General features: G+C 46.6%; 43 protein-coding genes and 1 riboswitch (1 of these 44 running past the window's edge). Of the genes, 11 read left to right on the top strand and 32 right to left on the bottom strand.

Going from position 1 to position 57671, the window contains the following annotated elements; genetic code table 11:
• Positions 1-223 precede the first annotated feature (223 nt).
• The 9 genes from QFZ78_RS26055 to bcp form a co-directional block, all read right to left on the bottom strand.
• Positions 224-1627, bottom strand: a complete 1404-nt coding sequence (locus tag QFZ78_RS26055; protein ID WP_307551884.1) for an NCS2 family permease — start codon at positions 1625-1627, stop codon at positions 224-226.
• 137 nt (positions 1628-1764) lie between these two features.
• Positions 1765-1865: riboswitch (purine riboswitch) on the bottom strand.
• 95 nt (positions 1866-1960) lie between these two features.
• Positions 1961-3499, bottom strand: coding sequence for a glutamine-hydrolyzing GMP synthase (guaA, locus tag QFZ78_RS26050; RefSeq protein ID WP_307551881.1), 1539 nt, complete (start codon positions 3497-3499; stop codon positions 1961-1963).
• A 163-nt stretch (positions 3500-3662) separates the two neighbouring features.
• Positions 3663-6092 carry a transglutaminase-like domain-containing protein gene (locus tag QFZ78_RS26045; protein ID WP_307551879.1) on the bottom strand — a complete coding sequence of 810 codons (2430 nt, stop codon included), beginning with the start codon at positions 6090-6092 and terminating at the stop codon, positions 3663-3665.
• Positions 6079-7293 (bottom strand): DUF58 domain-containing protein, encoded by a 1215-nt coding sequence (locus QFZ78_RS26040; protein WP_307551876.1) that lies wholly within the window; start codon positions 7291-7293, stop codon positions 6079-6081. Before QFZ78_RS26040 ends, QFZ78_RS26045 begins: the two co-directional genes overlap by 14 nt.
• A 10-nt stretch (positions 7294-7303) precedes the next feature.
• Complete coding sequence (locus QFZ78_RS26035; protein WP_307551874.1) at positions 7304-8281, bottom strand: AAA family ATPase; 978 nt, start codon at positions 8279-8281, stop codon at positions 7304-7306.
• Between the two features lie 64 nt (positions 8282-8345).
• Positions 8346-9791 (bottom strand): polysaccharide deacetylase family protein, encoded by a 1446-nt coding sequence (locus QFZ78_RS26030; protein ID WP_307551872.1) that lies wholly within the window; start codon positions 9789-9791, stop codon positions 8346-8348.
• Positions 9792-9947: 156 nt separating this feature from the next.
• Positions 9948-11189, bottom strand: a complete 1242-nt coding sequence (locus QFZ78_RS26025; RefSeq protein WP_307551871.1) for an MFS transporter — start codon at positions 11187-11189, stop codon at positions 9948-9950.
• A 159-nt stretch (positions 11190-11348) separates the two neighbouring features.
• Positions 11349-12719, bottom strand: coding sequence for a PepSY domain-containing protein (locus tag QFZ78_RS26020; RefSeq protein ID WP_307551870.1), 1371 nt, complete (start codon positions 12717-12719; stop codon positions 11349-11351).
• Between the two features lie 85 nt (positions 12720-12804).
• On the bottom strand, positions 12805-13302 hold the full coding sequence (gene bcp, locus QFZ78_RS26015; protein WP_307551868.1) for a thioredoxin-dependent thiol peroxidase: 498 nt from the start codon (positions 13300-13302) through the stop codon (positions 12805-12807).
• A gap of 161 nt (positions 13303-13463) precedes the next feature.
• On the opposite strand from bcp, the gene QFZ78_RS26010 reads away from it, so the two are divergent.
• The 4 genes from QFZ78_RS26010 to QFZ78_RS25995 all read left to right on the top strand — a co-directional run bounded on the left by QFZ78_RS26010 (position 13464) and on the right by QFZ78_RS25995 (position 17959).
• The gene (locus tag QFZ78_RS26010) at positions 13464-14159 is read left to right on the top strand and encodes a response regulator transcription factor (RefSeq protein ID WP_307551866.1); all 696 of its coding nucleotides are present in this window, start codon (positions 13464-13466) and stop codon (positions 14157-14159) included.
• On the top strand, positions 14152-15162 hold the full coding sequence (locus QFZ78_RS26005) for a sensor histidine kinase (RefSeq protein ID WP_307551865.1): 1011 nt from the start codon (positions 14152-14154) through the stop codon (positions 15160-15162). The genes QFZ78_RS26010 and QFZ78_RS26005 overlap by 8 nt, the downstream gene beginning before the upstream one ends.
• 99 nt (positions 15163-15261) lie before the next feature.
• Complete coding sequence (locus QFZ78_RS26000) at positions 15262-16023, top strand: ABC transporter ATP-binding protein (RefSeq protein ID WP_171641302.1); 762 nt, start codon at positions 15262-15264, stop codon at positions 16021-16023.
• Positions 16013-17959 (top strand): FtsX-like permease family protein, encoded by a 1947-nt coding sequence (locus QFZ78_RS25995; RefSeq protein WP_307551864.1) that lies wholly within the window; start codon positions 16013-16015, stop codon positions 17957-17959. The genes QFZ78_RS26000 and QFZ78_RS25995 overlap by 11 nt, the downstream gene beginning before the upstream one ends.
• A 57-nt stretch (positions 17960-18016) precedes the next feature.
• Here the strand turns inward: QFZ78_RS25995 and QFZ78_RS25990 are convergent, their stop codons facing one another.
• From QFZ78_RS25990 to QFZ78_RS25965, 6 genes are all read right to left on the bottom strand, one after another.
• Positions 18017-19039: a DUF3221 domain-containing protein gene (locus tag QFZ78_RS25990; protein WP_307551862.1), complete on the bottom strand. Its 1023-nt coding sequence runs from the start codon at positions 19037-19039 to the stop codon at positions 18017-18019.
• 166 nt (positions 19040-19205) lie between these two features.
• Positions 19206-20105: an RNA polymerase sigma-70 factor gene (locus QFZ78_RS25985; RefSeq protein WP_307551860.1), complete on the bottom strand. Its 900-nt coding sequence runs from the start codon at positions 20103-20105 to the stop codon at positions 19206-19208.
• Between the two features lie 40 nt (positions 20106-20145).
• Positions 20146-21423 carry a phytoene desaturase family protein gene (locus QFZ78_RS25980; protein WP_307551858.1) on the bottom strand — a complete coding sequence of 426 codons (1278 nt, stop codon included), beginning with the start codon at positions 21421-21423 and terminating at the stop codon, positions 20146-20148.
• Between the two features lie 278 nt (positions 21424-21701).
• Positions 21702-22682, bottom strand: coding sequence for a 2,3-diaminopropionate biosynthesis protein SbnB (locus tag QFZ78_RS25975; RefSeq protein ID WP_307551856.1), 981 nt, complete (start codon positions 22680-22682; stop codon positions 21702-21704).
• A complete protein-coding gene (gene sbnA, locus QFZ78_RS25970) occupies positions 22663-23664 on the bottom strand; it encodes a 2,3-diaminopropionate biosynthesis protein SbnA (RefSeq protein ID WP_307551854.1) in 1002 nt (333 codons plus the stop codon). Before sbnA ends, QFZ78_RS25975 begins: the two co-directional genes overlap by 20 nt.
• Before the next feature lie 14 nt (positions 23665-23678).
• The gene (locus QFZ78_RS25965) at positions 23679-24896 is read right to left on the bottom strand and encodes a phenylacetate--CoA ligase family protein (protein WP_307551851.1); all 1218 of its coding nucleotides are present in this window, start codon (positions 24894-24896) and stop codon (positions 23679-23681) included.
• Between the two features lie 210 nt (positions 24897-25106).
• Here QFZ78_RS25965 and QFZ78_RS25960 point away from each other — a divergent pair, with 210 nt between their 5' ends.
• The gene (locus tag QFZ78_RS25960; protein ID WP_307551849.1) at positions 25107-25904 is read left to right on the top strand and encodes a YheC/YheD family protein; all 798 of its coding nucleotides are present in this window, start codon (positions 25107-25109) and stop codon (positions 25902-25904) included.
• Between the two features lie 67 nt (positions 25905-25971).
• Here the strand turns inward: QFZ78_RS25960 and QFZ78_RS25955 are convergent, their stop codons facing one another.
• The 3 genes from QFZ78_RS25955 to QFZ78_RS25945 are packed head-to-tail and all read right to left on the bottom strand — an operon-like array spanning position 25972 to position 28606.
• Complete coding sequence (locus QFZ78_RS25955; protein WP_307551847.1) at positions 25972-26760, bottom strand: ABC transporter permease; 789 nt, start codon at positions 26758-26760, stop codon at positions 25972-25974.
• 3 nt (positions 26761-26763) lie between these two features.
• Positions 26764-27558, bottom strand: a complete 795-nt coding sequence (locus QFZ78_RS25950; protein ID WP_307551845.1) for an ABC transporter permease — start codon at positions 27556-27558, stop codon at positions 26764-26766.
• Positions 27551-28606, bottom strand: coding sequence for an ABC transporter ATP-binding protein (locus QFZ78_RS25945; RefSeq protein WP_307551842.1), 1056 nt, complete (start codon positions 28604-28606; stop codon positions 27551-27553). The genes QFZ78_RS25950 and QFZ78_RS25945 overlap by 8 nt, the downstream gene beginning before the upstream one ends.
• A 197-nt stretch (positions 28607-28803) precedes the next feature.
• Here QFZ78_RS25945 and QFZ78_RS25940 point away from each other — a divergent pair, with 197 nt between their 5' ends.
• The 4 genes from QFZ78_RS25940 to QFZ78_RS25925 all read left to right on the top strand — a co-directional run bounded on the left by QFZ78_RS25940 (position 28804) and on the right by QFZ78_RS25925 (position 37548).
• Entirely contained in the window at positions 28804-29832 is a 1029-nt protein-coding gene (locus QFZ78_RS25940; protein ID WP_373461139.1) for an LCP family protein, read from the top strand.
• A gap of 110 nt (positions 29833-29942) precedes the next feature.
• A complete protein-coding gene (locus QFZ78_RS25935; RefSeq protein ID WP_307551840.1) occupies positions 29943-31289 on the top strand; it encodes a glutamate-1-semialdehyde 2,1-aminomutase in 1347 nt (448 codons plus the stop codon).
• Between the two features lie 1322 nt (positions 31290-32611).
• On the top strand, positions 32612-37162 hold the full coding sequence (locus tag QFZ78_RS25930; RefSeq protein ID WP_307551838.1) for a glutamate synthase-related protein: 4551 nt from the start codon (positions 32612-32614) through the stop codon (positions 37160-37162).
• A gap of 260 nt (positions 37163-37422) precedes the next feature.
• A complete protein-coding gene (locus QFZ78_RS25925) occupies positions 37423-37548 on the top strand; it encodes a DUF6254 family protein (protein WP_307435385.1) in 126 nt (41 codons plus the stop codon).
• A 119-nt stretch (positions 37549-37667) separates the two neighbouring features.
• On the opposite strand, the gene QFZ78_RS25920 is transcribed toward QFZ78_RS25925, so the two are convergent.
• The 14 genes from QFZ78_RS25920 to QFZ78_RS25855 form a co-directional block, all read right to left on the bottom strand.
• On the bottom strand, positions 37668-39116 hold the full coding sequence (locus QFZ78_RS25920; RefSeq protein ID WP_307555899.1) for an alpha-mannosidase: 1449 nt from the start codon (positions 39114-39116) through the stop codon (positions 37668-37670).
• 16 nt (positions 39117-39132) lie between these two features.
• Positions 39133-40674: a glycoside hydrolase family 38 N-terminal domain-containing protein gene (locus QFZ78_RS25915; protein WP_307551836.1), complete on the bottom strand. Its 1542-nt coding sequence runs from the start codon at positions 40672-40674 to the stop codon at positions 39133-39135.
• A gap of 190 nt (positions 40675-40864) precedes the next feature.
• Positions 40865-42007 (bottom strand): GntR family transcriptional regulator, encoded by a 1143-nt coding sequence (locus QFZ78_RS25910; RefSeq protein WP_307551834.1) that lies wholly within the window; start codon positions 42005-42007, stop codon positions 40865-40867.
• A 498-nt stretch (positions 42008-42505) separates the two neighbouring features.
• A complete protein-coding gene (gene helD, locus QFZ78_RS25905) occupies positions 42506-44947 on the bottom strand; it encodes an RNA polymerase recycling motor HelD (protein ID WP_307551832.1) in 2442 nt (813 codons plus the stop codon).
• 211 nt (positions 44948-45158) lie between these two features.
• Positions 45159-46043, bottom strand: a complete 885-nt coding sequence (locus QFZ78_RS25900; protein WP_307551830.1) for a DinB family protein — start codon at positions 46041-46043, stop codon at positions 45159-45161.
• 133 nt (positions 46044-46176) lie between these two features.
• On the bottom strand, positions 46177-46839 hold the full coding sequence (locus QFZ78_RS25895) for a bifunctional 2-keto-4-hydroxyglutarate aldolase/2-keto-3-deoxy-6-phosphogluconate aldolase (RefSeq protein WP_307551828.1): 663 nt from the start codon (positions 46837-46839) through the stop codon (positions 46177-46179).
• Positions 46840-46869: 30 nt separating this feature from the next.
• Positions 46870-47847: a sugar kinase gene (locus QFZ78_RS25890; protein ID WP_307551826.1), complete on the bottom strand. Its 978-nt coding sequence runs from the start codon at positions 47845-47847 to the stop codon at positions 46870-46872.
• A gap of 308 nt (positions 47848-48155) precedes the next feature.
• Entirely contained in the window at positions 48156-49016 is an 861-nt protein-coding gene (locus tag QFZ78_RS25885; protein ID WP_307551825.1) for an inositol monophosphatase family protein, read from the bottom strand.
• 190 nt (positions 49017-49206) lie between these two features.
• Positions 49207-49977, bottom strand: a complete 771-nt coding sequence (gene fabI, locus QFZ78_RS25880; RefSeq protein WP_029194483.1) for an enoyl-ACP reductase FabI — start codon at positions 49975-49977, stop codon at positions 49207-49209.
• A gap of 99 nt (positions 49978-50076) precedes the next feature.
• The gene (gene uvsE, locus QFZ78_RS25875) at positions 50077-51066 is read right to left on the bottom strand and encodes a UV DNA damage repair endonuclease UvsE (protein WP_307551822.1); all 990 of its coding nucleotides are present in this window, start codon (positions 51064-51066) and stop codon (positions 50077-50079) included.
• Between the two features lie 141 nt (positions 51067-51207).
• The gene (locus tag QFZ78_RS25870; RefSeq protein WP_307551820.1) at positions 51208-51525 is read right to left on the bottom strand and encodes a hypothetical protein; all 318 of its coding nucleotides are present in this window, start codon (positions 51523-51525) and stop codon (positions 51208-51210) included.
• Between the two features lie 277 nt (positions 51526-51802).
• Positions 51803-52120 (bottom strand): hypothetical protein, encoded by a 318-nt coding sequence (locus QFZ78_RS25865; RefSeq protein ID WP_057303481.1) that lies wholly within the window; start codon positions 52118-52120, stop codon positions 51803-51805.
• 6 nt (positions 52121-52126) lie between these two features.
• Complete coding sequence (locus QFZ78_RS25860; RefSeq protein ID WP_307551819.1) at positions 52127-53275, bottom strand: D-alanine--D-alanine ligase; 1149 nt, start codon at positions 53273-53275, stop codon at positions 52127-52129.
• Between the two features lie 38 nt (positions 53276-53313).
• Positions 53314-54333 carry an amidase domain-containing protein gene (locus QFZ78_RS25855; RefSeq protein ID WP_307551817.1) on the bottom strand — a complete coding sequence of 340 codons (1020 nt, stop codon included), beginning with the start codon at positions 54331-54333 and terminating at the stop codon, positions 53314-53316.
• Positions 54334-54525: 192 nt separating this feature from the next.
• Between QFZ78_RS25855 and acnA the strand changes: the two genes are divergently transcribed.
• Positions 54526-57243, top strand: coding sequence for an aconitate hydratase AcnA (acnA, locus tag QFZ78_RS25850; protein WP_307551814.1), 2718 nt, complete (start codon positions 54526-54528; stop codon positions 57241-57243).
• A 238-nt stretch (positions 57244-57481) separates the two neighbouring features.
• Positions 57482-57671: the 5' end (the start) of a spore cortex-lytic enzyme gene (gene sleB, locus QFZ78_RS25845; RefSeq protein WP_307551812.1), read on the top strand. The gene runs 467 nt beyond the window's last position; only the first 190 of its 657 coding nucleotides appear in the window; its start codon is at positions 57482-57484; its stop codon lies beyond the right edge, outside the window.

Genomic DNA, 57671 nt, shown 5'->3' with positions numbered 1-57671 from the left:
GCAAGAACTTTTTTTGATTTCTTTCGTTCTTTCGTTCGACCGCCGAAGCGACAAGGAGTAATATAACAAATCCACAAACTGATTGCAAGCTTTTTATACCTTGAAAAATATGGAAACGTATTAACTGGACGACGTCCCCCCCCTAATCCGAAATAAAGAATCTCTTCGTTTCATTAATAATAAAAAAAGCTCCAGTGCGTAATGCACCAGAGCTTGAGCCTTTTTAACCTTGGCTTCCTATAAAGATGTAACGAGCTAGGATTAGAATCGCCAGTACCCACATTAACCAGTGAATCGGATAACGCGTCTGACTTTTGCCACCTAAGTTAGAAGCCGCCGCCAGAACAACATACGTAACGATACCGAAGGAGATACCATTCGCAATATTGTAAGTGAAAGGCATCAATACGATTGTAAGGAACGCTGGGATCGCCAGAACAAAGTCTTGAAAGTCGATCTCACGAATGGATTGAACCATAAGAACACCAACCACGATCAACGCTGCCGCTGTCGCAGAACCAGGAACCAACATGGCAATCGGAGCTAAGAACAGGGCAAGCAAGAAACATACGCCTGTAGTTACCGCCGTTAAACCTGTACGTCCACCTTCCGCTACACCCGCTGCGCTTTCTACGAAAGCAGTAACGGTACTTGTCCCAACCAACGCACCGCCACTAACACCAATGGCATCCACGAACATGGCTTTACCTACGCGCTTGTTGCCTTCTTCTTTATTCTTCATAATACCAGCGCGATTTGCTGTTCCAACCATCGTACCGAATGTGTCAAAGAGCTCAACAAACGTAAATGTAGCGATAACGGAAATAATCCCAGTTGTCATAATGCCTGCAAAATCAAAATCAGCGAAACGAAGCTTGGACAAATCAGGAATCCATGTTGTCTCTGCACTAGTCAAAGTACCGAGATTAACCATACCCATGAAATATCCAATGATTGTTGTAGCCAAAATACCAAACAAGATAGCGCCGCGCAGTCTAAGCACCATAAAGATAGAAATCAACAAAATCCCGATGATCGTCAAAATTACGCTTTTATCTTCTAATGAACCCATGTGGAACACAGTTTCAAATGAAAGTACATCTGTAAATTGATGTGCCTTAATATCTTTGCCACTTTCAACAGCAACGGTTAGGATGCCGCTGTTCTTGAAACCGATCATTGCGATAAACAAACCAATACCCACGGTAATCGCATGCTTCAAGCTGTCTGGAACAGCCACTAGGAGTGTTTGGCGGACTCTGGTGACAGTAAGAATGATGAAAATAATCCCCGAAATGAATACGGCTGCTAAAGCCATTGAAAACGTGAATTTACCTTGCGAAGTTAAAATGATGGTCGCGAAGTAAGCATTCAAGCCCATCCCAGGAGCTAGTGCAACTGGAAAGTTAACGAATAACCCCATTGCAATCGTCATTACACCCGCAGCAATCGCTGTAGCCAAGAAAATCGAAGTCCAGTCACCGCCGGTAGCCCCCGATTTAAAAGCACTCAGAATGTCCGGATTTACTGCAAGGATGTAAGCCATCGTCATGAAGGTTGTTATCCCCGCCATGATTTCAGTTCTTACTGTCGTGCCGTTTTGTTTCAATTTAAAAAAGCGATCCATTTTCCTACTCCTCCTAAAACGAATGTGGGGAACAGCAAAAAACCCGGAATCATAATGCCTGATTCCGGGTACGAAAAAGGAGCTATCCATATGAGAGCTGCCTTCCATGTGTAAAGGTGCACGTGGAAACTCATACGGATTCCGTTCCTTTTTTTCGTAGCCAGATCATTTGCGGTGATCTCGTAGAAACTCTCAGGCCAATTCCCGAGATTATACGAAAAACTGTTATCCATAACACATTTTAGTTGGGAAATAACCAGATGTCAATAAAAAAAGACGAACGATACTAGGGTATTTTCTCCCATAACGTTCGTCTTTTACTAGTGATTTATATTATTCCCACTCAATAGTAGCAGGCGGTTTAGACGTGATGTCATAAACGATACGATTCACGTTCTCAACCTCGTTAACGATACGAACCGAAATCTTCTCTAGCACGTCCCAAGGGATACGCGCCCAGTCAGCTGTCATTCCATCAATAGATGTAACAGCACGAATACCTACGGTATAAGAGTAAGTTCTTGCGTCACCCATAACCCCCACGCTTTTCATGCCCGGAAGTGCTGTGAAGTACTGCCAGATCTCACGATCTAAGCCTGCTTTGGCAATTTCGTCGCGCAGAATGGCGTCGGATTCACGAACTATTTTCAGCTTATCCTCCGTTACTTCACCTAGAACTCGAATGGCTAGACCAGGACCTGGGAAAGGCTGTCTCCATACGATTGCAGCTGGAAGGCCACATTCCTCGCCTACTTTACGCACTTCGTCTTTGAACAGTGTTTTGAGCGGCTCGATAAGCTTGAACTTCATATCTTTCGGCAGTCCGCCTACGTTATGATGTGATTTAATTGTTTGAGCAGTAGCTGTACCGCTTTCCACGATATCTGTGTATAAAGTACCTTGGGCTAGGAAAGTAAAGTCATCGAACTGACTGGATTCCTCTTCGAATACACGAATAAATTCTGTTCCGATAATTTTACGTTTTTGCTCGGGATCGTCTACGCCAGCAAGTTTGCCGAGGAAACGGTCACGTGCATCAATTTTGACCACTTTCATATCGAATTTGCCAACAAAGGTGTCCATAACGCTCTCCGCTTCACCTTGACGCAGCAAACCATGATCAATAAACATACACGTCAGTTGAGCACCAATCGCTTTATGCAGCAGAATAGCAACAACCGATGAATCCACGCCGCCGCTAAGTGCGCATAGTACTTTCTTGTCACCAACTTCTTGACGAAGCTCTTTGATCATGTCTTCAACAAAAGAGGACATCGTCCAATCGCCTTCGCACCCGCAGACGCCATATATAAAGTTATTAATCATTTCGTTCCCTTGTACTGAGTGACGAACCTCTGGATGGAACTGCACCGCATGAATGTTACGGTCGCGGTTACTCATAGCCGCAATCGGAAGAGAATCCGTGCTTGCTTCTATGACGAAGCCTTCAGGAAGGATAGAGACGTGATCGCCGTGACTCATCCACACGGTTTGTTTGGATTCTAACCCTTTCACTAGCGGGCTTTCATTCGTAAATGAAAGATCAGCCTTACCGTATTCACGCGTATGAGCGCGTTCAACTTTACCATTCAGTTGGTGAGCAATTAACTGCATGCCATAGCAAATACCCAAGATTGGAATACCCAGATCAAAGATTCCTGCGTCGACAGCGGGAGCTCCTTCACCGTATACGCTCGACGGACCGCCAGAGAACACAATCCCCTTAGGGTTAAGCTCACGAATTTTATCAACAGTTGTATTGAACGGTAACAGCTCACTGTAAACGCCCAAATCACGAATTCGTCTAGCAATCAGTTGATTGTACTGGCCTCCAAAATCTAATACGACAATCATTTCACTCGGTTTACTCATTATCCGACCTCCTAGATTCATAGCAATTGAGGTTTAAGGGGCTCCCCGAAAAGCAATGGGATAGACTACAAAGCCTATCTTCTCTTTTTGGGGCCCCCTTGTCCGCTTATCACTATTTATAGGTACTAATTTTAAACATTAGGTACCTAGGATGTAAAGGGGTTTAATGTGTCTTTTGAATGGCTTTCCAAATCGTGGTGATTTCCCGCTTCGTGTAGGTCAGTGAATTGGCCGTATCATAGCGGACACTTTCGTAAATCAAGGCAAATTCGAGCAGCGCTTGTTTCTGCCTTTGATCATTGAAATTTAGAGTTGTCACGTACTCTCGCACCGTCAGGTTCGCGGGTTTTGCGCCGTATTTTCGAAAAAGCTGCATCCATAAACGATCCATATAAGGTGTCATGGGGTGTGAGTTGCCCTGCTGGCTTTTGTAATTTGGAAAATACAGCAGCGTATTGACTAGGAAACCTTTTCGCCTAAGTAAAACGAAAACACCCACAAGAAGGAGACAACATCCGATTAGAACAATGAAAGCTTCCCTATAAGGCTTTGCAAAATTGACGATTTTATCCTTCGTTGCATGAAGCCACTCACTTGGATTGGTTGCAAACTTAGTTGATGCGGGAATGTTCATGAGTGAAGCTGTCATCGCCGCTTGCTCCATGGCAGCTGTCGTCAAGGTTTCTCTCGGATGGTCGGACGAAATACGAGAGAAGCCCGGCGTAGGCTCAAACGGCACCCACCCCATAGAAGGAAAATAAACCTCAACCCATGAGTGCGCATCTTGATTGCGAACCATGACTTCCTTGAGCCCATCACCGTTGCTAGATGCTAGCAGTGTCCCTGGAGCGAAACCTTTTACCCAGCGGGCAGGCACTCCGACAGAACGAAGCATGACGACCATCGAAGTTGAAAAATGATCACAATACCCTGTTCGATCTACGAACAGAAAGTGACTGACAAAGTCCTCATTGCGGCTTGGATGCGTTGGCTTTTCGAGACTATAGGTATAGGTATTGCTTAAATACTGCTCAATCGCAACCGCTTTGGCATATGGCGTCAAACGATTCGCTGTCACTTGCTCGGCAATGCTGCGAACAGACCGCGGCAAAGCAGCTGGAAGTTGGAGATATTCCCCTGTAATGTCAGAGGGATAACTGCCCATATCTGTATTGAGTACCGAGGGATCTTCCTGCACGGGTTGGATAGTTATTTTGTAATAAGACAAAGGATCCATAATCTCGGGCAGAGTTACTTTACCATTAGATTTAGATGTAAGGAGGCTGCTCGGTGTTAGCGGTTTCCCCTTCTCGCTCAAAAGCATATCAACGCTCAGTAACTTCCCACCCACAAACAATTGATTATTTGGTGACTTGGTGTTCCACAAAATTTCCTGCATCACGGACTGGTCTGTTACAGGCTGATTAGTAGAAACGTAAGGCTCTAGCGTTTGGTTGGGCTCAGTCCAGCCTTTGCCGTCGTAGAAGCTTTTGGATTCTCCGCGCCAGTAGGTTAATTCGGATGTTCTGGCTGTGAATACTGGGGTCGTGTCCACCTGGAGTGGACCGCCTAAGGAGGAGTCGTCTTGACCGTATCCAGACCTAGCAAAAGCACCTTTCGCCCCCGTATCTTCCTTGTAGAGTTCAAATATGCGATCGTATACATACGCCCAGCTCACAGGTTTCATGAGAGGAGTAGGCTCCGCCTGCCTTGCCGAGTACCACCCTACACTAGCTAGCGCACTTACAACTAGCAAGCTGACTACAATCCATTGAAAAACGCCTCCCGAACGCACCGAAGTGATGCCATAGGTTTGTTCAATCCTTGAGAGATTGAGCAGCGATAACAGAAGTAGTCCATATCCTATTGTGCGCATAATCCCTTGAACCGTATCCGCGCCAAGCACCAACTGTAAGAATACGAGATAAATGAGTGTGGCTGCGACAAACCAAAGACTATGCTGTCTCTGCAGCATTAGGGCCTGCACCACAGAAATCAGGAGCGACCAACCTAATAGAAAGAGCAGTGTTCGCATTTGACCACTGATAAGGTCGAAATGAGCTTGAACGATTTGAACCAAATCCTGAGAAATGATCCTCACCAAATCGATGATCCACGCTCCGGTTAGAAAACCTTCACGGTCAAACATAAAGCCGATGAAGAGCAGGATAATGACACTTTTGGCTGTCCATCCCCAAACATAAGGAACCTTGAAGCAGTCTATGGCGATACACGTCGCAAATACTACAAGAATGGGACCGATTTGAATGGAGGCATCGGCCATCCAGGCTAGAGGACGGAGCCATTCTGAGAGCAGCAGGAAGAGCAGCAGCGAGATTAGACTGTCTCGGAAAAAGGTGTTGGTGATTGGCGATGATGACTGTGCGTTAGAGATGGCGCTTGAATGGAAGATTGGACTTGATGGGATAGCGGCTGCGGGCTCGGCGCTTGCGTGTATAGAGCTAGTGCTTAAAGAGTCAGTGCTTAAAGAGTTAGTACTTAAAGAGCGAGACTTCAAGCGTGACGAGTCAGCGCTAGTGCGTAAAGGGCGTGAAAGAGCGCGCGGCGCGCGGTTAGGTTCAAGCGGTTGCATCCGCGACACCTCCTTGCTTTGGCCACTGGCTCCGCGGGTGCGGCACTTCCGTGAAGCTGCAGCCTACGGCCTGCAGCTGAGAAGCCCCCTCTCGCTCGGCGACCGAGAGGGAGGGCCGCGCGTGCACGTAGATCACGTGCACGGATCGGCGCTTGGTGCGCGCATCCGCGATCGCGCGCACCAGCGCAAGGTCCAGCGTCGATGTGATGCACAGCATCGACGCATCCAGCGGCAAGTCCGCCGCCTCTTTCCTGACGAGGTCAGGAAAGGTAAGGGAGGGCTTGCCGCCTACGCTCGCGAGTACTTCGTACGCGAGCGTTAGATCAGGGCGAATCGTCGGCGCGATTCGCCTGCTGCCCGAGCTGCTGGCGAAGCCGCAGCTCTCGCGTCCGCCAGCGGCGGCTTCGAAGAAGCCAGCCGCTAGGGCGACGCCCTTCTCCAGCAGCGGCTGCGCCGCCTCAGCTGGACCCGCCGCAGGCGCCGCGTCGAGCAGCAGCATCTGCTTCGCGGAGGATGCTTGCTCGGGGTCTTTGGTCATCAGCCGGCTCAGCCTGGCTGTGGATTTCCAATGGATGCGGTGGTAGGGATCACCGCTGACATAGTCACGAACACCGCTAATCAGCGGAGTATCGACTTTAGGGCCACGAATAGTAGGCACATCACCATCCTCCGATTGAAACCTCATGCCGGTTCCGGTCAAAGAATCTGGTCTTGGATAAACAACACACCGGTGAAGATCATCACGATATGCTTTTCGAACAGCAAAACCAAATAAATCACCGGTCACTGCTTCAAAGCCTGCAAAACGATAAACGCCTCGCATAAGACTCGTCATTTTATAATGGAGGATTAAGGCTGATCGAAACCCCGGGAAAAGCAGCTTGCTATAGCTCAGCTTCCCCCCGCTTCCTTCATGTACCCATGTTTCCTTAACGATCATCCAAGGCAGCGGCAATAATGTACGATGCCCAACTTGCAAAGTGATGGTAACATCTTCACCCGACACGAAAACTTCGCCTGACAACTGCCGGTTAACGGTTAGTCCTTTTAATGCGAATACATAAAATAGTCCAGCCTGGACCCATATTAATGTTAAACAAATTCCTAAATACCAAGCGGCAAATCCACCTTGCCAATACGCCAAAATGATAGACAGCACACTTCCCACAGCCAACAGTGTCGTTTTACCCCAGCTTTTCATATGTTGGCCCCTACTTCGCCGAAACGTAACGGAGAACTGGAGTTTGCATGGAAGCAAGTAAACCTGTCAAAATCGTATCCGCCGACTTGCCGGTCATTCGTGCTTCAGAAGTCAGAATGAGCCGATGCATCCAGATCGGCAGCACCAAATCCTTGATGTCATCCGGTACCACGAAGCTTCTGCCCTTCATATAAGCAGACGTTTGCGCAGCACGCATTAAGGCGTAGGATGCCCTTGGACTTGCACCCAAGTACAAATCAGCATGGTCCCTAGTTGCCAAGGCCAGACGAACAATGAAATCTTTTAACGTATTATCGACATGAATCATGGTTGCTTCTCTTTGCAATTGCACAAACTCATCCTGTACAATAACAGGCTTCAAGTGATCCAGCGGCTGGCGATCCTGTAGGCGATCCAGCATCAGAATTTCTTGTTCCGGCGTCGGATAACCAAGTGACAATTTCATCATAAAACGATCCATTTGAGCTTCCGGTAGCGCATAAGTACCTTCATAGTCCACTGGGTTTTGCGTAGCTAATAAGACGAAAGGTTTCGGCAATTCATAGCTGACCCCGTCAATGGTAACCCGCTTCTCTTCCATCGCCTCTAAGAAAGCAGATTGTGTCTTCGGTGAGGTACGGTTACATTCGTCTGCCAATACGATTGGCGTCATTAGAGGTCCAGGGCGAAACTCAAAATCATTCGTCTTCACGTTAAATACAGACACACCGGTTACATCAGACGGCAATAAATCAGGCGTGCACTGAATTCTCTTAAACTCACAACCAATCGTCCTAGCCAAGGCACGTACAAGCATCGTTTTCCCAACACCGGGTACGTCTTCTAGCAAAAGATGACCGCCGCTCAGCATAGCAACGAACGCTTTCTCTATCGTCTCTCTCTTTCCAACAATCACTTTCTCTACGTTCATGATCATCCGTTCCACGAGAGGCTGCGGCTGATCGAATATTCGGGTTTTCGACTGCATAGACAAGAAGCCTCCTTTATAAGGGTATGCTTCTAGTTTTTCCAGCCCTCTACTATTTTAGACATTACCCTCCCATGGCAAATAGAGAGTTTTTCAGAAGACTATTATTCTCTTTAAATATATAAAACGGCCGTAAAGCCACAGACACCTCTCGCTTATCTGATTCTATGACCGTATTCGTAATTCGCCCGCCTAGTAAATCTATGGTTTTTCGTAAAGGAACGATGATCTTACCGTCTTGCAAATCCATATCTGCTAATGAATAGGTAGCTACGCTATTACCTAGGGTATACATTCTAATGCTTCTAGTGGATAAATCATATTCCAAATCATAAACACCAAAATGTGCATTCGCTGTCTTCTTCTCAGCCTGCCATTCTACTTGCCCGCCTATTTTCTCTATGAGAAAGCGCAGCGGCATTTCAATCCGGTTAGCACGCAGCTGATACTCTGTAGGTTCAATTGTAAAGCTGCTGCCTCCAGCCACATGAACTTGCAGCGGTAACGCCGCCTGCGCGGAGAGAATTTGTGCCGTTTCTTCTCTAGCTACTGCGGTTTGTTGGGCAAGATGCAGTTCAGCATCCTTCTGATCTTTATCCGCCTGAATCGGATGCGCTAAGGCATATTGCTGTGTTTCTTTCAGTAGCTCTTGGAAATGAGCCAAGCTCATGTTTCTTGACCATTTCGCCTTACCCACTGGGAATTGCTTGGGCTTAACCTTTGTAGTAAGGGGAGCGAAAGCGTAGCCTAATTTTTTGTAATAGCTGATGACTTGGGGCAATACCTCTACCGTCGACTCATGCCCGCTGCCATCATGAAACAGGATGTTGATCTCGTGTTCGAGCGGTGATCCCTTAATCGTTTGCCAAATTTCATTCGCGGGTACACGCAATCTTTTGGAATCACCACTGTCTACATTCCAGTCCATCACAGAATAACCCGCTTGATCCAGCAAATAGTAGTAATACGCATCGAAGTTCGTATATGTACCCCCCGGAGCTCGTACTAATTGCGGTCTGGTATCAGCCAAACTAGCAAATAAGTCCTCACTACGTTGGATTTGGTCCCAAAAGGTTTGGAAATCGCTATACAGCTCTTTATATACATGATTATAGGAATGATTGCCTAAGGTATGTCCGTCTTGCACAATTCTTTTGACCAATGCAGGGTATGCCTGAGCTTGTTCGCCAAGTGCGAAAAACGTAGCTTTCACATTCTCTTTATCTAAAATATCCAGCACCTGACTCGTCAGCTTGCTAGGACCGTCATCAAAGGTCAAGTAAACGGTAGGCTGTTCCGGTGTTTCATACGTCTTCTCGCTCTGCGGGCGCTTACCTGTTTTGAGCTTCTGATAAAGGTCCTGTCCTTCCTGTACTTGTGCGGAGTACCCATCGTTCTCTGTCGCCTTTACCGAAATTGTTGAGAAAAATAGAGAAACTAGTAAAAGGATTACCATTGAAAGTTGAACTCGTTTCTGACTGATGGTTGCACGTTGTACCTGAAAACGCATCCGATGATCCCTCCGCTTGTTCTATCATTTTGCTAGCTGATAGATTATATGGGAGAAACATCAAGAGTATGTCTCTAAAACAAAAACTACCCCTCTCTGAGTGAGAAGGATAGTTTTCTAGTGAAATGACTTGATCTGTAATTGTTCAAATTATTGCTAAATTTCTTGCGGTACAGCCTCATTTTTCGTTTGCGCTGCCACGTTAAACAAGGGCTTGCTGCCAATAAGACCTATGAAACTAACGACTAATAAGACTCCGAGTAAAAGAATAGCCGTCCTAGCGCCTTGAAAAGAAACAATTTGTGTACAGACACCAATGAGTAGAACTCGCATGCCCATCCCTACAGTGTTGAAAAAGCTATTCACACGACCGATCAAATGATTTGGCACCATTTCCATCAAAATCGTATTACGCGCTACGCGACTCCCCGCATTCCCCCATCCGTTCAACGTTTTAAATAAGAGAAAAATAGAGACTAGAGGAAACACGTAAAAGAAAACAATCGACAGACTGAAAATGACAAACGAAAGAATCGTTGTATAATAGGAACCCAAACGCTGCATGAGCAGTGGGACTGTTAAACCTGCCACGACAGCTCCTATGGCGAAAATCATATCTGCTGCCCCGAGAACATTGGCCCCTCCATGGAGGACACTTGTGATATAGACGGGGTAAAGATAATTACCGACCATCACACAAAGAAACGGCATCAGCGCGCAAAGGAAAAACATAACTAATAGCGGTCTCGTTTTCAAATAAGCAAAGCCTTCTCTGATATTCGACAACATGGAAACAGCGCCGTTTGCAGTGACAGACCTGTTTTTGATATAGGGAATAAGCAAAAATAAGCCAAAACCTAAAAAGTAAGTCATCGCGTCCGCTAATAGAATCCACGCAAAATCGATATGGTCAATCAGTAGACTAGCCAAGCCGCCCGCGATCATCGATGTGGATTGATTTTGAACCTCGAGGATGGAATTTAACGTTTTGTATTGCTCCTTCGAGAAGATCTCTTGCGTAAATGCGAATTGGGTTGGAAAGTGAACGTTGTAGTATAGAGAACCGCTAAAATAAATTACGATCAACTGCCAAGTTTCAAAATGCCCCGCACTTAATCCCCATAGCGCAAATAGCAGCGTGACTGATCCGCCGACAACTTCACTTCCCAGCAGCATTTTCTTTCGGGAAATGCGGTCAATATATACGCCGATATGCGGCGATAGGAAGAAAAGTATGATTGTCGATGCTAGCGTCGCATATCCAAAGATTTCACTTCCCCCGGATCGATTCACTAACAGCCACGGCACGCCGATCATGGTTATTCCTGAGCCGATCGAGGATAAGATGTTGGCTATCATGAGAAACATCATTCTTCGGTCTTTGAGCATCATCCACATGTGAGATAAATCCTTTCAAGGTAGGTGGTTTTGTTTTCGGTGCAGCTAGTATAGCAAGCTTTGCCCTTATACGTATCCTCACTAATAAATCAATCGCTGTCAATCATAAAAAAAAGAAAGCCACCCTACGATGTTCGTCGTAAGATGGCAGTTCGTCTGTCAGCTTGACTCCTCTGTTTCCCCTATAGGAGCTTCATTCTCCCCAAGGACCATGATTTTACCCGTTCTGGCATCAATATACACAACCATTTTGTTTCCTGCTGGATAGACCGCTTCTACGACCCATCCGTCATAGATTAACCTGTTTGTGTTGTAATGGAGCACCAGCCCCTTCTTGAAGGTTACTGTCCATTCGGCTTCAGAATCGGGGTCCGTTTCTTTGGCTATTTGCAATGCGTTCTTCTCATCAATTAGCAAAGGGGTATCGTTCAAAGCCTCCCTTAAGCTTGCACGGATAGCAAGGGCAGCCGCCTCAGCATAGGTTAGGTAACCGTGGACGCCGAAGCTTTGACCGTTCCGTCCCTCCAAAAGGCCATCTCCATAGGCAACAGCGATTTTATCGGAGTCAAAAGCAGCGCCATAATCTGCAAACGCATGTTCAGCTTTCATTTTTTCCTCCGCAGTTGCGCTTCTTGGATTTTTCCCAAGCTTAGTTACTCCGACTACCGCTCTGTCCCGTAGTATTCCTCCATCCTTATCATAGGCAAGCGTATACATAAACGCTTTCTCCTTTATATAGGCAGGCACCGGCAGCCCTGAAACGAGCATTTCGTGCCACAAAGCAACAGGAATATTGCGTTCGACGTTCATCGGATCTTGAAAAGCACGGCGCAGCACCTTAAGCATCGGCTTTGGAAGCTTGCTGCTTTGGTAGGCAGACTCTAGCTCTTCACTGAGCCAATGATCTGCCGGCAGATCCGGCTTGTCATACGCCAATTCCCCCATTACCCGAAACATCATAGAAATGGCTTCGGCATTCGTCAGCTTATCGTTCGGCCTAAACTTTTCTTTCACCGAATCATCCAAAATTCCCTGGATATACGCACTCTCAACCAGACCTCGCTGCTTATCGCTGATATCCTGGTGATCCAGCAGCGCTTTTGCCGGCTTTACTTCTTCCGCAGACCAGCTCCCCTTAATGTAAGAACCGCTTAATAGCTTTACCATCCCTCCGACAGCATTTTCACGGGTAATCTCCGTCCCTTGCCCCAGGCCGTGAACATACATACTGATCCAGGCATCACGATTTTTTTCCGGCAAATCCACCGCCATTTTAAGAGCCGTCGCCCAATCATCGAGCAGTATGGGTTTATCCAGCTTGCCCGAGTCCAGCACATTTCGCTGGAATGAATCCCACTCTTTCTGCGTGATCGTACCTTGTGTCGAAGCGTTGTCCCTATAAGGCACGATGTACTGCTTATAGTCCTTGAGCTCCTTCATCACCCAATGGGTTTCCTCCACGGCCCCGTACGCTGTACTTCCGTAAGCCATGAAAATAGACAATATCGAAACAATCAGCTTCTTTTTCATCGCTTTCCCCTCTTCACAAATTTTCTCCCTTGCAATTGATTAGACGAGTGATTTGTAAAAAAGTTCCAACGATCTTTATTGCGTATTAACGACTTGCATTCAATGCCATTACAGCATCCAAAACCGACTGCACGTGATTCTTCACCCTCACTTTACTCCATTCCTTGACGATATATCCCTTTTCATCAATCAGAAAAGTTGAACGAATAATCCCCATATACTCACGGCCATATAGTTTCTTTAGTGCCCAAACACCGAACTTCTCAGCTACCTGATGGTCAGGGTCAGAAAGCAGTAGGAACGGCAGTTCATACTTCGCAATAAACTTATCGTGGGATTTCAGCTCATCTGGGCTAATTCCGATTACTTCCACACCGAGCTGTGCAAACTTACCATTATAGTCACGAAAATCGCACGATTGTTGGGTACAGGTTGGCGTGTTGTCTTGTGGGTAAAAGTAAATGACAAGCTTCTTCCCTTTAAAATCCTTTAAGGATACTTTTTCCCCGTTGGATGCAGGTAGTGTAAATGAGGGCGCCAGTCGCTTGGCTGTCTCTATCTCATTCTGTATCTTTTTGCTCATTTATGTTCTCTCCTCTATTTAACCACTCTTAGGTATATCCATTATGCGCCATTTGAGGTGGGAACATCAAACCTCCATTTCCAAAAACTCCGGAATAGCACAAGCCGCTATTTTCCATTACAATGAGGTTTAGAAATTCGACTCAAGTGGAGTGATTCCTATTGTTTAAGATCTTGCTCATTGAAGATGACGCAACCCTGTTCACGGAGATCAAGATCAGGTTGGCCAAATGGTCATACGATGTACACGGCATAACGGATTTTAGCAGAGTGATTGAAGAGTTTATTGCCCTAAAACCTGATTTAGTTATCATTGATATTCAACTGCCCAAATTTGACGGGTTTCATTGGTGCCGGACGATTCGGACCCATTCCAACATTCCGATTGTATTTCTGTCTTCACGCGATCACCCCACTGACATGGTCATGTCTATGCAGCTGGGAGCGGATGATTTTATTCAGAAACCCTTTCATTTTGATGTGCTCATTGCGAAGATCCAAGCCATTCTCAGGCGTGTCTATAACTACAACACGGAATCCATCAAGCTCAAAACATGGTGCGGCGCAACGGTTGATTACGAGAAAAATGCGGTTACTAATCAAGCAGGCTCGATTGAGTTGACGAAGAATGAAATTTATATCCTCAAGCTGTTGATTGAACATAAGAACACGATCGTGAGTCGGGAAGACATGATTAACAGCTTATGGGATGACCAGCGTTTTGTAAGCGACAATACCTTAACCGTGAATGTCAATCGGCTGCGGAAACGGCTGGACGAGATTGGCTTAGGCCGCTTTATCGAAACGAAGGTCGGTCAGGGTTACATCGCAGCAGAGGAGTCCTCTTTTCATGATTAAGAAATATGTTATGGAAAGGAAAAGCTGGATCCTGCTGTTTCTGTTTGGGCAAGGAATGCTCCTTTTTATCGCTTATCTCGATTATGAGATTCCCTTCTCCCCTATTCTATATATTGTTTTTTTATTTACGACCTTGTTTGCCATCTTTTTGACGATCCGTTACAACAGAGAAACGAAATTCTATAAGCAATTGGAAGAACGAGAAAACAATCTCGATCTCTCAAGTATCGCCGATGCTGAAAGCCCCTTTGAGCAAATTGTCGAGACGAGTATGACGAGCCTGACTGAGCGGCTGAGTCAAATCGCCTCACGACACCAGATAGCGTTAGAACAAGAGAAAGACGAACTGTTGTCCTGGATTCATGAAGTGAAGACACCTCTCACGGCCATGCGTTTAATGATTGACCGCTTGGAAGATGAAACCATGAAAGCTGCTCTGACCTATGAATGGCTGCGGATTCATCTACTGCTTGACCAGCAGCTTCACCAAAAACGTTTACCCTCTATGGAGAATGACCTATATATCGAGCACGTAGATCTTGAAGCTCTTATCTATATGGAGATCAAGACGTTGAAGTCCTGGTGCATCCAAAAAGGAATTGGCTTTGACGTACAATTCGAAGTCACGAAAGTGCTTAGCGATGCGAAATGGTTAGCCTTTATTCTACGACAGCTTTTAACGAACGCAGTGAAATACTGCGACAGCGACTCTTTGGATATCCTAGTAAAGAGCTTCCAGCAGCATGAGCGTACGGTGCTCGAGGTAAAAGACCACGGCCGTGGAATCAACCCCAAGGATCTGCCTCGTATCTTTGATAAAGGCTTTACTTCTACGACTTGGCATCAGGACAGCGCTGCTACAGGTATGGGCTTATATTTGGCCAAAAAAGCGGCGCAGGCCTTGCTCATCCATATCGCTGTACATTCAGAAGCAGGCGCGGGAACAACCTTCACGCTCACCTTTCCACAACCAAATGAAACCGTCCGGATTACGGGCATGTGACAACATTGTCACATGCCTTTCTTCTTTGTTCGTTCAATCGAAGGAAAAAGGATGCGAAGCTTTTTATAATAAAGCTATCGTAGAAGAGGAGTGAATGATATGAATATTTTGGAAGCAACCAAAATCCATAAAAGCTATGGCAATAAACTGAATAAACAAGAGGTGCTCAAGGGTCTGGATATCAGCATTGAAAAAGGGGATTTCGTCAGCATCATGGGCGCATCCGGTTCAGGAAAAACAACCCTGCTCAATGTACTTTCTTCGATTGACAGGCTAAGTCAAGGCTCCATTAAAATCGAAGGCCAAGAAATTACGGCCATGAAAGAGAAGCAGTTGGCTGAATTCCGCAAGCATCATCTGGGGTTTATCTTTCAGGACTATAACCTGCTGGATACTTTGACCGTTAAGGAGAATATCCTTCTGCCGCTGTCCATTACCAAAGCCTCGAAGCAAGAAGCCGATCACAAATTTCAAGCGGTAGCAACAGAGCTCGGCATTTTTGAAATTAAGGATAAGTATCCAAATGAAATCTCAGGTGGACAGAAACAGCGGACCTCTGCCGCAAGAGCCTTTGTTCATGAACCAAGTATTATTTTCGCCGACGAGCCCACCGGTGCACTCGATTCCAAATCCGCATCCGATTTACTTAACAAGCTTAATGAACTGAATCAACGACGGAAAGCAACCATCGTTATGGTTACCCATGATTCAGTCGCCGCCAGCTACAGCAGCAGAGTCATCTTTATTAAGGACGGACAAATCTATACCCAGTTATATAAAGGTCAAGAATCCAGACAGGCCTTCTTTCAAGACATCATGAAGACACAGGGTGTTCTGGGCGGGGTGCACAATGAGCATTAACCAGCTGATTGTTCAAAATCTGAAGTCCAACATCAAGCATTACTACTTGTACGTGTTTGCCTTAATGTTCAGCGTCGCGCTTTATTTCGCATTTGTCACTCTGCAGTATGACCCTGCTTTAGACCAAACCAAAGGTACAATTAAAGGCGCCGCGTCTATTCGAGCTGCTTCCATTTTACTTGTTGCGATTGTCGCCATCTTTAATCTGTATGCCAACAACATCTTTGTGAAAAGGCGCAGCAAAGAAATCGGTTTATTGCAGTTAATCGGTATGACGAAAGGCGCAATTTTCCGCATCCTTAGCGCCGAGAACTTTATCCTTTATTTCGGCTCATTAATCGTCGGGACGTTTATCGGATTTTCCGTGTCCAAGCTCATCCTAATGATTTTATTTCAAATTACAGGTGTTAAGGCTGCCGCTTCGCTGCAATTTTCGTTACAAGCACTGGTCCAGACCCTCGTTATATTTAGCGCTGTCTACTTGTTAATCCTGCTTGTTAATTATATGTTCATTAAAAGACAGAGCATTTTATCGTTGTTTCGCGTCTCTACCTCGACTGAAGTGAAGGTGAAAAGATTGTCTACTTCGGAAGCCATCATGGGGATAGTGGGATTGATCCTTATTTTGTTAGGCTACTACATTTCCTCTAAGCTGTTTAGCGGCGATTTCATGACGATGTTTGCACTCTTTTCGGCCATGATCTTTATTCTGGCCTCCGTCATCATCGGAACCTATCTGTTCTATAAAGGGTCTATCCGGCTAATCCTTAATATCATCCGAAGCAAGAAAAATGGCTATTTAAATGTTCGCGAGGTTTTATCGCTTTCATCCATCATGTTTCGCATGAAATCGAATGCCTTGCTATTGACTGTCATTACAACCGTATCCGCGCTTTCCATCGGCTTGTTATCTTTAAGCTACATTTCCTATTATTCTACGGAAAAAACAGCCAAAAATAACGTGCCAGCCCACTTTGCCATTACGAAGGTAGAAAATGCCAACAAGTTTAAAGCAGCGTTAGATGCTAAACAAGTCAAGCACAGGGATACAGCGATTGAGGTCATTCAGGTCAAGGCCAATCTCCGGGATATCTTGGCTTCCGATATGGACGGCCTTCTCCTTGATCCTAGTAACATGACGATTCCTATTGTCAGTGACAAGGACGCGCCATTCATCGATCTGACTTCAGAACAAACGATTTTTACCGGTACCAATGATCTATTGGAAAAATTTATGAAATTTAAAAATTCCGGCCAGATCCAATTTAGCGGACAACAAGTCGTTATTCCACAAACTTATTTAGGCTCTAAGAAGCAATACATGGTTTCATGGTACTTTTCGAATGGCGGCCAGCCAGTCGCTATCGTCGACGATTCGGTATTTAAGCGTTTAAAGCAAGATATGAATCCCGCGATTCAAAAAGAATCATCCATGTATTTGGGAATTGATATTGAGAATGAAGCGCAGCTTTCTGAAGCGAACCAGATTTTTCACGATCTGGGCTTTGATCAAAATCGGGCTTATGATTCCCGCCAAAATATGGCGAATGACCAGAAAAATAGAATGGGACTCATTATGTTCATCGTTGGCTTCCTTGGACTAACCTTCCTGATTACATCAGGCTGCATTCTTTATTTCAAACAAATGGATGAAAGCGAAGATGAAAAGCCGTCGTATACGATTTTAAGGAAGCTTGGTTTTACGCAGGACGATTTGTTAAAAGGCATTCAGATCAAACAAATCTTTAATTTCGGAATCCCATTGGTCGTTGGGCTGATCCACAGCTATTTCGCCGTCCAGTCGGGATGGTTTCTTTTCGGTGCAGAGCTATGGACACCAATGATAATTGTAATGGTGCTGTATACCGTCTTATACTCGATATTCGGCATACTCTCCGTTCTGCACTATAAAAAGGTGATCCGAAAAGCTCTTTGATAAGAAGTGACAAGAAAAGGCTGCTCCGAGTCGCAAAGACTTCGTGAGCAGCTTTTTTTATCTTTGTATGCCAGGCAATAAATTCGGAATGCTGGCTCTTCCAAGCGCTACGATATAGTCGTCTAGTTCGGTTGTAACTGAATTTCGTTTATATTTAATGTTATCAAACCTTAGACTAGTACCATACTGAAACTTGTTATCCCCAATGGTTAATTCCATCCCGTACAGAAACCCATAAAATGTTCTTTTATCATTGGCTCGGACAAGCTCAATTCTCTTCAATTTTGATGATATCTCCTCTAGAGACTTTGAATCTGTAATGACGAGCTTTTTACCGTCGCCGAATCTGACATCGATTTGTTTAATGCCATTAAAATCTGTCTTCATTAAAGCTGAAAGTGCAACTGGTGTCTCATCTTCAGGTTCCACCACCTCAATATCAAGCGCTGTATATTGCGGAGGATAGCTTTGCAATACTGCTTGTGTAGTCCACACATGGAGCAAATCTCCTAGTTTTAGATCCTCATACTTATTGGAACCGTTGCTTTTATTCGTTACAATAACGGCATCTTCTTCGAGCTTCACCCAAAATTTATCTATTTCCTTGCATTCCTTATCTAAACAGGCCTCAGGATTAACAAGGAGCATCTTTTGATCCTCCCTATCTATTTCGGATATAACCCCAACCAACTCCTCCTCTTTCGATATAACCAAAGTTGTAATATCAAGTGAGAAACGTGACCCTATGGCCTTATAGATGGCTTCTTTAATCTGGCCTTTCTCCTGTAAGCTCAATTCCTCACGATGATTACCTAGCTTAAGAAGCTGAAGATGAAATGCACCATTGGGGTATTCTCTCTCAGACTTATAAATACTCATTGGCTTAACTGACAATTGTCTATACACATTTTCTAAATGAAATATTCGATCTTGGAAGTTTTCAGGCAGCGGAGCTGCAGGATTCGGGGATGGCAGCTCATAAACTCTTTCCACCTCAGTTGGAGGAACGGCCATGTCACCTTGATGCCCGATACTAGACAAACCAAATGCAAATACAAGCAATAAGAGTATGGACTTCATCGATCAACTACACCTCAAATCTTTAGATTCTTTACTACTTAGACGCATAAAATTTCCAATTGTTTCATAATAAACCTTTTTTATGATGCCAACTCTAGACACAAAAAAACCTTATTACGCATAATCCCTGAGAGATCACGCGAAAGAAGGTTGAACAAGAGCTAATTTATAAGTGCCTCAATTTGTCAGGATTAACTACGAGATAGATAGCATCTATCTGACCATCAACAACATGAAAGGAAATTACATTGTAGGGTAGACCCTCATCGTATGCCACAATGCCCATTTGTCCATTCACAGTCGCTAAAGAATAACTGAAGCCAGGCGGCACTTTGGAAAGCAGCCCTGAAAAAAACATGGCGATACGTTCTGCCCCCATAATAGGCTTAACAGCCGCTTTAACCTTACCTCCACCGTCAGAGTAAAGGACGGCATCCGCTTTGACGATGTTCAACAATTGACCGATGTTGCCAGATACTAAAGCCTGCACGAATTGTTCCACGGCGGCTGAAGTTTGTTCTATTACAGGCTGCTTCTGCAGCACCTTTGGATCATCGCCACGATCTGGAAAGCTGCTGATGGCGCTTTTGGCTCTGCGAAAAATTTGCCGGCAATTGGTGCTGCTTTTCCCAACAATCTCGGCAATTTCGTCATACTCGTATTGGAGTACCTCTCTCAATAAGAATACCGCCCTCTCTACCCAAGACAGCTGCTGCAGCAGCAATAGGTACGCGGTCGAAAGAGACTCTTTTTGCGAATAATAGAGATCAGGTTCTGTCTGATTGTCTTCACGCGTTATAAGTGGCTCTGGCAGCCACGGACCTACATAGACCTCGCGCTTTTTGCTGGCGGAACGCAGCTTATCGATACACCGATTGGTAACGATTTTGCATAAATACGCTTTAGGATTGTGGACATGCGCCGGATTCGTCTCATTCACATATAGAAATGCCTCCTGCACGACATCCTCAGCATCCATGACACTCCCCAGCATTCGATAGGCTAGTGAGAACAAAAGCGGTTTATACGATGTATATACCTGCTCGGAAGATCCGGCTAACTCCATATCGCACAGCTCCTCACTCTATTTAGATGATATGACAATTTTACGCTAAATGGCTTTCTTTTAAAATAGCCTCTGCCGCTCGTTTGGCGCTTGCCGCTGATGCGTCAACAAGCATTTCACCATGACTGACCCAGTCCCCAGCCACATAAAGGCCACGAATACCCTGAACAGCCGGACCTGTTAACCTATCTGATTTACCTATATGCATATAGTCGTGGACAACCGTAATATTGGGTAGGAACTGTCTTGCGACAACTTCTTGTTCCCAGCCTGGATGAAGTGTATTCATGGTAGCAGTTAGTATTTGCTCGTCTGCCTTAGGATCGCTTTCCCCAGGTCCGTTATACTTCACCAAATGCACAACCAATGTACCGTCATCACTTAATTTGGCTTGGAAGGTATGATGGGAGAAAAAGATAGGTTGATCCAGAGCGATCGCAACATCTCGTCCGCGGACGGGCAGCTTCTTCAATCCTAAATCAAGGCATGCCGCTTTCGATGGACGTGCCTCATCCTTCCAACGTTTCAGTACCGTATGATCGGCATCACGAACGAGCTTGTAGGTCTCAGAAGCGGAAGCGGTGCTGATCACGTTTGAAATTTCTAGATATTCCTCATCAGCAAGCTTAAGCTTTTGAACCTTGCCATCCTGATGCACGATCTCTTTCACATCTTTGCCGCTAACGATATGCACCCCCGCTTGAACCGCTTTGTCGTGAAGCTGATCCACGATCGTTTGCCAGCCGCCATGGAGGTATAGGACCCCCTTAAGTGAACGCTGTACTTGTGCCAGTACGGGACCGGCCAGCTGATAGTCTGGATCGTGCGTGTATGTGGCGGTTCTGCACAGCGCATAGAAAATATGACGTACCATCGGATCAGGAATCTCACCTTCAGCCCAATCCCTCAAGGTTGAATTGCTTAATGTGGTTAAATCGATTTTGTTTAACTTCATCACCATTCGCAGGAGAGTCATTTTGCCAGACCATGATAGAAGCTTAGATGATAACATACTCATCGGACTCGCTGGCATTGGCAGAATTTGATTGTTCCAGATGGCATTCACTTTGGATGAAGGCGCACCCCCATCTATGTGAACTCCAAGCTCTTGTAGAATCGAGTACGCTTTCCCAGCGCGGTATAACGCATGCCCGCCTAAGTTAAAGGAAACACCATTTTTCTTATTCGTAATGGCCCTGCCTCCCAAGCGCCCCGATTTCTCCAAAACAACCACTTTATTTCCATCCTTAGCTAATTCGATGGCCGCAATTAATCCAGCTAAGCCTCCACCAATAATCGCTGTGTCGTATTTTTTCATGTTTTCACCCTCCGTTTCGCTTTCATACATAAGGCGAAATAGGGAAGTGTTTTGTGACAGATACGGTTTCAAAATCAAACTTTCTTTGTGGATATCTCGATCTGTGGATATGTTGACACTATGCGTGAAAGTTATACACAACGGGACTTTTTACCCTGTGGAATTGTGGATAATTATGTGGATAAAATAAATAATTTCAGTCAAGCTAAACAGAGGGTAAGCTCTGCTCACCCCCAACCCCCTTATCATATGTCAAAAAAGTGCTGCTTCTTTTCACATTAAACAGATCGACTGCTCTCTAACCTTATGCCCTTGTTCAAGTCCAACGCTTCCTTCCAATAATACCCGGCTAAAGCAATATCGAAGACACCTAAACCCATCGGATTGAAGTAAATCGACTCCTCCGCAGAAATATCTTTCAATCGATTACGCAGCACAATATCTGCTAACGTCATAACATCTGGCTCCTGTAAATCATACTGCAGATGCAGTTGTTCGATGTCCGTATTTTCACGACATACCTCTCGCCAATCATCCACGATAATAGCCTTCACCTTGGCTACGCTTTCCGGCCAAAAATCCCTTAGCGATATATTGAGCAGCAGTGCCCCTTTTGGTGGAGCCTCGTCGATATACCTTTGTGCAGAGACGGTACATGTGGCAATTACGTTAGCGCTTCGATAGCCGGACCGCCAATCGCTTGTGATGTCAGTAATCCCTTGAACGGCAGCAGGAACCGTGCTTGGATCTACACCCTTCAGATCGTACACAGTCACCCGTTTAATCTTTTCTCCGAATAACGCGATACACATATCGAGGTGCAACCGACCAATGGGTCCCCACCCTATCACACTGATGCGCAAATCAGCAGGCTGCCTGGTTGCGATATAATGACTAAGCATGACACCGCTCACCGCCGCTGTCCGCAAGCCATTCAGCAAGCCGCTGTGGATAAATGCCAGAGGCTCACCAGTAGTAGGCTTATTTAGAATAATGGTATTATGCGCTCTAGGAAGGCCGAGGCGGTTATTATTCGGAAAGCTTGCAATCCACTTAATTCCCGACATCTCGATAGTTCCGCCTACGAAAGCAGGCATCGCTATAATCCGGTTGGCCTGCTCACGGAATCGTAAGTACGGCTTTAAGGGGTGTACACAGTCACCACTGTCTTTAATGGCAACGACATCTTGGATGATGTCAGTTAGCTTCGTCCAATCGATTCCGATTTCTCGGATATGGTCATCTTGTAAATAAATCATACGCCAGTCTCCCATACCAGGTACTCGGATTAGAGCCTATCTCTTGCAAAACCCATTCGTCGTTGTACACAGTGTTCAAATAACGCTCGCCTCGATCTGGTAAAATGGCGGCACAAACCGCTCCATCAGGGATGCTTCCGCTCATTTTGCGGATCGCAGAAATAACGCCTCCAGAAGAGGCACCCGCCAAAATCGCTTCACTCCGCACTAAAGCGCGGCAGCCTTCTACGCAATCCATGTCAGAAACGTAAATGACAAGGTCCGCTACATCATGTTTGTATAGACCTGGTATCATTCCGGCGCCGAGCCCCGGGAACCTTCTCGAACCTTTTTCCCCGCCAAAAATGACACTTCCTTCCGCATCCACAGCTACAATCTGTGTGGACCACCCACGACTTCGGATGTATTCCATACACCCTCGAATCGTTCCACATGAACTTACGCCACAAAATAAATAGTCAATCGGTCCCAATTGCTCTCCGATTTCCGACATTGTCGTCTCCATATGTGCCTTGGCATTATCAGGGCTTGCATACTGATTGGTCCAATACGCATTCGGTATTTGTCCAACCAGCTCGCCTACTCTCCGAATCCGTGCGGGCAAAAATTCACCAGTCTCCGCGTCAGGTTCCGTGACAAGATCAATTTCTCCATGAAAGCTGCGGATAATCTGCTTATGCTGCTCGGTTGTGCGGGGATCAACCACACAGATGAATCGCAGTCCAAGATAACAGCATAGCTGCGCAAGACTAATAGCCAAATTACCTGAACTCGATTCCACAATGACGCTGTCGCGGGTCACTTCACCACGCCGTATCGCTTCTCGAAGCATATAAAGTGCTGGCCTATCCTTCGCGCTGCCCCCTGGATTCATCCACTCCATCTTCCCGTAAACTTCGAATGGCTGATCTTTGAACAACCGCTCAAGTCGAATGAGCGGCGTGCCTCCGATCGCTTCAACAATACCCCCTTCAAGCTGCATACGCATTCCCTCCTTCACGTATAAAAGATTTTTTTATTCTTCACGGAGGTGCGGCTTAGCGAATCATCAAAGGTACCTCCGATAACCTGAATTCCCTCTAGTATTCGGGCTCGAATCATCATGCCGATCTCTGGAATGCGGTTTTCCACATCAAAACGAATGCTTTCCAGAACGGCTGTTGTTGCATTCGGACTGTACACAAATACCCGTAATGAATTGCCCGCCACATTCACACGAACACTGGCATTTCCTAAATGATGATAAACGACATCTTCAATGTCGTAGATACTTATCTTCTCTCCGTGCTTCAGATCAGTCCCTATTCGCTTCACTATACTTTGAAAACTTTGTCTAGGTACACCATCCACCATAATAGGACGCAAATCACGAACAACATCGTAAGTAACGTACCGCAACGCAGGAAACGAGTCTCTCACCGTTGACGTCAGAATAAGCACCTGCTCTTGCTCATCCGCCAGAGGCTCCAAACCTTCTCCAAGCGACTCCGCTCTGACCCCCTCGGCCATGAGCCCTTCCGCCAACAGATACCTCCCATGTTCGTGGGAAAAGTAAGCAATTGTTCCGATCTCAATAGAACCATACGTATCTGTTATTTGTTCATCAGCGATGCCGAGCCTTTCAGCTACTCGCTTGATCCATCCTCGTGCTGCAATTTCCCCAACCAAAATAACATGTCGAATCCCATACGCAGAAGGGTCATCAGAGGCCAGCAGAATGCGATCTAGTATGGACGGCATTGTATACAGCACTTCAGGCCTAAAGCTTGCCAATCTTTCAATATGCTGCTCTACAGGAAGTTGGAACGATAATGATTGGGCCTCCATACCCAGTTTGCGGAACACCTCTACAGCCGTCGCCTCCGCATGTCCCGTCCCCATATCCGCCATCGCAGTCCGATACTTGTGTCCTTCAAGAATCGTTCGGAAAATATCCAGCTTAATGCGCAGGTAAGCCTCTTCATCCGATTCTGAGTAAAAAATCGTTTTACGCCTTTTGGAACTCGTGCCAGATGTGCGATAAAGATTCAAATCAGAGCGCTGCAGAAATGGGTTATTATCCGTGTAGTAAAACGTCTCCAGAGTAGCTGCTGACATCAGCGGCAGCGCAGCCAAAGCTCCACGCCATTCCTCATCCGACTGCTCAAGATCGTTCCCTTGCAGATACCAAGGAAATTGCCGTTTCATCAACTGCATCGTTTCCATAATGTGCATGGAATGGTTGTTCCTCCTCTCCGCTTTTCCATCATAAAAAAATGATAATCCAAGACACTTCAGACTACATATCCTATGCGTTCTGTCCGCCCTTAGTTCTTTATTCATAACTTGTTGTCACAAAACCCGGTCTGGCATTTTCACCTATATGCCATCCAGTTCATATGTTAAAGAAATTCTATTTTCTCTATAGAGAAGAGGATCGTATCCATGAACAAAACCCGCAAAACCATTGCTAGCAAGCTGATAAAAACTCGAATTGTACTTGGAAATAAGAAATTGCAAAAACACGTGCCCCCCACTCACCCCCTTACTCAAAAACGGTTATTAGCTATGCTGGCGAGGTACGGAATGATATATGTCAAACCCGATGCCGGCTCACTAGGTATAGGCGTGATGCGAGTTGAAAAAAAGGGCGGGATTTACCGCTATCAAAGCGGGGTACGAATATTCACCTTTCCAACGTTTGAGAAGCTGTTCCAATCCCTACAGAGTCGCTGCGGCAGCAAACGTTATCTCATTCAGAAAGGCATTTACGTCTTGAAGCATGAAGGAAACCCTTTCGATTTTCGTGTCATGATTCAGAAAAAGCCTTCCGGTGGGTGGGAATGTACCGGAACAGCTGGGCGTGTCGCTCATCCACGCAAAGCTGTTACCAACGGCAGCCAAGGCGGTACTATCTACAAGACCGCTGATCTCATTGAACCCAAGCACGGAAGCGAAGCCACGACTTTGCTTTTGCAAAAGATGAAGCGGCTAGCAAAGCTAACAGCTGTGCAATTTAGCCGCTCCTATCCTGCCATGAATGAACTCGGAATTGACATCGCCGTCGACCGCAGGTTGAAGCCGTGGATCTTGGAAGTGAACACGCATCCGGACCCATGTCCGTTCACCAAGCTGGAGGATAAAGCGATCATCCGTAAAATCATCACTTATGCCAAAGCCTATGGCAGGCGGTACTGCTTGACTTGCTCCAAGGCGAAGAAGGCACCTAAGCGAAACGAATAATCATGATGATGTATAAAAAAAGCCCAGTTCTTGCTTTTTAGCAAGAACTGGGCCTTTCAATTTACTTTTATGATCCCGCGCCGCGGTACCGTTTCACGCCAATATTCCAAACCGTAATTCCCAAGATGCTGAAACCAATACCAACAACCGGTGTCAGCAAGGCGAACCACTTCCAATTCTCTGGATCGATGAAATAAGCAGCCGGATAGAAGCCAACGAATGCAAAAGGCAGAATCCACGTCAAGATCGTTCGGAGCAATTTATTGTAAATCGTTGCTGGATATCGTCCATAATTTTGGATGTTCCAAATCAACGGCAGAATACCTGTCGGCGCATCGGAGAAAAAGGCCAGCGACGTCAGCGAGATGTATACTCCTGCATAAATGAGAATCGATCCAATCACCAGGACGATAAAGACCAGCGGATCATGCCAATGAAACGGAATGCCAAGCTTAACCCAGGAGTAGATCATGACGATCATACCCGCCAACGCGCTGAATAGCGAAGATGGACTCAGATTTTCGAGCATCAATTGCCACAGATTGTAGGCGGGACGCGTCAGGATGCGGTCCATCTCCCCTTTGACAATATAACGTTCACTAAAGCCCCATAAGTTAAAAAAGGTGATGAATATGCCATAAGGAATCATAAAATAACCGTAAATGAACAAAATCTCTTCTTGATTCCAGCCGCCAAGCGATTGCGTTTGCAAAAATACGACGAGAATGAAGAATAGATTCAAGCCATTGAACATCAAGTCGGAAAGAACCTCAATCCAGAAATCGGATCGGTAGGTGAGACGTGTTTTCATGTAATTCTTCAAGTATTCCACAACTAGGGAGATATAGAACTTCATCAGCTAACCCCCCTGTACGAAAAGACGCGTTTTGGATTTAATCCACAGGACATAGATCGGAATAATTAAAAGCAGGAACCACAACACTTGGACACCAAGGTTTTGGAATATCGCGATACCTGTAATTTTGCCTGTGAAAACAGCGCTCGGTAAGTAAGTAATCGCTTGAAAAGGCAGCCACTCTAAGACCGATTTAGACCATCCTGGGAAAAAGGAGATAGGAATAATTAAACCGGAGAACAGGTCAACCGCAACGCGTTTCATACGCATAAGTCCTTCGTTATTTTCCAAGAAAAAAGCGAATAAGCCCGTAATGATATTAATCTGGGTATTAATCAGAAAGCTGAAAAATAGCATCACGAAGTAGATAACCCACAAGCTTGGATCGGTTGGGAACTCAATCGGCAAGAGAAGCCATATGAAGATCATTCCAGGTGTTGTGAAGAGAAGCAGACGGAATACGCCTTCACCCAGTCCCTGCATCATTTTTACAAAAACGTAGTTATAAGGACGAATGAATTGGATGGCCACACTGCCATCACGAATTTCGCTGGCAATTTCACGATCTAAGTTATTGAAGTAAAAAGCGCGCCCCATCCAGGAAATCGCCACATAAGTCGTCATCTGACCTAGCGTCAGGCCACCAATCATAGCTTGCTCACCATAAATCGCTTTATATACAAAATAATAGGAACCAATATTGAGTGCATAGATCAAAATGCCGCTGTAGTAATTAACACGGTAAGCAAGCATCATCAGGAAGCGCATGCGAATAACTTCTAAATAAGCATTAAACATGGGACGCGACTCCCTCTGGCTGCTTCACATCCTCTGGGCGTTTCACATCGGCTGATCCGGCTTTATAAATTTCACGGACGATATCATCTGTGTTGGTTTCATTGATTTTGATATCTTGAATTTGCAAAACACCAACGACACGGCTAAGCACCTCAGAAACATTGGCACGTTCGTGCGGTATGAACACTTTGGCGGACAGCTCATTTTCAAGCTGCCAAGCAACATCTAGACCTCGCGTAAGCTCTTGAAGACGAGCTAAAGTCGTTTGATGCTCAAATTGCAGCACGACTTCCTTGCCTTTGCCCCATTTCACCTTCAGTTCTTCGAGTCCGCCATCATAAATAATTCGGCCATCATCGAGCATGATAACACGGGAACACAATGCTTCAATATCCTGCAGGTCATGCGTTGTAAGCAAGATCGTCGTTTCGTAGCGCTGATTAAGCGATTTGAGAAATTCGCGAATTTCTGTTTTCACTACGATATCTAGACCAATGGTCGGTTCATCGAGGAACAGAATCGCTGGATTATGAATAAGGGAAGCGGCTAACTCACAGCGCATCCGCTGACCTAGACTTAGCTTACGAACGGGACGTGATAGCAAATCAGATAGTTGGAGACGATCGACGAGCTCGTCTAGACGCTTTTTGTAATCGGCTTCTGATACGCGATACACCTTTTTCAATAGTTGAAACGATTCTACGACACCAATATCCCACCAGAGCTGACTGCGTTGACCGAAAACAACACCGATTCCGGCTACGAATTTCTCACGCTCTTTAAATGGAACGAAACCATTGACCTTGATATGTCCTGATGTGGGAACTAGAATCCCCGTTAGCATTTTAATGGTAGTAGACTTGCCAGCTCCATTTTCACCTATATATCCACAAATTTCGCCCTTAGGAATTTGAAAGCTAATATCTTTCACAGCTGTAATTTGCTTATATTCTCTCTGAAATAAATCTTGAAATGCGCCCTTTAAACCCCCGCGGCTCTGCTGAACTTGAAATTCCTTGCGCAGATCTTGAACATCAATCGCTAACATGAACTTACCCCCTGTCTGTGTAGACTCGGCTACATTTTATGGCAAAAATCGCCGTAACTTGCTATCGAAGTTTCATAACCTCTATAATATGGATCATAAAGATGAATTGTACAACACACTCATGATACATGAATTCTGTAAGAAAAAAAAGTACAGATTACCTCTACCTACGAAAGGAGCGCTGAACCTTGAGAGTCATAAAACGAACCTTGCTCCTGATCGGCTTGCTGCTTATGGTAGTAGCTGGTTATTATTCTTATTCTTTCTATAATTTCGCGAACAATATCTCCCATAATTCGGATAATCCACAAGGCAGTGGTAACAACATGATTGCCCAGAATATTAAAGATAAAGGGGATAAATTCACCCCACCTAAATGGGAAGGAAAACAGCGAGTCAACATTTTGCTTCTAGGCGGAGATTCGCGCGGGATGACGAAAAATGAGCTGCCCCGCTCAGACAGTATAATGCTAGCTTCGATTGATCCCGTAACCAAGAAAGCTCACCTATTCTCTATCCTTCGAGATACCTATGTGAAGATCCCAGGCGAAGGCGAAGATCGTATCAACACAGCCATTACATCAGGCGGTCCGAATTTAGCGATGAAAACGGTCAGCGATTTGCTCGGTATCCCTATTCAGTACTATGTTTATACCGACTTTAAAGGATTCATTGCACTTATTGATGCCGTTGGCGGGATTGATATTGACGTCGAGAAAGATATGAAATATTCGGACTCGGAAGATGATCATGTCTATGATATTAATTTGAAAAAAGGGCTTCAGCATCTCGATGGCAAAACGGCTTTGCAGTATGTACGCTTTCGACACGATGCTTTGTCCGACTTCTCGCGTACAGAACGTCAGAGGAAGTTCTTAACTGCGGTCGCACAAAAAATGCAAACAACCTCTTCCCTAATTAAGCTGCCAAGAATTCTAAATGCCATTGATCCTTATATCGATACGAACCTCAGTGTGACGGATATGCTGAAGCTTGGAGGTCTTGGTTTTGAGGCGAAAGCGGACGGAATCGTCAGCTCCCAATTGCCGCCAACCGAGCTGCTGATTGAAAAAAATGTCCGCGGCGCAGCTGTCATTACGGCGAACAAAGAGAAACTGCAGCTTTATGTGAAGAACCTCTTTGCAGGGAATGCTGAGGCTGACTCTGGCCCTACGAAGCCATCGCCTTCGCCTACACCGAAGTCTGCGGTGAAGACGACGAAGTGAATCAATTGAGATTATATGCCTCTACTTGACTAAAGGGCTTAGGGCCCTTCGAGTAGGGGCTTTTTGTAAGACGATAAACGACTACATAGCGTAAAGGAATGATTCTTCTCATGGAACGCAAATTATCCGAACAGTTATATCAAGAAGCACTAAAACATATCGTTGGCGGCGTTAACAGCCCTTCCCGCTCATTCAAAGCCGTCGGCGGCGGCGCGCCTGTCTTCATGAAGCGTGGCCAAGGCGCACACTTTTGGGATGTGGACGGGAATCGCTTCATTGACTACCTCGCCGCCTATGGCCCTATCATTACCGGTCACGCGCATCCGCACGTGACCGAGGCGATTTGCCGCGCCGCACAGAACGGCACGCTGTACGGCACCCCGACCGAACTCGAGATCGAGTTCGCCAAGATGCTGAAGTCGGCGATTCCCTCGCTCGACAAAGTGCGCTTCGTCAACTCCGGCACAGAGGCCGTGATGACGACAATTCGCGTGGCGCGCGCCTTCACGAAGCGCACCAAGATCATTAAGTTCGCCGGGTGCTACCATGGCCACTCGGATCTAGTGCTGGTAGCGGCCGGCTCCGGGCCGTCCACACTTGGCACGCCGGACAGCGCGGGCGTGCCCGCGAGCATCGCGCAAGAGGTCATTACGGTGCCGTTCAACGACATTCCGGCACTCGAGGCCGCGCTTGCGCGTTGGGGTGAAGAGATCGCCGCGGTGATGGTGGAGCCCATCGTCGGCAACTTCGGCATGGTCATGCCCCATGCCGGCTACCTCGAGCAGCTCTGCGCTGCTGCTCGCAGACACGGTGCCCTCGTCATCTACGACGAGGTCATCACGGCTTTCCGCTTCCATTATGGAGCGGCACAGACCTACCCCGGCCTCCCACTTGTGGAGGGCGGTACTTCCGAGGCGGCGGCGCGCTTCGCCGCCGTGGAGCCGGACCTTACGGCCCTCGGCAAAGTGATCGGCGGCGGGCTGCCGATCGGTGCCTACGGGGGTCGCAAGGCCGTGATGGAGCAGGTCGCTCCGCTCGGACCTGCTTATCAAGCAGGCACGATGGCGGGGAACCCCGCCTCCATCTCGGCCGGCATCGCCTGCTTGGAGGTGCTCCAGCAGGCTGGAGTCTACGCCAAGCTCGAGCAGCTTGGCGCAACACTTGCGGGCGGCATCGCAGAATCCGCCGCAAGGCATGGTATCGCCTTGACGCTTAATCGCATCGGCGGCGCCTTCTCCACCCACTTCTGTGACCATCCCATCACGAATTTTGACGAAGCACAGGATACCGACGGCGAACGCTTCGCTGATTTCTTCAGACTTATGCTGGAGCAAGGTATTAACCTCGCTCCATCGAAATATGAGGCGTGGTTCATGACCATCGCCCATACGGATGACGACATTGCGCAGACGCTCGATGCTGTTGATCAAGCTTTCAAAACTATGAAAACTCGCTAGAATAACTTCTCATGTTTATCTGTTACGCGTTAGGTGTTATTGGTCAGATGTTACAGATTAGATGATATGAGTTAGGTGTTAGGTGTTAGGTGTTATGGGTTATGAGTTATGAGTTATGAGTTATGAGTTATGAGTTATGAGTTATGAGTTATGAGTTATGAGTTAGGGTTTTGGGTTTTGGGTTTTGGGTTTTGGGTTTTGGGTTTTGGGTTTTGGGTTTTGGGTTTTGGGTTTTGGGTTATAGTTATGGGTTATGGGTTAAGTGTCATTGGTTAAGTGTCATTGGTTAAGTATTACTGGTTTGAGGTTTCAAGTTATTTTAATTACTATGTGTTAAGTGTTATTGGTTAGATGCCACGGGTTAGATGTTACCAACTAACTGTTCTAGTTGATGTTACGGGTTACGCAAATTAGGACAAAACTATCGAATTGTATGAACCCACCCAAGCTTCCATTGGACAAAATATAATGAAATCGACTTAAACACCCTAAAATTCACACTTCCATTGGAAAATATCCAATCAAATCTGTGATTCCCTACTTTTTAAGGCAATTCCATTGGATTTTATCCAATAGAACCACTTTATCCCCATGACCAATAGCTGCTCTAGCTCTCCAACCAAGGTCTCGGTCTCAGTCTGGGCTGGTTCTGGTTCTTGCTCTTCCTCTAGCTCTAGCTCTTGCTCTTGCTCTTGCTCTTGCTCTAGCTTTTGCCCTTGGCTCTAGCTCTAGCTCTAACGGTCATCATATTTCACAATCTCAACAACTTTCATAAGCTTAAACAACTCCAACTTCTACCACTACATGTCCCAGAAACGAACTATGATCCTATATGGATTGTAGTTCGTTCGTATTTTAAGAGTACCCCAAGCCATGAGAAATATGGTTTTATTCACCAGTATGCAAAAAAGGTAACGCTTACATTTGCGATTTCGATCTGCAACTATTGTCGGATGAACTTTTTCATGCTATTCTAAGATTACTTTTACCCTTTTCGCGAAATGTCTTGTTTTCACAGTATTTTCCTAGAAATTTAGGGCATGATTTACAAATTCTTTGCCGATTTTTGTGTGTAATGCCTTACTTTAAGACGGGTCGATTAGAGCCTCATTTCGAGGGGATTATTTCCTTGAAATTGGTATGCTATTCAATAATATTGCATTTTTATTCAAATTCTTGCATATTTCGGTTTTGACCCCTTTGTGGGTATTTCCTTGAAAATGCTAGGGTTGCGGGCTCATTAATGCCAGAATGCAAGAAGCGTAGTGCAAGAGGAGTTTAAATATGTATGGGAGGTGACGGTCAGGCGACTGACCTGAGCAATGAATGAATTGATGCGTAATGAAGGCCGTTTTCAAGATCTACTAGGAGTCGAACACGACAGCTGCGGGATTATTTGTATTATTGAAAAGAATGGTCACCCTTCCCGTGATAACATCCAAAAAACGATTGAAGCCCTTGTAAAAATGGAGCATCGTTCGGGTTTTATCAACGGTGAAGGCGATGGTTGCGGGATTTTAACGGATATTCCACGTGCTCTTTGGGAAAAGAAATTAACAGATGCGGGTCTTGACGGCAAAATTGCCTACGACAACCGTTTTTCTGTTGGACATATCTTTGTTCCGCGCAAGCTTGACCTGACCGTTACCGAAATCCAGAATGGCATTCGCGAGCTCTTTGCTTCCCATGATGTATCCATCATTCTCGAGCAAGAGAATCAAGTCGATAGCAGCGTTTTAGGCCCTAACGGCTTGAACGATGAGCCTACTTTCTGGCAAATCGCCGCGATTGCGAACAAAACGGAAGGCCAAGTTGCCGATCACCTTTTTGAACTGCACATCGCGATTGAAGATCGTTACAACGTTCACGTTGCTACACTAAGCAATGTTACATCGGCTTACAAAGTATTAGGAGCTGCAAGCATCCTTCCTAAATACTTTAACGATACACGTGATTCTTTGTTCGCTTCCCAGGTTACTATTGGTCATAACCGTTATTCGACGAACACATTATCCAGCTTCTTCCGCGTTCAACCGTTCTCCCTACTCGGGCACAATGGTGAAATTAACACGGTTAAGAAACTTCGTATTGAGGCAGACATGGTTGGTGTACCGCTGGTTAGCGGCGGTTCTGACTCCCAAGATATGAACAGAACGATTGAAACGTTCATTCACCGTTTTGGATTGTCCCTTTTCGAAGCGATGGAAATGGTGTTCCCTCCTATTATTAATGAAATGAAACAGTTCCGTCCGGAGCTTCAAGATTTATATGTGTACTACCGTCAAGTATGGGGTCATTTTGCTCAAGGTCCTGCTGGTATCGTTTCTCGTTATGGCAACGAATGTATTTTCAGTGTGGATGCGCTTGGTCTTCGTCCGGTATGGATGGTTGAGAGCGATACTTCCTTATACTTCTCCTCGGAGCAAGGTGTTATTACAGTTGGCGAAATGGTCGCAGATCCGAAACCAATTGCACCAGGTGAAAAAGTAGGCGTTGTGCTTACACCAGGTGAACACGTTCAAGTTATTCCTTACCATGAAGTGCAAACATTAGTGTACGAACGCGCTAGCAAACGTCTGAATATTGGCGGACTTCGCAAATATCTAAATCCAGTCAAAACAGATGCTCAAGCTGAGCTAAATGAGAACATTGTAGCGACAGATCAATTGTACAGTGCATTTGGTTGGGATCGTGACGGTATTCAACACATCGAAACGATGTCTGAAACAGGTGCTGAACCTATCCGCTCCCTGGGTCACGATTCACCTCATGCTGCCCTTGCTTGGGAACGCCAGAACGTGCCTGACTTTATTAAAGAAAGCGTAGCTGTTGTTACGAATCCTGCGATTGACCGTGACCGTGAGATGGAGCATTTCTCCACACGTATCATTGCTGGTACTCGTACTCCTGTTTATGCTCAAGTAGATAGCAACCTGCGTTTTGAGCTTCTGTCTCCACTTGTACTCGAAGGTACGAATGGCGTAGATAGCGAAGAGCACCTGTCACAACCTTCTTATGAGCAATTGTTGGCCCTGTTCCGTGCACAAGGAGATCATGCTGTAGCCGTGCTTTCCAGTACTTTCGCTCGCGGAACTTCTCTGAGTGACGGCTTGGACGCTCTGGCTGCTGCTGCTATCGCCGCTGCCCGCAATGGCGCTGCACTGATCGTACTTGACGATGCAGAAGCTCATCAAAATGACCGTTTGTGGCTTGAGCCGCATCTTGCCGTTTCCAAAATCGATATCGCACTTCGTGCGGAAAAACTCGGTTTCGGCGACAACTTGCGCCGCCATGTTACTTTGATCCTGCGTTCCGCTGCAATTCGCAGCTTGCATGATATCGCTGTAGCTTGCGGTCTTGGCGCAGACGTTATCTCACCATACCTGTTGTTCTCAACGGCTTCTGATAAAGAAGGCCATGCTGCAGCTGCACGTAAAGTGTATGCAGCACTGACGAAAGGTTTGGAGAAAGTTATTTCCACGATCGGTACTCATGAGCTTCGCGGTTACACACGCTTCTTCTCCTCCATCGGCTTCCATCCGGAAGTTGCTGAAGTATTAGATATCGTGAACTACCTCGGTAGCGAAAAAGCGGGAACTGGCTTTGCCCAGCTCGAAGCTGATGCCGAATTACGTTATACCGATTTTACAAATCCAAAAGCAAAAGCAGCGAAAAACTTCCGTTTCTTCCAACGTATGTGGAAAGCATTAGGCGACGCCGCTTCAGGCGCTGCTCCTTATAGCGACTACCGCGACAAGCTGCGTGAAGAAGAGAAGAAGAACCCGATTTCCATTCGTCACATTGCTGGATTCAACATTGACAAAGCACTGAGCGAAGGCCGCAAGGCACTCGATCCGTCACAAGTTGATATCTCCATTGGCGGCCATTCCTTGCCGATGCTGATTTCTTCGATGTCATTCGGTTCACAAAATGAAACAGCTTTCCGTGCCTACGCTGAAGCCGGCGAACGCCTGAACATGGTTACCATGAACGGCGAGGGCGGAGAGATTAAAGATATGCTCGGCCGTTACAAAAAAACGCGCGGTGCGCAAGTCGCATCCGGACGTTTCGGCGTTAACGTAGAATTAGCTAACGCAGTCGCTTTCCTTGAGATCAAAATCGGTCAAGGGGCTAAACCGGGCGAAGGCGGTCACTTGCCAGGATCCAAAGTAACAGCGAAAATCGCTGCTGCTCGTAACGCAACGATTGGTTCTGACCTGATCTCTCCTTCTAATAACCATGATATCTACTCGATCGAGGATTTGGCGCAAATCATTTCCGAGCTTAAAGAAGGTAGCGGTCGTAAAGCGAAAATTATCGTTAAAATCCCGGTTGTACCAGGTATCGGTACGATTGCGGTTGGTGTAGCGAAAGCAGGCGCTGACGTTATCACACTTTCCGGTTTTGACGGCGGTACAGGTGCGGCTCGTATTCACTCCTTGACACACGTTGGTCTTCCAACAGAGATCGGTACGAAGCTTGCTCACGTTGCTTTGATTGAAGCTGGTCTTCGTCACCGCGTTGAGCTGTGGTCCGATGGCGGTCTGAAATCAGGCTCTGACGTTGTTAAAATGGTTATGCTCGGTGCGAACCGTGCAGGATTCGGTAGTATCGCGATGCAATCGATCGGCTGTACAACTTGCCGCGGCTGTCATTTAGATACTTGTCACGTTGGTATTGCTACACAAATCGATTCCATGGAAGAAGCGGAAGAAAAAGGTCTTCGCCGTTTCGTACCTCGTCAATTCGATGTAGCTGTAGACAGCTTGGTTCGTTTGTTTGGCGGTATTGGTGAAGAAGTACGTGAAGTCGTTGCTTCCCTTGGTTTCAAAAGCTTACAAGAACTCGTTGGCCGTTCCGATCTATTGGAACAAATCAGCCACGTAGATCGTATTGATTTGTCCGACATCCTTCGTCCGGCTCCACTTCAGTTCATCTCCGATGCTGAAAGAGCAATGGAAGAAGCGGCTGTATCATCCGATATCCGTATCGCTGCAGGTGCAGAAGGTCTAGAATTCTTCCCAGAATCTTTGGCTCTTGATGCTCCAATCGTACGCAACTGGTCCAAAGTGGATGCCGAGTCCCGTATTCTCGGAGCTCGTTACTCCAGCCATCGCGTAAGAGATCGTTTCGACGGCAGCTACGATGAATTGCCAACAGTCGAGCTGAACTTGATTGACGGTTCCGTACCAGGAAACGGTCTAGCTGCATTCAATGCTCGTGGCGTAGACATTACTGTTCACGGCGGCGCTGAGGATGGTCTTGGTAAAATGGCCTTCGGTGGTAAAGTTGCGATTGTTAAATCACTTGGCAAAAACAACACCTTCATCAACGGCAGCGTTGGTAAATCGTTCGGTTACGGCGCTCAAAAAGGTTTGTTCTTGATTCAAGGCAGTGCAGATACACGCGCTTGTATCCGTTTCTCTGGTGCAGACGTTGTATTCGGTGGAGAGATTACAACTCCACTTCGTGATGAGCTTGGCGGACTTGCCGCTCGTGCGAACCTCAAAGGCTTCGCGTTCGAGTACATGACAAACGGCCGTGCCGTTGTTATGGGCGATCCAGGTCCATGGATTTGCGCAGGTATGACAGGCGGCGTGATCTACCAACGTCTCGTGCCAGAAATGGGTCTAGATCAAGCAGCAATCGAACGTCGTATTGCCAAAGGAGCGAAAGTTAAACTTGAAACCATTGGCGTACAAAGCAAAAAAGATCTTTCTGAATTGCTCACAGCTTACCACGCTGAGCTTGCTAAATCCGGTCAATCCGATGCAGCAGCAAAAATCGAAGGTTTGCTAAGCAATCTTGAAGCTAACTTCATCCGTATCTCACCGGTTAACATGCAAGCTGACCAATCTGTTGCTACGGAGTAGAACATTGAGAAAACCTCTATCGAGGCCATTCAATGATGAGCGACCGCGTTTAGATGTAGGTTTTATCGCCAATAAGAAAGCGGTTTTCGGGTACCGAAAACTTATACTTTCTTATGTGGTCAAAAAGCTTCACAAGACCTTCACTGGTCTTGTGGAGCTTTTTTTCATGGAAAGAGTTTGCATCGGGTGCATAAAATACGTTCAACCATCGCATTTTATTAGTGAAGCACCCATCCGCATACCATAGGAGGTTTTTAGCTATGAGCCACTCGAAACGCCGCGATGAAGCAGCATGGAAAAGCCGCAAACAAGCTCAGCATCCACATGGTAAGGTGAAGGCTCTGGAGGAATTCGCCAGTGAGTACGACGCGGAACATAAGAAGTAAGTAACTCCCCTCCCCCGTCGAAAGAGGGACCAACACAAAGAGCTCGGTAATCTCGTTTCTAGTGAAACGCAGTTATCGGGCTCTTTGGTTTCAAGCACTAGGAAGACCTAGCTTGGCATTTAATGCAACAAACGGATGAGTACGGTTTTAATCTCGAACGGCGTAAAGGAGAGCAGGTAGTGTCCTTCATCACCGCTCAGCGTTTCCAATGGATTTTCCATTAAATCTGCAAGCAGGGCCTCTCGATGAGGAAGATGAACCGAAAGCTTAATTTCGCCGTTCATTCCCGAAGTTTCATAAAGGCGAACCACGAGAGCATCTTCGTCCTCCGCTTTTTTCACCGCTTCAATCATGACCTTGGGGCCTTCAATCTCAAAGCCTGAGAACCTCTTCGGCAATCCGCCTTCTTCTTCACTTGCCAAGACGACTGTAATTGGAGCGTTTAACTCATAGCCTTGCTTGAAGACCTCCGCCTGGATGAAATCCCCTTCATGCGGCAATATGGCGTATACGAACTGATGACGCGCCCTGTCACAAGTTGGATCCGGATGGGATGGACTACGAAGTAAATTGATATCCATGACATTGCGGTTAACACTGTAGCCGTACTTGCAATCGTTCAGGAGAGCAACGCCGAAGTCCGATTGGGAAAGATCGATCCACTGATGAGCACTTATTTCGTCCTTCGCGTAATCCCACAGCGTGTTTCGGTGAGTTTGCCGTTTCAGATGACCGAATTGAATATCGCAATTCACTTGATCGGTATATACGTTGACTGGGAAAGACGCACGCAGCATCTTGCTGTCTTCCTGCCAGTCGACATCCGTTTCAAAATCGATTCGTTTACTGCCCGCCGTCAGAATGATTTTTTGCGTGAGTACCGACTTGCCGTAATGATACTCCTGCTCAACCACCGCTTTAGGCCCGCTGATGTAGGTCTTCGATTGCATGAGCTTCAGATGCGCAGGCTTCGTACCTGCATAATCGCCAGGGAAATCCCAAGCATCGCCGTCATCGTGATAGATGGACAGCACGTTCGCAGATTCACCAGCAGCGATTACTTCTCTTCCAAGCGCTTTGTCGATGATCGATAATATGCTTCCGTCAGCACCGAAGCCGATCTTGATCAACTCGTTCTCAAGTGTATCGTTCACGGCCGTCACTTCGAATGAGGAGTATGGAGATAACGCTGCCGAGTCTATAACCTGATAGCCCATAGCAGGAATCGTTACCTGTATCCATTGATTGTCTAGCTGCATCCATTCGCAGCGCTCCCATGGAAGGGAGTTGAAGAAGACCATCGGACGTACTGCTCCATGCGTCCCTATGGAGGATGCAAAGCCGCGATACATCTGATCAGTTAGCTCCGTTACTCTAGCTAGTAAAATTTCGTAACGTGCAAGGGATTCGTCGAATACACGCTTAATAGAAGAACCAGGCAAAATATCGTGGAATTGGTACAACAGCACCTCCTTCCAGATTGTTTCAAGCTCCTCGGTCGGATACTCGTTACCGTACGCGAAATGGAGCGAAGCAGCGAATTCCAGCTCTCTCAACGCCTTTTCAATCTTCCGGTTATATCGTTTATTGCGGGCTTGGCTGGTTAACGTTCCTTGGTGCTTTCTCTAGGTAGAGTTCACCTTTCCATGTCTTATATTTCTCTTTATTCATAGCCAGCTTCTCGAAAAAGTTCAGGGCCGGCTCCTGTTTCACCGGAATAAGCCCTTGGAGATTCTGCTCACGCTGAAGGCGCTCCAGGTGCTCTTCTCCTGGTCCGCCACCACCGTCTCCGATTCCGAACACGACAAGGCAATGATCGGATACATTTTTATCCAAATAATCCCTTTCAGCCTTAAGAATCGACCTTGGCAGCGCCGGACCATTGTAGGTATCTTCTGGCGGCAAATGCGTTAACACGCGGCTTCCGTCCAGCCCTTCCCAGAGAAACGTATGATGCGGATGATTGTTATGGACGTTCCACGATAGCTTCTGTGTCATGACGTACTCGACCCCGGACTTCCGCAGAAGCTGCGGCAAGCTGGCCGAATAACCAAAAATGTCGGGAACCCATAGCATCTTCATATCGAGACCGAATTCCCTCTGAAAAAAACGTTTCCCAAAGAGAATTTGCCTGACAAGTGCTTCTCCTCCCGCAATGTTGGAATCCGGCTCCACCCACATGGCACCTTGCACTTCCCAGCGTCCTTCCGCTATGCGCTCTTTGACCTGGGCGTATAATTTCGGATGCTGTTGCTTGATCCACTCGTATAATTGAGGCTGACTAGCTCCGAATACATAATCGGGATATTGCTCCATCATCCGCAGCGCGGTGGCGAAAGTCCGAGCCCCTTTGCGATAAGTCTCCCGAATTGGCCACAGCCAAGCCAGATCGATATGCGCGTGTCCAATCGCAGTAGCCGTCAGTGTTGGATCTCCGCCCTGCTTGCTTAATTCCGGAGCCAGAATACGTCTTGCCTGCGCCACGTTCTCTTCTGACATATCCCTGAGTAGTAGATGAACGTCATAAAGGGCCTGAAGAATACGTGCTCTTCTTGCCGATTGATCCTCTAGATGCTTGGCCAGATCGAGCAGCACCTCATAATCGTAATATAGCTGTCTTGTAGCTTCGCTGCAGATGGCTATTTGAGCCTCCTTCAGCGTTCCGCTCCGGTAATGCCCGAACAAGTCGTTATTGCCAGCATCAGCCCAGAGATCGATGACTTCTTCCCCCGATGCGCTAGATGCGAACTGCACGACGCGTTTGCCAGGCAAACCAAGCGTTAAGTCAAACTCTGAGTTCACGTTAGTGAGCCCTTGCGTCGGTGTTCCTTCCTCATCGACAAGGCATAGCTCTCCGTTGACATCTAACACAAGTACAACCTTGCTCCCCGCAGCCTCTCTCGGCACTTGACCCTGGAAATGAAACCAGGCACAATCCCACAGCTCTCCCCACTTCTCTCCCGGGCGAACTTCAAGAAACTGTCCCGACATTCTTTCCTCGAAGGATACGGGCTCCTTCGTTACATATGCGATGGCCGAAAGAGGAGCTACCGGCAGGTAAATATGATTTTCGATTCGATTTAGCGTTTGCTTAAGGGTTTCCACCTTTATTGGCGTGTATGGCATGTAGATCTGCACCATCCTTCGATCATTATGTATGAAGCTAATGCTTAATGTTATACGCCTTTGGTCACTTTAAACATATAACAATAATAAATATATCATATATATCAATTATTTTAATGTTTTGAGCAGAAAAATACAAGCAAAAAAACTGACCTCGGCTGCATGCCAGAGATCAGTCTCTTTCGTTCTCTTATTCTTGCGGAAGTACTGGACCCGACGTTTGTTTGACAACCAATCTCGGCTCCAAAACCACTCTGCTATTTTTAAGGTGGGTTCGATTCCCCTTTATAGTGTCAATGATCAGCTCCCCAGCCCTAGCCCCTATTTCGCCCTCGTTTTGGTCGATATATGTGAACAGACTTAGCTCATCCATCAATGGACTCGGATTATCAAAGGTCACAATGGACAAATCTTCCGGCACGCGGAGCCCTTCACGCTTGGCAATAGACAAAATGTGTACGCCCAGGTTTCCGTTCAGCGCAATGTATGCGGTTGCCATCCGGTTCTTGATAAACCGGTACAGAGGGTGCTCAGGATTATCCGATGAGGGCTGGGATGCAAAGTCCGTCAAGAATAACGCAGGATTGATCATCTCGCCTTTATCTCTGAGTGCGCTAATGTAGCCATCCACCCGTTCTTCCACAGATACAGTCGGTTGAGGTGAATCGGAACAAATCGCGATGTTGCGGTGACCGAGGCCCCACAAGTGATCTACAGCCAGTTTGGCTGCCAAAGCGCTGTCGGAATATACCGTATTCGTCTCTACGCCAGGCAAATATCTGTCAATAAGGACGAAAGGATAATCCGTCATTTTAAGTGTAATGATTTCCTCATTATAGACCTCGGCATCCACCGGAAAAATAATCAAGCCAGCTACTTTATCTTTCAAATCCCGAATGATTTCCTTTTCCCGCTCCTTTGAATTGAAAGAGAACATCATTAGCAGCGAGTACCCGCTATTCTCAAGAACGGAAGTAATGCCCCGGATCAACCGGATTGCAAAAAAATCGTCAACGAACGGAAAGATAAGTCCGATCTTCGGACGTGCCGCGTGATTAGCGGGCGGCGATTGAACGGCCATTTTCTTCGCTAGAGGAATATAGCTTTCTGGGATACCCTTTATAAAGGTTCCCCTACCCGGAATGCGGTAAATCCAGCCTTCCCGAGCAAGCTCGTTCAACGCATTGGCTACCGTGATCCGGCTAACATTAAACTGTTCGAGAATTTCCTTCTCAGTCGGAATCTTGTCGTCCTCTTGCAATTTTCTAGAGCTGATCAGTTCTTTAAAATGATTTTGAATCTGAATATATAGCGGTTCCCTGTCTGTGCTCATCCTACTACAAGCCTCCAAGATTACTCTCCTATATAGTTATAAAGAGCTCATATTAAATATAGCATATAGCCCCCAGCATTTCCAAACCATTTCTGTCAAACCTCCGTAGGATAATATTTAGATACTCTATTCGGGTTCTACCAATTTGTTATGTAGTATATATTTTATATATTTTTTCAACTTCACCGAAGGGAGGAAATATGACAGATAGGGAATTACGAGCAATCGCGGGCTGAAGCTGGATCCATACCCGTTACTCATCCAGCGCCTGTATAGGACCAAATTGTTATGCATGATGCAACAACGCAGGGAGAGAGGCGAGATTTAGGCAGCAATTGTTGCACTTTCTACAACATCAATCAACCGCGTATATGGATTCATTCATTCCAGCAACCACAATTGAGCATATATGACGATGGATCCCGATTTCAGGCACCTCATAAATAACATAATCTCACCCCTTTCATAATTCCAAAGAGGTGAGGCTGTAAAGTCACTTTAAACCCACTCATACGTATCTGGCGGCTGATCCGTTATAAAGCTGCTTGGCTCGCCTAGCGAGAACATACATAACTCGTGCATAGCCCGGGTGCACGCGGTGTAAAACAGCTTGCGCTCATTGTCATGTCCGTACTGATGACGGGAACCGTCATAGATGAGTACAGCATCGAACTCTACCCCCTTCGCCAGATACGAAGGGATGACGAGCACGCCCGAATCGAAGGTCGGGCTATGTTTGGTGATAAGCCCCAGAGGCACTTGCAGCTGGGGCTCTAGGGCTTGGTGCGCGAGCTTGCTCTCGCTCGCGGTTTTGGCGATGATCGCGATGGAGGCATAGCCTTCGCCTAGCAGCCGATCAATCTCGGCTGCCAGCAGGCTATGCAGCGATCCGCGATCGCTGACCTTGATCACCCGCGGCTTAGCACCGCCGCGGGTGAAGGGCTCTATGGCATCGCCGCCAGGCACGATGCCTCGAGTGAACTCCACGATCTCGCGCGTGGAGCGGTAGCTGCGGAGCAAACGGATAACCTCCGTTTGCTCCGGCCCGTACAGAGCGGCAATCGGATCGATTTCGCTATACGCGGAAGCGTGCGAATAGATCGCCTGGTTCAGATCTCCTAGCGCTGTCATCCGGCAGCGCGGGAAAAGCCGTTTCAGGTAGGCGAGCTGAAACGGGGAATAATCCTGCGCCTCGTCGATGATGACGTGGCGCACGGAGCCGTTCGTCTGGAAGCCACAGACCGCTTCCATCATGTATAAGAACGGCGTCGCGTCCTCATACGGCAGCCTGGCCTGCGCCAGCTCCTTCAGCGTCCGCTCGCATATTGCGGACCAATAGGGCGGCTTATTCTTTACCGGACTCCCTTGATTCTCTATCAGACTCCCCTTACCAACTTTCATTTCATGCATAGTTTCCTCTTCACGAAACAATTGCCCATACAACCCTCTCAGATCTACAAACTTAAGCCGCTTCACAGCGTTCCGCACTGGTTTCAAATGCTCCTTGATAACGTCGCGTGCAAGCAGCAACCTCTCTTGATCAAAATCATCAAATGTGACTCCCTGCCCCCGCTCCATTTTTCGCATCCGCAAATAAGCAAGGTGATACTCTTCACTACTAAGAAGTTCAATCTCTTCCTCAACCCAAGCTTCTTCAAGCTCAAGCTCTGCAAAGTGCTCTAGCTGATCCAGAATCCAGCCCCGCATCAATTCCAATCGGTTCGGCAGCCGAAGGGCCGGATCATAGCTGTAAAACCGCTCCACCAATTGGGCAGCGCTCAACACTTCCTTTTCACGAAACTTAACAGGGTTAAATAGCATATCAGTATGCATCAACCGCCCCTGATAAGCATGCATGACAGCAAGGAACTCCGATGATGACTTGTAATAAATTCCGCTTAAACGAGCATTGTAAGCACATTCCTCATCCCCCTGTGGGATATACTCCTGGGCCTTCTCCCCCTTTTCAGATGTATGCCCCCTCGTTAACACATACTCTAATTGCGTAAACGAGTCCTCCACATCATACTCTTCACCCAATCGATGCTCCAAATAGGCCTGATAGGTCGTTTGCTGCATGTTTTCTTCGCCTAATTCCGGCAATACCGTGGATACATAGTGATTGAAAAGCGGATTTGGTGAAAATAGCACCATCTGGTCTGAACTCAACTGATCTCGGTGCTTATATAGTAAGTAGGCGACTCTTTGCAGAGCAGCCGAAGTTTTCCCACTGCCAGCTACCCCCTGCACGATGAGCATTTGTGCTTTGTCGTTTCGAATAATGCGATTTTGTTCTTTTTGAATCGTCGCCACGATCGTCTTCATTTGCGAGTCAGAGCTTCGACTGAGCACTTGCTTCAACAATTCGTCTCCGATCGTCACTCCTGTATCAAACATCAGCTGAATATGGCTGTCGCGAATGACGAATTGGCGTTTCAACAGCATTTGTCCTTCTACCATGCCGTTCGGTGTAGTAAAGGCTACTTCCCCGGGCGCATAATCGTAATAAAGACTGGAAATGGGTGCTCGCCAATCATAAACCAGATAGTGATCCTCCTGCTCATCCAAAAAGCCAGCTATACCAAGATAAATGGCTTCTCCATGTCTCTCATGTCGTTCGATGAAATCGATGCGGCCAAAATAAGGGGATTTCACAAGTCTATTTAACTTGCCTAAAGCTGCTGCTGCCTGTCGATGAGTACGTTCTCGCTCAGATAGCACCTCCGCTTGCTGCCGCATACTTGCAATCGATTCTGCCGCGTCTTCCGTTGTGCTTAGATCCATGGTGACTTCATCCCAATAATGCTTGCGAATCTCAACAACATCCGATTGAACCTTACCAACCTGATCTTCTAACCCTGTAATTCTTATGTGCATCTTTGCTGTTACTTCTTGAACTCTCTGTTCCTCTGCTGCCCAATCCTGCTCAGTTAAATTCATTACAACACCTCTCTTCAGACCATGTAAAATGCAAATTTGACACGAAGGTTGTCTTGATGCTATAATTATATTAGGATAATAATGTTATTTATTACATTTTTTCCTATTCACTCTTTATCATATCAATTCGCTTACCTAAAATCAACAAATAAACCCAAGAGCTTGTGCTCTTGGGTTTTTCTGCTCGTATTTTATATATAGAATGCCGCAATTAACAGCTATGGAGTTCACGAATTCGCTCCACAGCCTGTACATGATGCCTAGCATGTCCCGCCATCATCTTAAGCAATCTAACAACCGACTCTTCACGATTTTTTGTAGTTATAACTGTCCGCTCAAGCGCACCGGGGAGATGTTCACATAATCCAAGGATATGCTGTCTCAAACTACGAAACAACTGCACTTCGTATGTAATTGGCCTCGCCGAATATTGAAGACTAACACTCCAATCATCCTGTGAAAAACGATTTCCTTCGTAGGTACGCCCCGGCTCTGCTAAGGCAAATTTCACTTTGTGGATCGTGACTAATTCCAAATCAATTAGGTGCAGCACTTGTTCACGAATCGACCATTTACCCGGGGCTTCCGTTAAATTGAGCTGCTCCTCAGACAAGCCATCTACGGCACATTCCAACTCAACGATTCCATCAGCGTACATCTTCTTAATTTCGTCGTCCGAAGCAAATAGCTCCTCCCAGAAAACGAAGGTATACCCATCAACGGCGGGAACAAAAACCTTACGAATATGCCCCGTTTCTTCTTCTTTTCTCAGCTCATTCCATCCGTTTTCTTGCAAGCTTTTTTCCACTTCGTTAACGGAGCTCACCCCTATATAAACGAGATCCCCCGCTTGCGGGTTGGAGGGCTTAGGCTGCAACCAACGAGCTAGGTAAGCCTCTTGTAATTCATCCTCCTGCTTGGTTCGCTGACCTCTCTGTATCAATACAACTTCATCGTTCAACCAAATGCGAAGCAATGCTGCATGACCGGCAGGTGCTGCCTCCACCAATTCCCAACTAAGCTGTCTTGTATAAAAAGACACCGACTTCTGAAGATCATCGACTTGCAGCAGCAGCCTCGCTTTGCCATGACTCATAGTTTTTTTTCCTTTCATCAATCAAACTATCTACGTGAGGAAGCAAGTAATTGTTTTAAATATGATTTACCAAACCTTCATGTTTCAAAAAAAATACGCTCCGTCATCATTTCGACGGAGCGTACGCCATTTCCTACTTCTTGGCCGTTTGGTAGGCCTCGATATATTGAGCCGCCTTCTTGGCGACAAGGCTGTAGTTACCCGTTTTGACGGCTTCGCTAGTCAAATCGGAACCGATGCCGACGGCAACAGCGCCTGCCTGGATCCACTCGCCGAGGTTGCTCAGCGAGACGCCGCCGGTCGGCATGATGTTCGCCTGCGGCAGCGGACCTTTAATGGCCTTAATCATCGCGGGCGAGTAGAGATTGCCCGGGAAGAGCTTGACGATATCGACGCCGAGCTCAAGCGCCGTCTGAATCTCTTGAATCGTCATGCACCCTGGCATGACGGGCACTCTGTAACGGTTGCAAAGCTCAACCGTTTTTGGGTTAAGCGATGGGCCGACAACGAACTCGGCCCCACTGAGGATCGCGGCACGCGCCGTCTCAGGGTCCAGGGCTGTGCCCACCCCGATGATCGCGTACTTGGCCGCGTCCTGCGCTGTGCTCGAGTAGCGCTTCGCAAGCTCCTCGATAGCGCGCAGCGCGAAAGGCACGGTCATTGTGACCTCGATGACCTTAATACCGCCGGCAATGGCTTGATCGGCCATTTCCACGACTTCTTCTGGCGTATCGCCGCGTAGAACGGCAACGACACCTTCACTTGTTATTTGTTGGATAAGTTTAATTTTTTTCATTAGAATCTACACCCTTCTATTTCAAGCATTTTAACGTTCTATATGTTTAACATCGTTAAGTACAGCATCCACTTGTTCCCAAGTCGGTGCGCCTTCCCAGTCCCCTTCGGTCTGAACGATCAAGGAGCCCACAAGGTTACCGATGCGCACGGCTTCCGCATATTCATACTCTTTTAACAAGCCAACCAAAAAGCCCGCACAGAAACCATCACCCGCTCCAACGGTATCAACCACATGCTCCGCTTTGAAATAAGGAACTGCTGTAACGCTATCTGAGGTTACGACGTACGTCTCATTTTCCCCACCCTTGACGATGGATATCGCTGATAATTCACGCAGCTTACTCACGATAACATCCCAGTCCTCTGTCTGGTAGAGCAGCTTCAGTTCATCTAAACCAGGTAAGAAAATATCAGACAGCTTAGCCAGTTCTAACAGCACGGGACGTGCATCTTCGATACTCCAAAGCTTTAAACGCAAATTAGGATCAAAGCTGATCTTAACGCCATGCTTACGCGCAATTCGAATAGCTTCGAAAGCCGCCTCTTTACAAGACTCGCTCAAGGCAGGAGTAATGCCTGTGATATGCAATATTTTGGCCCCAGCGATATAAGCCTCATCCAAATGCTTCGCACTCATCTGACTCGCTGCTGAATTTTTGCGATAGTAGTAGACAGACGTTTTGCCCATAAGTACTTCACGCATCATCAGCCCCGTAGGAGCTTCTGCTGTCAACTCAGCACGTGAAACATCGACGCCTTCACCACGGATTTTTTTGAAAATCAGGCGACCTAATGGATCTTTGCCTAACCGTCCGAACCAGCCGACCTTCCCGCCAAGCCGTGAGATACCAATAGCTACATTACTTTCGGCACCACCAAACAAGCTGTGAAGCTCAGATGAGTATTCCAGTCCCTTGCCGCCGGAGGGCATGAGCAGTGCCATCGTTTCCCCAAAAGTGATGATATCCGGGCTAGATCCTGAATGCGATTGCGTATTTGCTGTCATAGAAGCTCTCCATCCATTTCCCGATCACGCCTGTGCGTGTCCAGTTAATTGAAACGTTTAAATAAACGATATATCTCATATTATAGAGCAAGTTGAGCGTTTATACCAGACTTGACTTACCGTCATGGCGCTCGAGATCTTCGATCATGCGATGAGTAATTTCAAAAATCTCCCTCCTTCTCTTCCGTCCTGATCATAGCGCAGAAAAAAGAGAGCCACATTGTGACTCTCTTCTCCATGCTAGTCTCAATAAGTTTTAGACCGTCACGCAACCACTGAATTGTAGCCCCCGCAACGAAAACACTTCCTTACAAACCTGTCGCTCCCGCTCCAGCCAACTCCTGCTGAAGTTCGTCATGAATTTGACCGTTGGTAGCAAGCACGTTTCGTACGGCTAGCCTGTATGGATTTCCAGCCGTATCACTCACTTTACCGCCGGACTCTTGAATCAACAACGAGCCTGCAGCAACATCCCATGCACTGAGACCAATCTCCCAGAACCCGCTTAATCGTCCTGCTGCGACATAAGCCATATGCAGCGCTGCTGATCCACCCGAGCGAAGATTTCTGACTTTTGGCGCCAAAGCCAACGTCCCTTTAAGATTGATCGGGAGCGCGCCGTCACGGTCCGCAGGGAAGCCGGTTGCCACCAAGCTCTCGGATAGCTTGCTATCGAGCGAAACAGCGGTCTTATTGCCGTGCATATAGGCGCCTTTCCCTTTTTCAGCGACGAAAAGCTCGTCACGCGAAGGGTCATAGACGACACCTACAATAATTTCACCCTTATGTGCCAGCGCAATCGAAACGGAATAGAAAGGAAAGCCGTGAACAAAGTTCGTCGTCCCATCAATCGGATCCACGATCCAGAGATACTCCTCATCGCTCATTGCTTGAAGTGCTTTGGCCGAAGCCTCTGGTCCAGGCTCCACGCCTTCCTCACCAAGAATGGAGTGATCTGGGAAATGAGTCATAATCAAATTACGAATTAGCTTCTCCGAACCTTTATCCACCTCTGTGACCAAATCTTGAGAGGAGTACTTCGTATCCACACGATTAATGTCTCCCAGCTTGCTCTTAATCCATTGCCCAGCCTTAGCTGCCGTATTAATGGCCACCGCTGTAAAGCTCTTACTGCCCACCACGAAAGGCTCCACCTTACTATCAACCATTTATATCAACTCTTTCTTTTTCATTAATTTAATTGGTAATTCCAGTATAGTAAATTATACGTTTTAAATACTAGTGCGTTTCATCCCAAAATATTCGTATAATTTTACATTTTAACAAGAATCAGCCTGTTTTTTGCATAAAAAAACCGTATCACCCATAAGGCAATACGGAATTTCTTAGTATGCTGGTTTAAATGCCAACGATATGATATCCACCGTCTACATAGATAACTTCACCCGTGATACCGCGGGAAAGGTTACTCATCAAGAACATCGCTGTGTCGCCTACTTCGGCTGTATCCGTTGTTTTGCGCAGCGGCGCTTTCTCTTCCACTTGGCGCAGGATGGAGTTGAAGTCTTTGATGCCTTTGGCAGCCAAGGTACGGATCGGGCCAGCGGAGATACCGTTGACGCGAATGCCGAATTGACCGAGGTCATTCGCCAGATAGCGCACGCTAGCTTCCAGCGCTGCTTTGGCAACACCCATGACGTTGTAGTTCTTCATCGCGCGCTCAGCGCCGAGGTAGGTCATCGTCATAATGCTGCCGCCCTCTGTCATCAGCGGGTAAATCCGTTTCGATACCGCTACAAGGGAGTAAGCGCTGATGTCATGCGCTAATGCGAAACCATCACGCGATGTGTCAACGAATAGCCCGTCCAGCTCTTCGGTTTTAGCAAAAGCAATACTATGTACGAGACCGTGAAGCACACCGAACTTCTCTTTGAGTGTAGATGCAAGTGTTTCGATCTCAGCATCTACAGTTACATTGCAAGGCATCAGGGTTGAGCCTGGAATCGTATCTGCGAGCTTGCGAACGCGTTCCTCAACACGCTCATTTTCAAACGTAAAAACAAGATTGGCTCCTTGTGCCGCTAAGGATTGAGCAATAGCCCAAGCGATGCTGCGGTCGTTGGCAACACCCATTACAAGTATATTTTTTCCGGTTAACAATTGACTCATGTATTAAGAAGCCCCTCTCACAATGGATTGTGCGTCGTTCATTCCCACTCTCCAAAGTACCCCATTTTGTCCAACAATTCAAGAATTAAATCTGAACGGTTATAGCTGGATGGAGGCTTGATCGAGAACCGAAACTCCCTCTTGCATTTTGAGGTCTCCCATTAGGCGAAATAACGCTTCATCCTTCATCTTTGCCTCAATCATGATATCGAGATTTGGTGTGGTTGGAGCTATCGCACGTAAGAATGCCAAAAGAGGTCCTACCTTCACGTAATCAGCATGACTTCTTAGATCCGTTTCACTTTTTGGACTTGAAACGTGGATTTTCGGTGGGAGGACATTTGCAGCCTGTTCCGACTGCTCACTCTCCTGTCTCGACCACGTTTGTCGGATCCGCGGCCACAGATCTGCCGCATCCTCCCCGTTGTTATTGACCGCATGATGATGAATATCGAGCACCATAGGCGCTCCTACTTTTTCTGCAATATCAAGTGTCTCTTGCGCTGTAAAGGTTTTATCATCATTCTCAAGTGTGATCCTCCTCTGAATTTCAGGGCGCAGCGCGGAAAAATTCTGAATAAATCGCTTAGCCGCCTTCTCTTTATCGCCGTAGGAACCACCTATATGAATTGTGCACATGGCTTCCATACCCAGCCCCATCGCGTTAAGCATAGCCGTATGCCGCTCTAGATCCTCCACTGATTTCTGCAGAACATCTTCCTTTGGCGTACTCAGGACGGTGAAATGATCTGGATGAAAGCTTACGCGCATGCCATTCTGCTTAGCGTAGCTGCCAAGCTCTTGGAATTCCGCAGAAAGCGTGGCAATGGGGTCCCAGTCACCTAACATTTCATGTCCAATGAGAGGGATCAGCCTGGAGGAAAAACGAAACACCATGATGTCATGCGCACGGTTGTGCCTTAGCAATCTAAGCGTATTATGCAAATTTTCGGCGCCAAGTCGCTCTAGCTTCCGAATGGCCGCGTCTCGATCCAAAAGCTTACTGAAGTTCGTGACTGTCATCGTTTTGGAAGGAGAAGCGTTCTTGACTACCGTCGACATAGCCACATACCCAAGGCGAATAATCATGCAAGGTTAACCTCCAAGAAGAGTATGCAAGGATAAACGGCTTACATCGTCCTGTTGGACGAATGCATTTGTTATGGTTGATGAAAAAATTCCTTTCATAGGGTACCCTCTGGAGCAGCTGCACATACACAACTCAACTAATTAGGATGAGATGGATGCTATGATTTTGAAGCTTATAAAAGACGAAATCGCCAGTGGCAGCAGGCTTAACGCTAACATACCGAACTTGGTGCCTCGATCTTCTTTTCGTAAACACATGTAGTTTCCGATAAACCAAACCAACAAGTAGACGCAAAGCACCCCCGCCGCCATATACCGATCTTGCATCGATGGAGGCGACATAAAGCCATAAAACCCAAAAATCATATAAATAAGTACATATGGAGTAGGTATACCTAACCCAATATTGAAAAGCCAATAGGCAATAAACTTTCTGTCCGTCAAGAATTTTTGTCTCATCCTTTTCACGCTCCAATCTGAATATCTATAGGTACATTGTAGTTCTTCAAGCTAGATAGAATAAGTACTAAGTTCTTGTAGTACCTATGGTGATAGCGGCTTTTGCATGGTGGTCTTATTACATTCGCGCATACTTTAGTGATGTAAATCATCCTTACGGAACGGAAAACAACAATATCGATCAGTCGAGCCCCGCACTCACAAAGTTGAGATAAACCTCTGTATGAAGTATTCAAAAAAAGACACCGTCCGTATCGGACGATGTCTTCTATATACGCTATGCTTGTTCACCAAAAAACATCTCATAAGCAAGTGAGGTCTGAATCCGTGACTCTTCTTCCGTCAGACGGCGAATGAGCTCCATCTCCACTTGCGTCACTTCATCACCTTGGAAATTAATTTCCGCGATAGAGGCAACGATTCGGACAATGGCAATTGCCTGATTCTCAGGTGTGTAAGCAATGACCTTCTGACCGGTCGGGAAGACGCGGAAGCCGCTCTTCACCATTTTGCCGCGGCCGTACTCTAGTAGCTCATACAGCTCCTGTGCGGACTTAAACTTACAGACTGAATTGAACTCTGTTTGAAATCCCATATGCATCTACTCCACATCAAAAGAATATTGGATATTCTGCTTCGCTGTATGCCGTTCGATAGCGAGACGAATAAGATCGTCGAGCAGCTCTTTGTAGGGTTTACCTGTTTCTTTCCATAGCAGCGGGTACATACTGAATGGTGTAAAGCCTGGCATTGTATTGATTTCATTGATATAGATCTTCTGATCGGTTTTGCCTAAGAAAAAATCAACACGCGATAAGCCGCTGCCATCCACTGCAAGGAATGCTTGAAGCGCCAGCTGTCTGATCTGTTCGGACGTTTCTTCGGGGATGTCCGCAGGTATAACCATTGCTGATTTGCCATCCATATATTTTGCTTTGTAATCGTAAAATTCGTTCGAGGACACGATTTCACCAGCAACAGAAGCAATAGGTTCATCATTGCCCAAAACGGCTACTTCAATCTCGCGGGCATCGATATTCTCTTCAATAATGACTTTGCGATCATATTGGAAAGCGAAATTGACCGCTTTAATTAATTCTTCTTGATTTCTTGCTTTGGAAATACCAACACTGGAGCCAAGATTAGCCGGCTTCACGAAGCATGGATATCCGATAGCCGTTTCAAGTTCTATCAAGTGATATGCACGGTTCTTTTCCCACTCGGTACGAGTGAAATGGCGGAAAACACACTGTGGAAGCCCTTCTTGTGCAAATACCTTTTTCATCATGACTTTATCCATCCCGACAGCAGATGCAAGCACGCCTGCGCCTACGTATGGAATGTTCGCCATTTCAAGTAATCCTTGAATGGTCCCATCTTCGCCGAAAGTACCATGTAACAGCGGGAAAATAACGTCTAAGCCTGTGTCCTTCGTGCCAGCTGTATTCGTTGCAGCTATGGCTACATCGCCCTTTGTCTGAATGGCCCCAAATATGGGTGCCAAAGCATTGGAAGCAGGTGCGGCTGCAGCGGTTTCTCCACTGCTAAAAGTCAATACTTCCTTAGATTCAGCCGGACCTAATAGGGGGGCACCGCTTCTCCATTCACCTTTTTTGGATATATAAAACGGTGTGATCTCATATTTATTGAAGTCCACAGCTTTCATAACCGCCAAAGCTGTTTGCAGGGACACGTCATGTTCTCCGGATTTCCCCCCATAAATTAGTCCAATTCGTATTTTGCGGCTCATTACGTACCTCCGTTTAGTATTTGCGTTTACGCTTCCTATTACATTACATCAGCAACCCGAACGAAAGCGTACTTCGTTCTCTCTGTCCAAGCAGGTGAATCCTTATAAGCCCAATAGCGATTACGGCTATTATATGTATGCGCATTGACCAGCGGCATCCCGTTGGCATCTTTGCCTATCACAATCGTATTGTGCTGATAGCGGCCATCGCCATCCCAGTCGTAGCTAATTGCATCTCCCGGTTGAAGCTCTCGCGGATCATCTACCGCACGACCTTGCAGACCTTTGCGGCTATGTGATAGGAATGATTGAAGACTGTTGGCAACAGCCCAACTAAAGCTCCAAAGCTCTTGATTGCCTTTTTTGCCAGCATACCACCAGCCCAAATCCCTTTTCCCAGTATAGTCCATAGGAGCCCCGCCTGCAAAGAGGCACTGCGATACAAAATTCGTACAATCGACTTCAAATTCCTCGTATTTGGGATTCGGGGTTTGCCACCAAGTTTCTGCATAATGGACCGCTTTGGCGCGATTATAAATGATTTTGCGAGGAGCTGATTCCTGAGCACCGCTGTTGAGTATACTATGATTGATATAAGGAAGTGAGGGCGCTCTGCGGAGCCCATCCACAAAACCTTCATGGTCAGGCAAAAAGACGCCTCGCTGCTTGCTCGGAAGCGACTTTTCTCCATGGAGAGGTTCTGTGTACCGGACCTGCCAGCGGTTCGCTGTACTATCTATGAACACACGTTCAGGTTCAATACGTTCCTCAAGATGATCGATGGACCCAATCCGATAGTTTAGAAACCGATGTAATTGGATATCCGCGATAATCACTTGAGGTGATTCTTTGACACCAGTAAGACGCAGCTTTGTTTCTCCACGCAGCAATTTAGCATCACGGTCACGGTAACTGTTCAGGAGCCTACGTACCTTGACATCCTGTTTCCGTACATAAGCGCTGTCTGAGACATAAGCTTCCAAAGGTGCAGCAGAGCCATCGATCTCTGCCTGGTTCTTAGCGTGAACGTAGTTATAGAGCGCTGTTTTCCAGGACATCTTGGTATCCTCCTTAGGACGAGCCCGAATTGCTTTGAATTGATTCAATATATGACATTTTGACGGTAAAAATGATTGAAATTAATCTTTACTCATACACAGCGAAACGCTATACTTGATGTAGAGGGATTAATGAAATTGAGTTTCACTAGATGAAACCAATGGATAACATATTTTGAGGAGGAATTACCCATGTCCAACAAGGACTCTTTTTCTGTGCGTAAGCAGTTAACTGTGGGAACGAAATCGTTCCAGTATTACAGTCTTCCTGACTTTGAAAATCAAGGCCACGGAACTGTTAGCAATCTGCCTGTCTCCATTCGCGTTTTGCTCGAAGCCGCTATTCGTCAATTCGACGGTCGTGCCATCACAAGTGAACATGTTAAACAAATCGCTGGTTGGGCTGAAGGCCGCGATGAAAACAAAGAAATTCCTTTCATTCCTGCTCGTATCGTTCTTCAGGATTTCACAGGCGTACCCGTCGTTGTTGACCTTGCGGCTATGCGTGCGACGATGGCTCGTGAAGGCGGAGATCCAAAACGGATCAACCCACTCGTTCCTGTAGACCTTGTTATTGACCACTCTGTTATGGTCGATGCTTTCGGATCCCCGGATGCACTTGACTACAACATTAACCTAGAGTTCGAAAGAAACGAAGAGCGTTACCGTTTCCTACGTTGGGCACAAACGGCATTCGACAACTTCCGTGCTGTTCCACCTTCAACAGGTATCGTTCACCAAGTTAACTTGGAGTACCTGGCTTCCGTAGCAGCTACGAAAACGATCGATGGCGAAACTGTTGTTTACCCTGATTCCCTCGTAGGTACAGATTCCCACACGACAATGATCAACGGACTTGGTGTTGTAGGTTGGGGCGTAGGCGGTATTGAAGCTGAGGCTGGTATGCTTGGACAACCGCTTTACTTCGTAGCTCCGGACGTTGTTGGTTTCAAATTAACAGGCCACTTGGCAGAAGGCGCCACAGCAACTGACTTGGCTCTGACTGTTACACAAATTTTGCGTAAAAAAGGCGTTGTTGGTAAATTTGTTGAATTCTTCGGTCCTGGTCTAAGCAACATTTCTTTGGCTGACCGTGCAACTGTAGCGAACATGGCTCCTGAGTATGGCGCAACAATCGGTTTCTTCCCAGTCGACAACGAAACGTTGAACTACCTGAGAAGTACAGGTCGTGACGCAGATCAAATCGCACTCGTAGAAGCTTACTACAAAGCACAAGGCATGTTCCGTACAGACAGCACACCAGATCCTCAGTTCACTGATGTCATTGAACTTGATCTTGGCGCTGTAGTACCAAGCTTAGCTGGTCCTAAACGTCCGCAAGACCGTGTCGAGCTTACGAACATGAAGGAGTCTTTCAACTCCATCATCCGTACACCTATCGACAAAGGCGGCTATGGCCTTACCGATGAGAAAATCGAAGAAGTCGTTGATGTTGTTTATCCAAACGGCGAAACTGTCACAATGGGTACAGGCGCAGTTGTCATCGCGGCGATTACTTCCTGTACAAACACATCCAACCCAAGCGTTATGTTAGGTGCCGGACTTGTGGCGAAAAAAGCGGTAGCTCGCGGTTTGAGAAAACCAGCTTTCGTTAAGAGCTCATTGACACCAGGTTCCCTGGTTGTTACCGAGTACTTGATTAAAGCAGGCTTGCTTGAGCCTCTAGAAGCACTTGGCTTCCACGTTGCAGGCTACGGCTGCGCAACTTGTATTGGTAACTCTGGTCCGCTTCCAGAAGAAGTAAGCAAGGCCATCATCGACAACGATATGACTGTGGCTGCCGTTATTTCCGGTAACCGTAACTTCGAAGGCCGCGTACATGCTCAAGTGAAAGCAAATTACCTGGGATCACCTCCGCTTGTTGTTGCCTATGCACTTGCAGGAACAGTGAACATTGATTTGGCTAACGATCCAATCGGCTACGACCATAGCAATCAACCTGTCTACCTCAAAGATATTTGGCCTACAAACCAAGAGATTCAAGAAGCTCTTGACATAGCAATGAGCGCTGACATGTTCCGTGATAAATACAGCAACGTATTCCGTGCGAATGAGCGTTTCAACCAAATCGCAATTCCAGAAGGCGACCTGTACGAGTTCGACAACAAATCCACATACATTCAAGAGCCTCCGTTCTTCACGGATCTGGGTACGGTTCTGGATGATATCGCAGATATTCGCAATGCCAAAACATTAGCACTCTTGGAAGATTCCGTTACAACGGATCATATCTCCCCTGCCGGTAACATCAAAGTTGACAGCCCTGGAGGCCAATACCTGATTAACCATGGTGTGAAAAAAGAAGACTTCAACTCCTACGGTTCCCGTCGTGGTAACCACGAAGTGATGATGCGTGGAACGTTCGCGAACATCCGTATTCGTAACCAAGTGGCACCAGGAACAGAAGGCGGCGTAACAACTTACCTGCCAACTGGCGAAGTTGAATCCATCTACGATGCTTCTATGAAGTATCAAGCTGAAGGCCAAAACCTCGTAGTTATCGCGGGTAAAGAGTACGGAACTGGAAGCTCCCGTGACTGGGCGGCAAAAGGTACATTCCTACTTGGCGTTAAAGCCGTAATCGCGGAAAGCTTCGAGCGTATTCACCGCAGTAACCTTGTTGGTATGGGTGTTCTTCCACTTCAATTCCTTGAAGGAAATGGCTGGAAAACACTAGGTATCACAGGTCGCGAAACATTCGATATCACTGGTTTGAGCAACGATGTACAACCAGGTTCCACTGTAAAAGTAACAGCTACTCGTGAAGATGGTACAACTTTCGAGTTCAATGTACTTGTGCGTCTGGACAGCATGGTTGACGTAGATTACTACCGTAATGGTGGTATCCTGCAAACCGTTCTTCGTCAAATCATTTCTGAGAAAAACTAATACAGCATACAGCAAACACACACAAAACGCATTGCACACAGCAAAAGTCCGGGATTGCCTTATTGGCGGTCTCGGGCTTTTTATTTTTTACAAAAGATCAAATCAGCAAGTAATTTGAACCATATTTACAACCTAAATTCCCTTAGAGCACCAAGCGTTTGGTGTGGATTACCAAAAACTGCGGGTTGAGCCTCCCCTCCTCGGCACCTATACTAATAGAACGAAAGGGGAGATGAAGATGAAGTTGATAAAAAAACTCGTCCTTGTCGTGCTGTTAGCTTCAATGGGTCTAGGTTTTACCGTAAGCGAATGGAGCCAGCCGGCTTCTGCAGCAGGTACTTTGAAGCAAGGCAGTCAAAACGGTGATGTCTGGGACGCTCAGTTCCGACTCGAGACTTTAGGCTACTATCAACAAAATGCGGATGGCA

This window comes from Paenibacillus sp. V4I5 (genome assembly GCF_030817255.1).
GTDB lineage: Bacteria > Bacillota > Bacilli > Paenibacillales > NBRC-103111 > Paenibacillus_E.
This window is presented reverse-complemented; position numbering and strand designations above follow the sequence as displayed.

Bases quoted from the DNA above. Each gene is read 5' to 3' on its own strand.
- QFZ78_RS25965 (WP_307551851.1), bottom strand. From the start codon at position 24,896: ATGCACATTATGGAAACGATGCAGTTGATGAAACGGCAATTTCCTTGG.
- QFZ78_RS25990 (WP_307551862.1), bottom strand. From the start codon at position 19,039: ATGAAGTCCATACTCTTATTGCTTGTATTTGCATTTGGTTTGTCTAGT.
- fabI (WP_029194483.1), bottom strand. From the start codon at position 49,977: ATGAGTCAATTGTTAACCGGAAAAAATATACTTGTAATGGGTGTTGCC.
- QFZ78_RS25860 (WP_307551819.1), bottom strand. From the start codon at position 53,275: ATGAGCCGCAAAATACGAATTGGACTAATTTATGGGGGGAAATCCGGA.
- QFZ78_RS25950 (WP_307551845.1), bottom strand. From the start codon at position 27,558: ATGTTTAATGCTTATTTAGAAGTTATTCGCATGCGCTTCCTGATGATG.
- QFZ78_RS26035 (WP_307551874.1), bottom strand. From the start codon at position 8,281: ATGCAGTCGAAAACCCGAATATTCGATCAGCCGCAGCCTCTCGTGGAA.
- acnA (WP_307551814.1), top strand. From the start codon at position 54,526: ATGTCCAACAAGGACTCTTTTTCTGTGCGTAAGCAGTTAACTGTGGGA.
- QFZ78_RS25900 (WP_307551830.1), bottom strand. From the start codon at position 46,043: ATGAGTCATGGCAAAGCGAGGCTGCTGCTGCAAGTCGATGATCTTCAG.
- QFZ78_RS26030 (WP_307551872.1), bottom strand. From the start codon at position 9,791: ATGCGTTTTCAGGTACAACGTGCAACCATCAGTCAGAAACGAGTTCAA.
- QFZ78_RS25890 (WP_307551826.1), bottom strand. From the start codon at position 47,847: ATGACAGCAAATACGCAATCGCATTCAGGATCTAGCCCGGATATCATC.
- QFZ78_RS25930 (WP_307551838.1), top strand. From the start codon at position 32,612: ATGAATGAATTGATGCGTAATGAAGGCCGTTTTCAAGATCTACTAGGA.
- QFZ78_RS25865 (WP_057303481.1), bottom strand. From the start codon at position 52,120: ATGGGATTTCAAACAGAGTTCAATTCAGTCTGTAAGTTTAAGTCCGCA.
- QFZ78_RS26000 (WP_171641302.1), top strand. From the start codon at position 15,262: ATGAATATTTTGGAAGCAACCAAAATCCATAAAAGCTATGGCAATAAA.
- QFZ78_RS25935 (WP_307551840.1), top strand. From the start codon at position 29,943: ATGGAACGCAAATTATCCGAACAGTTATATCAAGAAGCACTAAAACAT.
- QFZ78_RS26020 (WP_307551870.1), bottom strand. From the start codon at position 12,719: ATGAAAAAGAAGCTGATTGTTTCGATATTGTCTATTTTCATGGCTTAC.
- QFZ78_RS25885 (WP_307551825.1), bottom strand. From the start codon at position 49,016: ATGGTTGATAGTAAGGTGGAGCCTTTCGTGGTGGGCAGTAAGAGCTTT.
- helD (WP_307551832.1), bottom strand. From the start codon at position 44,947: ATGAATTTAACTGAGCAGGATTGGGCAGCAGAGGAACAGAGAGTTCAA.
- QFZ78_RS25960 (WP_307551849.1), top strand. From the start codon at position 25,107: ATGAACAAAACCCGCAAAACCATTGCTAGCAAGCTGATAAAAACTCGA.
- QFZ78_RS25955 (WP_307551847.1), bottom strand. From the start codon at position 26,760: ATGAAGTTCTATATCTCCCTAGTTGTGGAATACTTGAAGAATTACATG.
- QFZ78_RS25995 (WP_307551864.1), top strand. From the start codon at position 16,013: ATGAGCATTAACCAGCTGATTGTTCAAAATCTGAAGTCCAACATCAAG.
- QFZ78_RS25910 (WP_307551834.1), bottom strand. From the start codon at position 42,007: ATGAGCACAGACAGGGAACCGCTATATATTCAGATTCAAAATCATTTT.
- QFZ78_RS25975 (WP_307551856.1), bottom strand. From the start codon at position 22,682: ATGATTTATTTACAAGATGACCATATCCGAGAAATCGGAATCGATTGG.
- QFZ78_RS25980 (WP_307551858.1), bottom strand. From the start codon at position 21,423: ATGAAAAAATACGACACAGCGATTATTGGTGGAGGCTTAGCTGGATTA.
- QFZ78_RS25915 (WP_307551836.1), bottom strand. From the start codon at position 40,674: ATGCCATACACGCCAATAAAGGTGGAAACCCTTAAGCAAACGCTAAAT.
- QFZ78_RS26040 (WP_307551876.1), bottom strand. From the start codon at position 7,293: ATGAAAAGCTGGGGTAAAACGACACTGTTGGCTGTGGGAAGTGTGCTG.
- QFZ78_RS26005 (WP_307551865.1), top strand. From the start codon at position 14,152: ATGATTAAGAAATATGTTATGGAAAGGAAAAGCTGGATCCTGCTGTTT.
- QFZ78_RS26045 (WP_307551879.1), bottom strand. From the start codon at position 6,092: ATGCAACCGCTTGAACCTAACCGCGCGCCGCGCGCTCTTTCACGCCCT.
- QFZ78_RS26055 (WP_307551884.1), bottom strand. From the start codon at position 1,627: ATGGATCGCTTTTTTAAATTGAAACAAAACGGCACGACAGTAAGAACT.
- QFZ78_RS25925 (WP_307435385.1), top strand. From the start codon at position 37,423: ATGAGCCACTCGAAACGCCGCGATGAAGCAGCATGGAAAAGCCGCAAA.
- QFZ78_RS25985 (WP_307551860.1), bottom strand. From the start codon at position 20,105: ATGGAGTTAGCCGGATCTTCCGAGCAGGTATATACATCGTATAAACCG.
- sbnA (WP_307551854.1), bottom strand. From the start codon at position 23,664: ATGCAGCTTGAAGGGGGTATTGTTGAAGCGATCGGAGGCACGCCGCTC.
- QFZ78_RS25895 (WP_307551828.1), bottom strand. From the start codon at position 46,839: ATGAAAAAAATTAAACTTATCCAACAAATAACAAGTGAAGGTGTCGTT.
- QFZ78_RS26025 (WP_307551871.1), bottom strand. From the start codon at position 11,189: ATGTGGATGATGCTCAAAGACCGAAGAATGATGTTTCTCATGATAGCC.
- bcp (WP_307551868.1), bottom strand. From the start codon at position 13,302: ATGAGCAAAAAGATACAGAATGAGATAGAGACAGCCAAGCGACTGGCG.
- QFZ78_RS25855 (WP_307551817.1), bottom strand. From the start codon at position 54,333: ATGTCCTGGAAAACAGCGCTCTATAACTACGTTCACGCTAAGAACCAG.
- uvsE (WP_307551822.1), bottom strand. From the start codon at position 51,066: ATGATTATTCGCCTTGGGTATGTGGCTATGTCGACGGTAGTCAAGAAC.
- QFZ78_RS25945 (WP_307551842.1), bottom strand. From the start codon at position 28,606: ATGTTAGCGATTGATGTTCAAGATCTGCGCAAGGAATTTCAAGTTCAG.
- guaA (WP_307551881.1), bottom strand. From the start codon at position 3,499: ATGAGTAAACCGAGTGAAATGATTGTCGTATTAGATTTTGGAGGCCAG.
- QFZ78_RS25870 (WP_307551820.1), bottom strand. From the start codon at position 51,525: ATGAGACAAAAATTCTTGACGGACAGAAAGTTTATTGCCTATTGGCTT.